A 54,197-nucleotide genomic window follows, 5' to 3' on the forward strand; every position below is an offset into this window, starting at 1 on the left:
GTCACTGGTTTCCTCGGTTCGGACAACAAGCCGATGCCGATTTCGGAGAGCGAGGCCATGTCGATCCTGCAGCAGGTGCAGGAAGGTGTGGATCATCCCAAGCCCTCCGTCAGTTTCGAAGTGGGCGAGAACGTTCGCGTTTCGGACGGTCCGTTCGCCAGCTTCAATGGCATCGTCGAAGAGGTGGACGAGGAACGCTCCCGCCTCAAGGTCGAGGTCTCGATTTTCGGTCGCCCCACGCCTGTGGAGCTCGAATACGGTCAGGTCGAAAAGGTCTGATCGATACGCGGGGGCAACCTCGCGAAACCCGTGGAAGGGGATGGCGCTTAGCCGGCGTCAGGAAACCGTACCACGGCTTCAACTGCCCTTCGGGGCGCATGAGAAGGATAGAAAATGGCTAAGAAGATTACGGGCTATATCAAGCTCCAGGTCCCGGCTGGCTCTGCCACCCCGTCGCCCCCGATCGGTCCGGCGCTGGGTCAGCGCGGTCTGAACATCATGGAATTCTGCAAGGCCTTCAATGCGGCTACGCAGGAGCTCGAAAAGGGCTCGCCGATTCCGACCATCATCACTGCCTATGCCGACAAGAGCTTCACTTTCGAGATGAAGCAGCCGCCGGTCACCTACTTCATCAAGAAGGCGATGAACCTGAAGTCCGGCTCCAAGCTGCCGGGCAAGGAAAGCGTCGGCACCATCACCGAAGCCCAGCTTCGTGACATCGCCGAAAAGAAGATGAAGGACCTCAACGCGGACGACGTTGAAACCGCAATGAGCATGATCGCCGGTTCCGCCCGGTCGATGGGCATCCAGGTCGAGGGCTGATAGAGATGGCAAAGATCGCAAAGAAGGTTGCCGCTGCCCGTGAAGGCATTGATCGCAACAAGCTGTACTCGCTCGAAGATGCCATCAAGATGGTGAAGTCGAAGGCTTCGGCCAAGTTTGACGAGACCGTCGAGATCGCGATGAACCTCGGTGTTGACCCGCGTCACGCCGACCAGATGGTTCGTGGTGTCGTGAGCCTGCCCAATGGCACCGGCAAGACCGTTCGCGTCGCTGTGTTCGCCCGTGGCGCCAAGGCCGACGAGGCCACCGCTGCCGGTGCTGACATTGTTGGCGCTGAAGACCTGCTCGAAACCATCCAGTCGGGCAAGATCGACTTCGACCGCTGCATTGCCACTCCGGACATGATGCCGCTGGTCGGCCGTCTGGGCAAGATCCTGGGCCCGCGCAACCTAATGCCGAACCCCAAGGTCGGCACCGTGACCATGGACGTCAAGGGCGCCGTTGGCGCTGCCAAGGGCGGCGCTGTGGAATACCGCGTCGAGAAGGCCGGTATCATTCACGCCGGTATCGGCAAGGTGTCGTTCTCCGAGGACGCGCTGCTGCAGAACATCAAGGCGTTCACCGACGCCGTGCAGAAGTCCAAGCCGGCTGGCGCCAAGGGTACCTATGTCAAGCGGGTGTCCGTGAGCTCCACCATGGGCCCGGGTGTCCATGTCGAGCCGAATACGGCCGTCTAATTCGAATTCCGGGCGGTTCGCCGCCCGGTTTCGCCGTCCCTTCGGGGGCTGCGTTAAGTCCTGTCCGAGACTGCCGGCCGGCGTCATGCCGTTAATTCCAGTTCTGGAGCCAGCAATAGACGGGGTGAGACCCAATTCCGGGCCGAATGGCCCAGAGTTTGTGGTTCGAACCTAAGCCAGTTGCCCCAAGCGGGCACTCGGTTGGCAGGCACTAACCGTTGTTCCCCGGCCCACAGGGCAGGGGGCAGCAATTGGCAATGGTCCCTTGGCTAATGCCCTGGGGCTTATTTGTGGAGACTAGCTTTGGAAAGAGCGGAAAAGCGTGAAGTCGTCGCCTCGCTCCAGGAATCCCTTGCGGGTGCTGGATCGATCGTCGTCGCGCACAATACCGGCCTGACCGTCGCTGCGTTCACTGACCTGCGCGTGCAGGTCAAGAAGGCTGGCGGCAAGGTCAAGGTCGCCAAGAACCGCCTTGCCAAGCTCGCTCTTAAGGAAACCGATGTCGCGGATATCTCGGGCCTGTTTACCGGCCCGACCGTCATCGCCTATGCGGAAGATCCCGTCGCTGCACCCAAGATCGCAGCGGCCTTCGCCGAGAAGAACCAGAAGTTCGTTATTCTCGGTGGTGCCATGGGGACGACCGCTCTGGACGCCGATGGCGTCAAGGCGCTGGCAACCATGCCGTCGCTGGACGAACTGCGTGCCAAGCTCGCAGGTCTTGTCAAGCAGCCGGCAACGAACATCGCTTCCATTCTGGTGCAGCCAGGCGCGGGCATTGCCCGCGTTCTCAAGGCTCACGCCGAAAAGAGCGAAGCGGCGTAAGGCCGTTCCAAACTACCTCAACATTCGAACCCGAACTCAAACTGAAAAGAGTGTAAAATGGCTGATCTCGCCAAACTCGTTGATGATCTCTCGGCCCTGACCGTTCTGGAAGCTTCTGAGCTGTCCAAGATGCTGGAAGAAAAGTGGGGCGTTTCCGCCGCTGCTCCGGTTGCTGTTGCCGCCGCCGGCGGTGCTGCTCCGGCCGCTGCTGCTGAAGAAAAGACCGAATTCGACGTGATCCTTGCCGCCTTCGGCGACAACAAGATCAACGTCATCAAGGAAGTCCGTGGCATCACCGGCCTCGGCCTGGGCGAAGCCAAGGCCCTGGTTGAAGGTGCTCCGAAGGCCGTCAAGGAAGGCGTGTCGAAGGCTGAAGCCGAAGACATCCAGAAGAAGCTGGAAGCTGCTGGCGCCAAGGTCGAACTCAAGTAATTTCGACTTTTGCCTTGAAATTTGCGAAATGGCGCTTTATGTGCCATTTCGCTTTTCCGTTTCTGACGGAACGATTCGCTTTGGGCCGATTGGATGGGTCCAAGCCCCAATTTGCGGAAATATATGACGAATTTGGATGTCGCGGGCAGCTTGAAGCCTCTGTTGACCTCGCCGTGGGCTGCCCCTCGTGCGGGGCTTTAGTCGCTGATCACGTGTCTGTGAACCGGCTCATCGGGTTGTGAGCCGGATTCCTTTGCCATCCACCAAGACCCGACGAATTGACTAACCAGGCATATATCCCGAGCGCCGACGGCTGATAGTCGGGTCTTTGGATATCTGCCTCCGAGACAAGCGCTTTAAAGTAGGAGCTTTCATGGCTACCACGTTCAACGGCCGCCGCAAGGTTCGCAAGTCCTTCGGCTCCATCCGCGAAGTCACGGAGCTGCCCAATCTGATCGAAGTCCAGAAGGCTTCCTATGATCAGTTTCTTCAGGTTGCCGAGCCCAAGGGTGGCCGGCCTGAAGAGGGGTTGCAGTCCGTGTTCCGGTCGGTTTTCCCGATCACCGACTTTTCCAACACCGCATCGCTCGAATTCGTGCGCTACGAATTCGAACAGCCCAAATACGACATCGACGAGTGCCGTGCGCGCGACATGACCTTCGCTGCCCCGCTCAAGGTGACGCTGCGGCTGATCGTGTTTGAAGTGGATGAAGAAACCGGCGCCCGTTCGGTAAAGGATATCAAGGAGCAGGACGTCTATATGGGCGACATGCCCTTCATGACGCCCAATGGCACTTTCGTTGTCAACGGCACCGAGCGCGTTATCGTTTCGCAGATGCACCGTTCGCCTGGCGTGTTCTTCGATCACGACAAGGGCAAGACGCACTCTTCGGGCAAGCTGCTGTTCGCTGGCCGCATCATTCCCTATCGCGGGTCCTGGCTCGATATCGAATTCGACGCCAAGGACATCGTCTATGCGCGTATCGACCGTCGTCGCAAGATTCCGGTCACCTCGCTGCTCAAGGCGCTTGGCATGGATGCCGAGGAAATCCTCGACACCTATTACAACAAGCTGAACTATGAGAAGACCGAGAAGGGTTGGCGCGTTCCTTACGATGCCGAAAAGTGGAAGGGCGCCAAGCCGACCCACGACCTGATCGACGCCAAGACTGGCGATGTCGTGCATGAAGGCGGCAAGAAGCTCTCGGCCCGCCAGGCCAAGAAGCTGGCCGAGAACGGTCTGACCCACCTGCTGGCGGTCGATGAAGACCTTTTCGGCATGTATGTCGCCGAGGATCTGGTCAACCTTCAGACCGGTGAAATCTATGCCGAAGCGGGCGACGAACTGGACGAGAAGCTGCTGACCGCTCTGGTCGAGAAGGGCTTTGACGAGCTGCCGATCCTGGATATCGATCATATCTCGATCGGTGCCTATCTGCGCAACACGCTGGCAATCGACAAGAACGAGAGCCGCGAAGACGCGCTGTTTGACATCTATCGCGTCATGCGTCCGGGTGAGCCGCCCACCGTCGAAACTGCCGAAGCCATGTTCCAGTCGCTGTTCTTCGACAGCGAGCGCTATGACCTGTCGGCCGTTGGCCGCGTCAAGATGAACATGCGCCTTGAACTCGATGCGCCCGACACCATGCGGACCCTGCGCAAGGAAGATATCGTGGAAGTCGTCCGCACGCTGGTTGACCTGCGCGATGGCCGCGGCGAAATCGACGACATCGACAATCTGGGCAACCGCCGCGTTCGCTCGGTCGGCGAACTCATGGAAAACTCCTATCGTCTTGGCCTGCTCCGCATGGAGCGCGCCATCAAGGAGCGCATGAGCTCGGTCGAGATCGACACGGTCATGCCGCAGGACCTGATCAACGCCAAGCCGGCTGCTGCTGCTGTGCGTGAGTTCTTCGGTTCCTCGCAGCTTTCGCAGTTCATGGACCAGACCAACCCGCTCTCGGAAGTGGCGCACAAGCGTCGTCTGTCCGCGCTTGGGCCGGGTGGTCTGACCCGCGAACGTGCTGGCTTCGAAGTCCGCGACGTGCATCCGACCCACTATGGCCGCATCTGCCCGATTGAGACGCCGGAAGGCCCCAATATCGGTCTGATCAACAACCTGGCCACCTATGCCCGCGTCAACAAGTACGGCTTCATCGAGACCCCGTACCGCAAGATCGTCGACGGCAAGCTCACCGATGAGGTCGTGTACCTCTCCGCCATGGAAGAGGCGAAGCACTATGTCGCCCAGGCGAACGTGGCCTTCACCAAGGATGGCGAACTGGCCGACGATCTGGTAGTGGCTCGCCACGCCGGCGACAACGGCCTGACGCCCAAGGAAAACGTCGACCTGATGGACGTTTCGCCCAAGCAGATGGTGTCGGTTGCTGCTTCGCTGATCCCGTTCCTCGAGAACGACGACGCCAACCGCGCCCTGATGGGCTCGAACATGCAGAAGCAGGCTGTGCCGCTGCTGCGTGCCGAGGCTCCCTTCGTGGGCACCGGCATGGAACCGGTGGTGGCCCGTGACTCCGGCGCTGCCATCGTGGCCAAGCGGACCGGTATCGTGGATCAGGTGGATGCGACCCGTATCGTCATTCGCGCAACGGCGGAAACCGATGCGTCGAAGTCGGGCGTCGACATCTACAATCTGATGAAGTTCCAGCGTTCGAACCAGTCGACCTCGATCAACCAGCGTCCGCTGGTGGTGGTGGGCGACCACATCAACGCTGGTGACATCATTGCCGACGGTCCCTCGACCGAACTGGGCGATCTGGCCCTGGGCCGCAATGTGCTCGTCGCGTTCATGCCCTGGAATGGCTACAACTTCGAAGACTCCATCCTTCTGAGCGAAAAAATCGCCATGCAGGACGTCTTCACCTCGATCCATATCGAGGAATATGAAGTCATGGCCCGTGACACCAAGCTTGGTCCGGAAGAAATCACCCGAGACATTCCGAACGTTTCGGAAGAAGCGCTCAAGAACCTGGACGAAGCCGGTATCGTGCATATTGGTGCCGAAGTGCAGCCGGGCGACATTCTGGTCGGCAAGATCACCCCCAAGGGTGAATCGCCGATGACACCGGAAGAAAAGCTCCTCCGCGCCATCTTCGGTGAAAAAGCGTCGGATGTTCGTGACACCTCGCTGCGCGTGCCCCCGGGCGACGCCGGCACCGTCGTGGAAGTCCGTGTCTTCAACCGTCATGGTATCGACAAGGATGAGCGCGCCATGGCCATCGAGCGCGAGGAAATCGAACGCCTCGCCAAGGACCGTGACGACGAACAGTCGATCCTGGATCGCAACGTCTATGCGCGTCTCAAGGAAATGCTGTTCGGCAAAGCCGCTACGGCTGGTCCGAAGGGCTATGTCGTGGGCACCAAGCTCAATGACTCGATCTTTGAAGGTCAGCCGCGTTCCAAGTGGTGGCAGTTTGCCGTCGAGGACGACAAGGTCATGACCGAGATGGAAGCTCTTCATGCTCAGTATGAAGAGAGCCGTCGTCTGCTCGAGCAGCGCTTTATCGACAAGGTGGACAAGCTGCAGCGCGGTGACGAACTTCCGCCGGGTGTGATGAAGATGGTCAAGGTCTTCATCGCCACCAAGCGCAAGATCCAGCCGGGCGACAAGATGGCCGGCCGTCACGGCAACAAGGGTGTGGTTTCGCGCATCGTGCCTGTCGAAGACATGCCGTATCTCGAAGACGGCACTTCGGTGGACATCGTGCTCAACCCGCTCGGCGTGCCCTCGCGCATGAATGTCGGACAGATCCTGGAAACCCATCTGGGTTGGGCTTGTGCCGGCATGGGCCGCAAGATCGACGAGATGGTTCGCGCCTATCACGCCAAGGGTGACCTCACCCCGCTGCGTTCCGAGATCAAGACGCTGTTCGCCAATGATGACACGCTGAACGATCTGGATGACGACAGCCTGGTTCGCCTGGGTGAACATCTCTCCAAGGGCGTACCGATCGCGACCCCGGTGTTTGATGGTGCCAAGGAAGCCGACATTGTCGAAATGCTGGAACAAGCAGGTCTCAAGGCCTCGGGCCAGTCGACCGTGTTCGACGGCCGTACCGGCGAGCAGTTCGACCGTCAGGTGACCGTGGGCTACATCTATATGCTCAAGCTCGACCACCTGGTGGACAACAAGATCCACGCGCGTTCCATCGGTCCTTACTCGCTGGTTACCCAGCAGCCGCTCGGCGGCAAGGCACAGTTCGGTGGCCAGCGCTTCGGCGAGATGGAAGTGTGGGCCCTCGAAGCGTATGGCGCTGCCTATACGTTGCAGGAAATGCTCACCATCAAGTCGGACGACGTGGCGGGTCGTACGAAGGTCTACGAGGCCATCGTGCGCGGCGACGACACCTTCGAAGCGGGCATCCCGGAAAGCTTCAACGTTCTGGTCAAGGAAATCCGGTCCCTCGGTCTCAATGTCGAGCTCGACATGCGCGAGGACGGGGAACCCGAACAGTCTGATCCGGAGCTCGCACCTCCTCAGGAAGCGGCGGAATAATCCGGCACTTCCAACCCCATTCACCTTCCGACCGGACCGGCAGCCTGGCTGCGGTCCGGGAGGATAGAGGAGAGAAATGATGAACCATCATTCCCACGTCATGGACCCGTTCAACCCGGCCGTCCCCGTGCAGACTTTCGATCAGATGAAGATCTCGATCGCGAGCCCCGAAAAGATCCTGTCCTGGTCCTATGGCGAAATCAAAAAGCCTGAGACCATCAATTACCGTACGTTCAAGCCCGAGCGTGACGGCTTGTTCTGCGCCCGTATCTTTGGTCCCGTGAAGGACTATGAGTGCCTGTGCGGCAAGTACAAGCGCATGAAGTTCAAGGGCGTCATCTGCGAAAAGTGCGGTGTGGAAGTCACTCTGAGCCGCGTGCGCCGCGAGCGCATGGGCCATATAGAGCTGGCCGCTCCGGTCGCTCACATCTGGTTCCTCAAGTCCCTGCCGAGCCGCATTGCGCTGCTGCTCGACATGACGCTGAAGGATATCGAACGTATTCTCTATTTCGAGAACTATGTCGTTCTCGATCCTGGCCTGACCCCGTTCACGCAGAACGAGCTGCTTACCGAAGAGCAGTTCCTGGATGCACAGGATGAGTACGGTGCCGACAGCTTCACCGCCAAAATCGGTGCCGAAGCGATCCGCGAAATCCTGCTCGGCCTCGATCTGGAAAAGATCGCGGCTGACCTGCGCGTGGAAATTGCCGAGGCAACCACAGAGCTCAAGCCCAAGAAGCTGGCCAAGCGTCTCAAGATCGTCGAGCAGTTCATCGTTTCGGGCAACAAGCCCGAATGGATGATCATGACCGTCATTCCGGTCATTCCGCCTGAGCTGCGCCCGCTGGTGCCGCTGGATGGCGGCCGGTTCGCCACATCGGATCTGAACGACCTCTATCGTCGCGTCATCAACCGCAACAATCGCCTCAAGCGCCTGATCGAGCTGCGTGCGCCCGATATCATCATCCGCAACGAAAAGCGCATGCTGCAGGAAGCGGTCGACGCGCTGTTCGACAATGGCCGCCGCGGCCGCACCATTACCGGTGCGAACAAGCGTCCGCTGAAGTCGCTGTCCGACATGCTCAAGGGCAAGCAGGGCCGGTTCCGCCAGAACCTGCTCGGCAAGCGCGTTGACTATTCCGGCCGTTCGGTGATCACCGTGGGCCCGAACCTGAAGCTGCACCAGTGCGGTCTTCCCAAGAAGATGGCGCTCGAGCTGTTCAAGCCGTTCATCTATTCGCGCCTGGAAGCCAAGGGCTTCAGCTCGACCGTGAAGCAGGCCAAGAAGCTGGTGGAAAAGGAAAAGCCGGAAGTCTGGGATATCCTGGATGAGGTGATCCGCGAGCATCCGGTTCTGCTCAACCGTGCGCCGACCCTGCACCGTCTCGGCATCCAGGCCTTCGAGCCCATGCTGATCGAAGGCAAGGCCATTCGTCTGCACCCGCTTGTCTGCTCGGCCTTCAACGCCGACTTCGACGGCGACCAGATGGCCGTGCACGTTCCGCTCTCGCTGGAAGCCCAGCTTGAAGCACGCGTGCTGATGATGTCGACCAACAACATTCTGCATCCCGCCAACGGTCAGCCGATCATTGTGCCCTCGCAGGACATTGTACTTGGTCTCTATTATCTCTCGCTGATGAACGACAATGAGCCGGGTGAAGGCATGGCTTTCGGTTCCTATGCGGAACTGGAACACGCGCTCGACAACAAGGTCGTGACCCTGCACACCAAGATCAAGGCCCGCGTGCCGGCTTGGGATGCTGAAGGCAAGCAGACCACCGAGATCGTGGAAACGACCCCGGGCCGCATGCTGATCGGTCAGATCCTGCCGATCAATCCGGCGGTGCCGTTCGCGACAGCCAACCAGCTGATGACCAAGAAGATGATCTCCAAGATGATCGACACCGTTTATCGCGGTTGCGGTCAGAAGGAGACGGTCATCTTCTGTGACCGCGTCATGCAGCTTGGCTTCAAGAACGCCTGTGATGCCGGCATTTCGTTCGGTAAGGACGACATGGTTATCCCTGCGTCCAAGTACACGATCGTGGAAGACACGCGTAAGCAGGTCGAAGAGTTCGAGCAGCAGTACAATGACGGCCTGATCACCCAGGGCGAAAAGTACAACAAGGTCGTGGACGCCTGGGCCAAGTGTGGTGACAAGGTTGCCGAAGAGATGATGGACGCGATCCGTACCGTCCAGATCGATGAGGAAACCAAGCGCCAGAAGCCGATCAACTCGGTCTACATGATGAGCCATTCGGGTGCGCGTGGTTCGCCGGCCCAGATGAAGCAGCTTGCCGGCATGCGCGGCCTGATGGCCAAGCCGGACGGCTCGATCATCGAAACGCCGATCACCGCGAACTTCAAGGAAGGCCTGAACGTGCTGGAGTACTTCAACTCCACCCACGGTGCCCGTAAGGGTCTGGCCGATACCGCTCTGAAGACGGCGAACTCGGGTTACCTGACCCGTCGCCTGGTGGACGTGGCTCAGGACGCGATCATCGTGTCCGAAGACTGCGGCACCGAGCGTGGCCTGACCATGGAGCCCATCGTGGACGCCGGTCAGGTTGTGGCTTCGCTGGGTCAGCGCATTCTGGGTCGCACGACGGCCGACGATGTGTTCCACCCGATTTCGGGCGATCTGATCGCGCCGAAGGGCACGCTGCTTGAAGAAAAGCATGTCGACGTGATCGAAGAGGCCCGTATCCAGTCGGTCCGCATTCGTTCGCCGCTGACCTGCGACATGCGTCAGGGTTGCTGCGCGGCCTGTTACGGTCGCGACCTGGCACGCGGTACTCCGGTCAATATCGGTGAAGCTGTCGGCGTTATCGCTGCTCAGTCCATCGGTGAACCTGGTACCCAGCTCACCATGCGTACGTTCCACATTGGTGGTACCGCACAGGTGGTGGACTCGTCCTTCCTCGAGGCTGGTGCCGAGGGCAAGATCGAAGTCCGCAATCCGAACCTGGCAACCGTCGAAGGTGGCAAGCAGGTCGTCATGGCCCGTAACGTGTCGCTTGCGATCGTTGACGCTGACGGCAAGGAGCGTACCACGCACAAGGTAACCTATGGTTCCAAGCTGCTGATCAAGGAAGGCGACACCGTTCGCCGTGGTCAGCGCCTGGCCGAATGGGATCCGTACACCCGTCCGATCCTCGCCGAAGTAGAGGGTGAAGTGGTGTTCGAGGACCTGGTGGACGGTGCTTCGGTGGCAGAAAACACCGACGAGGCGACCGGTTTCACCAAGCGCGTGGTCATCGACTGGCGCGGCAATCAGCGTGGCGAGGGCCTCAAGCCTGCGCTCGCCATTGCCCGTGGCGGTGCGATTGCCAAGGTGGATCGTGGCGGCGAAGCCCGTTACCTGCTTTCGGTTGATGCGGTTATTGCCGTTGAGCCGGGCGAAAAGGTTGCACCGGGTGACGTCCTGGCCCGTATTCCTCTGGAAAGCGCCAAGACCAAGGACATCACCGGCGGTCTGCCGCGTGTGGCCGAGCTGTTCGAAGCCCGTCGTCCGAAGGATCACGCCATCATCGCTGAGATCGATGGTACCATCCGCTTCGGTCGCGACTACAAGAACAAGCGCCGCGTGATCATCGAGCCAACCGAGGAAGGCGCTGATCCGGTTGAATACCTGATCCCGAAGGGCAAGCCGTTCCATCTGCAGGAAGGCGATACCATCGAGAAGGGCGAATACATCCTGGACGGCAATCCGGCTCCGCATGACATCCTTGCGATCAAGGGCGTCGAAGAGCTGGCACGCTATCTCGTCAATGAGATTCAGGAGGTCTATCGCCTGCAGGGCGTGCTGATCAACGACAAGCACATCGAGGTGATCGTTCGCCAGATGCTGCAGAAGGTCGAGATCGTGGAACCGGGCGAGTCCGGCCTGCTCAAGGACGAGCAGCTCGACAAGCTGGACTTCGACGAGCTCAACGATCAGCTCATTGCCGAAGGCAAGAAGCCGGCTACGGCGAACCCGGTGTTGCTGGGTATCACCAAGGCCTCGCTGCAGACCCGTTCGTTCATCTCGGCAGCCTCGTTCCAGGAGACCACACGCGTCCTCACGGAAGCGGCTGTCTCCGGCAAGGCCGACCTGCTCGAAGGCCTCAAGGAGAACGTCATCGTTGGCCGCCTGATCCCGGCGGGTACCGGTGCCGGTCAGTCCAAGGCCAAGCAGATCGCCGCCAAGCGCGACGATCTCATCCTGGAAGAGCGTCGCCGCCAGGCCGAGACCGTGCAGATTGCGGCCCCTGCTGCCGAGTAACGGGACCACGATACAAGAATTGGGGAAGGGGCCTTCGGGCCCCTTTCTTTTTGGCTATTTGACCAGATGCAGGAAGCTGGTGAGTTCGCGGGCGGCTGCCGCACCGGCCCGGTTCGCTCCGATGGTCGAGGCGGAAGGGCCGTAACCGACCAGATGCACGCGCGGATCCTTGGCCGCCTGGGTGGCAAGGCGCCCGGTCATGGTGATGCCGCCGCTCTCTTCGCGCAATTGCAACGGGGCCAGATGGTCGAGTGCGCTGCGGAACCCGGTGCACCATAGGATCACATCGACTTCTAATGTGCGCCCGTCGGACCACCGAATGCCGGTCGGCGTGATTTCGGAAAACATCGGCTGGCGATCAAGCACACCGCGTTTGCGCATGGCCTCGATCGCGGGTGTGACCGGTAGCCCGGTGACCGAGACCACGGCGCGCGGTGGCAGGCCGGCCCGCACACGCTCTTCAACCATTGCCACAGCCCTGCGTCCGGCCTCTTCATCGAAGGGGCCGTCGCGCCAACGTGGTGGCGTGCGCGTCACCCAACTGGTCTGGGTCACTTGTGAAATCTGATCGAGCAGTTGGATGGCGGAGATTCCCCCGCCGACAATCAGGACATGGCGCCCGGCAAAATCGCTGGCCGTTCGGAAGTCCTTGGTGTGAAGAGTCTGACCCTTGAAAGTGGCAGCGCCGGGATACTCTGGAATATAGGGGTTCTCCCAGGTGCCGGTGGCATTGATGATGCCGCGCGCAGAAAGCAATCCGCGGTCAGTTTCGATGCGTAGCCGCTCGCCACGATCACACACCACTTGTACTGTCGCCGGGCGCAGAACCCGTAGATCAAAATGGGTCTCATAGGCTGCGAAGTAATGCGGCACCGCAATCGAGGCCTTGACCGTATCGTCTCCGCCTGCAAATTCCCCGAAGGCAAGACCGGGCAGGTCGTGAACCCGGTTGACTGTGCTCAGGGTGAGTGAGGGCCAGCGGTACTGCCAGGCGCCTCCCGGCTGCGGGGCCCGGTCGAGAACCAGGAAATCTTTCTCGGGTTCGAACCCGAGCTTGCGCAGATGGTGCGCGGCGCTGAGCCCAGCTTGCCCGGCGCCGATCACCACGATATCCAGTTTCAGGGCGGCAAGCAGGGTCTGTTCACTCAAGGGACGCTCCGTCGGTGGCTTCTGATCTAATCAGGCCAAGGACCATGCGCAAGGGCAGGGGGGCAGCGTTCGCGGCAGCGCCGAGCAGGACTCACGTCGTCAGCCGAACCGTTTTTTGGCAATCCGTCCAGTTCCTGTTGACCTCAAACGGGGCCAATCTGCCTGAAACGCAAGGCTCGCCTTCGGTTTTTTCACGAAAGAATCCTTGACGGGGCGAGTCTTCGGTTCTAAACAGCGCCTACCTTAGCGGTCGGTCGTGGTTGCCACACCGGGTCCCTGCCATCTTGAGCGGGAATCCAGGGCAATCAAACACACTGTCGGGTAGTTAGACGAAGCAAATCCTTGTGCGCATGACTGCTGCCGAAAGGCGGGTGGTCCGCTGCAATTGGGGCGCTGCCGAATCCCTCGCGGTTTCGGGCATGCGCCGCTTTGGTTTGCTTGTGTAGACCGAACTGCGCGTCCCAAGGGGCGTGAATTTAGTACTGGAGCCTTTCATGCGTGATGGGCTTCGAATTTTGGACGATGGAAAGAGCGCAATGCCCACCATTAATCAGCTGATCCGCAAGCCACGCGCCAGCAAGCCAAAGCGGAACAAAGTTCCGGCCATGGAAGCCAATCCGCAGAAGCGCGGTGTTTGCTCCCGTGTGTACACCACGACCCCTAAGAAGCCGAACTCGGCTCTGCGCAAGGTTGCCAAGGTCCGCCTGACCAATCAGCGCGAAGTGATTTCGTACATCCCGGGCGAAGGTCACAATCTGCAGGAGCACTCCGTTGTGCTCATCCGCGGCGGTCGCGTGCGCGATCTGCCGGGCGTTCGCTATCACGTGCTCCGCGGTGTCCTGGACACGCAGAGCGTGAAGGACCGCAAGCAGCGCCGGTCCAAGTATGGCGCGAAGCGTCCGAAGTAAGGAGATATTGAGCGATGTCCCGTCGTCACCGCGCCGAAAAGCGTGAAGTTATTCCTGATCCCAAGTTCGGCGATCTGGTCGTTTCCAAGTTCATGAACTCGCTCATGAAGGACGGCAAGAAGTCTGCAGCCGAATCCATTGTCTATGGCGCTTTCGATATCGTCGAGGCCAAGACCAAGCAGGATCCGATCACCGTGTTCCACGGCGCCCTGGACAATATTCGTCCGGCCGTCGAAGTCCGGTCGCGCCGCGTTGGTGGTGCAACCTACCAGGTTCCGGTTGAAGTCCGTACCGATCGTCAGCAGGCCCTGGCCATTCGCTGGCTGATCGATAGTGCTCGCAAGCGCGGTGAGAACACCATGCGCGAGCGTCTGTCCGGTGAGCTCATGGACGCGATGAACGGTCGCGGCCAGGCCGTCAAGAAGCGCGAAGACACGCACCGTATGGCTGATGCCAACCGTGCATTCTCGCACTACCGCTGGTAGTAGGAGCGCCCCATGGCACGCGAATACCCGATTAATCTGTATCGTAACTTCGGCATCATGGCGCACATTGATGCTGGCAAGACGACCACGACCGAACGCATCCTCTACTACACCGGCAAGTCCCATAAGATCGGCGAAGTCCATGACGGCGCCGCGACCATGGACTGGATGGAGCAGGAGCAGGAACGCGGTATCACCATCACGTCTGCTGCCACCACGACCTTCTGGAAGGATCGTAATGGCACCATGCACCGTTTCAACATCATCGACACCCCGGGCCACGTGGACTTCACCATTGAAGTCGAACGTTCGCTGCGCGTGCTCGACGGTGCTGTTGCGCTGCTCGACGCCAATGCCGGTGTAGAGCCGCAGACCGAAACCGTCTGGCGCCAGGCCGACAAGTATCACGTGCCGCGTCTGATCTTCGTCAACAAGATGGACAAGATCGGTGCCGACTTCTACCGCTGCGTCGACATGGTCGGTACGCGTCTGGGTGCCAAGGGTGTTCCGGTGCAGCTCCCGATCGGTGCCGAGAATGACTTCAAGGGCGTCGTCGATCTGATCGAAATGAACGCTCTGGTCTGGCGCAATGAAGAGCTCGGCGCACAGTGGGATATCGTGGAAATTCCGGCCGACCTCAAGGAAAAGGCCGAAAAGTACCGCGAAGCCATGATCGAAGCTGCCGTCGAACTCGACGATGCGGCGATGGAAGCTTACCTCGAAGGCGAGCTGCCGAGCAACGACACCATTCGTCGTCTGCTGCGCCAGGGCGTCTGCGATACCAAGTTCTTCCTGATCTTTGCCGGCTCCGCCTTCAAGAACAAGGGCGTACAGCCCCTGCTCGACGGCGTTATCGACTTCCTGCCGGCCCCGACCGACGTCCCGGCCATCAAGGGCATCGATGCCAAGACCGAAGAGCCGATCGAGCGTCACGCTGACGACAACGAGCCGCTTTCGATGCTGGCCTTCAAGATCGCCAACGACCCGCACATGGGCTCGCTGACCTTCTGCCGTATCTATTCGGGCAAGCTGGAGCAGGGTGCGCAGCTGGAAAACACCGTGAAGGGCAAGCGCGAGCGCGTTGGCCGCATGTTCCAGATGCACTCGAACAGCCGCGAGCAGATCAGCGAAGCTTTCGCTGGCGACATCGTGGCCATTGTGGGCCTGAAGGACACCACCACAGGTGATACCCTCTGCCCGTCGAACTCGCAGGTTATCCTGGAGCGCATGATCTTCCCGGATCCGGTTATCGACATTTCGGTTGAGCCGAAGTCGAAGGCCGACCAGGAAAAGATGGGCCTTGCCCTCAACCGCCTGGCTGCCGAGGATCCGACCTTCCGCGTCAAGACTGACGAGGAATCGGGCCAGACCATCATCTCGGGCATGGGCGAGCTGCACCTCGACATTCTCGTGGATCGCATGAAGCGCGAGTTCAAGGTCGAGGCCAATATCGGCCAGCCCCAGGTTGCCTATCGTGAGACCATCACGAAGAAGACCATCAAGGACTACACCCACAAGAAGCAGTCGGGTGGTTCGGGCCAGTTCGCCCGTATCAAGCTCGAGGTCGAGCCGGGTGAAGTTGGCAAGGGTCTTGAGTTCGTCAACGCCATCGTTGGTGGCGCAGTGCCGAGGGAATACGTCCCGGGCGTTCAGAAGGGCCTGGAATCGGTCATGGGCGCAGGCCCGCTGATCGGCTTCCCGGTCGTGGACATCAAGGTCACCCTGACCGACGGTGCGTACCACGATGTGGACTCCTCGGTGCTGGCATTCGAAATCGCAGCGCGCGCGGGTTTCCGTGAAGCAATGCGTGAAGCCGGTCCGAAGATTCTCGAGCCGATCATGAAGGTTGAAGTTACGACGCCAGATGAGTACATGGGCGACGTCATCGGTGATTTGAATTCCCGTCGTGGGCAGATCCAGGGCACTGAAAGCCGTGGTGTGATCCAGGTCGTGAATGCATTTGTGCCGCTTGCCAACATGTTTGGTTACGTGAATTCGCTCCGGTCCATGAGCCAGGGTCGTGCTCAGTATTCGATGGTTTTCGATCACTACGAGCAGGTCCCGCAGGCAGTCGCCGACGAAGTCCAGGCCAAATACGCCTAAAAACAGCGCAAGCTACTAAAAACTCAACTGAATGTCGGCGATTGCGCTGACGAATTTGGAGAAAAGCGATGGCGAAGGAAAAGTTCTCCCGCAACAAGCCGCACTGCAACATCGGCACCATCGGTCACGTTGACCATGGCAAGACCTCGCTGACCGCAGCGATCACCAAGGTCCTGGCCGAAACCGGCGGTGCGACCTTCCGGGATTACTCGCAGATTGATGCTGCGCCAGAAGAGAAGGCACGCGGTATCACCATCAATACCGCTCACGTCGAGTACGAGACGCAGAACCGTCACTATGCTCACGTCGATTGCCCGGGCCACGCCGACTATGTGAAGAACATGATCACCGGTGCTGCCCAGATGGACGGCGCGATCCTGGTCGTGTCCGCTGCTGACGGCCCGATGCCCCAGACCCGTGAGCACATCCTGCTCGCCCGTCAGGTTGGTGTGCCGGCCCTGGTCGTGTTCCTGAACAAGTGCGACATGGTCGACGATCCGGAACTGCTTGAGCTCGTTGAGCTCGAAGTGCGCGAACTCCTGAGCTCGTACGAGTTCCCCGGCGACGATATTCCGATCATCAAGGGCTCGGCTCTTGCTGCTCTGGAAAACTCGGATCCGAAGCTCGGCCACGACGCCGTTCTCGAGCTGATGGCTGCTGTCGACTCCTACATCCCGCAGCCGGAACGTCCGGTTGACCAGCCGTTCCTGATGCCGATCGAAGACGTGTTCTCGATCTCGGGTCGTGGTACCGTGGTGACCGGTCGCGTTGAACGCGGCATCGTCAAGGTTGGTGAAGAAGTCGAAATCGTCGGCATCAAGGCCACCCAGAAGACCACCGTTACCGGTGTGGAAATGTTCCGCAAGCTGCTCGACTCGGGTGAAGCTGGCGACAACATCGGCGCCCTGATCCGCGGTGTCGATCGCACCCAGGTGGAACGTGGTCAGGTGCTCTGCAAGCCCGGTTCCGTGACCCCGCACACCGACTTCGTTGCTGAGGCCTATATCCTCACCAAGGAAGAAGGCGGCCGTCACACTCCGTTCTTCGGCAACTACCGTCCGCAGTTCTACTTCCGCACCACCGACGTGACCGGCATCGTGACGCTGCCGGAAGGCACCGAAATGGTGATGCCGGGCGACAACATCAACATGAATGTTCAGCTCATCGTTCCGATCGCCATGGAAGAGAAGCTCCGCTTCGCTATCCGTGAAGGTGGCCGCACCGTCGGCGCCGGCGTCGTCGCGAAGATCCTGAAGTAAGCCTCTTTGAGACAGTCGCGGCGCGCGAGTCTCGCGCGCCGCGAACCTTTTATGTCAGGATTGTGAAGATGAACGGTCAGAATATCCGCATCCGCCTCAAGGCGTTTGACCACCGCGTGCTCGACACCTCGACCCGCGAAATCGTCAATACCGCCAAGCGCACGGGTGCACAGGTTCGCGGGCCGATCCCGCTGCCGACCCGCATCGACAAGTTCACCGTGAACCGCTCGCCCCATATCGACAAGAAGGCGCGTGAGCAGTTCGAGATCCGGACCCACAAACGTCTCCTGGACATTGTGGACCCGACTCCCCAGACGGTCGATGCATTGATGAAGCTCGATCTCGCCGCCGGTGTCGACGTCGAAATCAAGCTCTAAGACAAGAGTTTCCGCGCCTGCCGCTAAATGGGTCCTCTGAAAACATGACCCGGCAGAGCGCCAACAAGAAGGTAAAAACCGATGCGTTCTGGATTGATCGCACAGAAGCTGGGCATGACCCGCATCTTCACCGAGGACGGTAACCACGTCCCCGTGACGGTGCTGGGTTTGCAGAACTGCCAGGTGGTAGGCCAGCGGACCGTCGAAAAGGACGGCTATGTCGCCCTGCAACTGGGTGCTGGCCAGGCCAAGCCCAAGAATGTCTCCAAGGCTGAGCGCGGCCAGTATGCCGTTGCCAAGGTGGAACCTAAGCGCCATGTCGCCGAGTTCCGCGTTGACGCCGACAACCTGATCGAGGTTGGCGCGACCCTGAAGGCTGATCACTTCGCCGAGGGCCAGCTGGTTGACGTGACCGGCACCTCCATCGGTAAGGGCTTTGCCGGCGGTATGAAGCGCTGGAACTTCGGTGGCCTGCGTGCCTCGCACGGTGTGTCCGTGTCGCACCGCTCGATCGGTTCGACCGGTGGCCGTCAGGACCCGGGCAAGACCTTCAAGAACAAGAAGATGCCGGGCCATATGGGCGATCGTCGCATCACCACGCAGAACGTCAAGGTCGTCAAGACCGACGTGGAACGTGGCCTGATCATGATCCAGGGTTCGGTGCCAGGCTCCAAGGGTGCCTGGATTATGATCAAGGACGCCGTCAAGAAGCCGGCTCCCGCGAACGCTGCCTTCCCCGGCTCGTTCGAGGCTGCAGCTTCGGGAGATGCTAAGTAAATGGAACTCCAGGTAACCACTCTCGAAGGCAAGTCGGCCGGTAAGGTCGAGGTCGCGGACGCTGTGTTCGGCCTCGAAGTCCGTCCCGACATCCTGCACCGCATGGTGCGCTACCAGCAGCTCAAGGCCATGTCCGGCACGCATGACGTGAAGAACCGGTCGGAAGGCGCGCGCACGGGCAAGAAGTTCGTGAAGCAGAAGGGTTCGGGCGGCGCTCGTCACGGCGACCGCAAGGCTCCGCAGTTCCGTGGTGGTGGCCGTGCATTCGGTCCGACCCCGCGCAGCCACGCGATCGATCTTCCCAAGAAGGTCCGTGCTCTGGCCCTCAAGCACGCTCTGTCGTCCAAGGCCAAGGCCGGTTCGCTGATCGTGATCGACAGTGTCGCTCAGAAGGAAGCCAAGACGGCTGCCCTGCGCACCACTTTCGGCAAGCTGGAATGGGCAAATGCCCTGATCATCGATGGCGCGAATGTTGACCAGAACTTTGCTCTGGCCGCCCGCAACATCCCGAATATCGACGTGCTGCCGATCCAGGGGATCAACGTTGTTTCGATCCTGAAGCGCGACAAGCTCGTCCTGACCAAGGCAGCGCTGGAAGCGCTCGAAGCGAGGTTCGCATGAACAAGCTTGCCGCATACGACATCGTCCGTAACCCCGTTGTGACTGAAAAGTCGACGATGGCTTCGGAATACAACCAGGTCGTTTTCGACGTGGCGATTGATGCCAGCAAGACCGAGATCAAGGCCGCCGTCGAGCAGCTCTTCTCGGTCAAGGTCAAGGCAGTGAACACCCTGGTCCGCAAGGGCAAGGTGAAGCGCTTCCGTGGCAAGGTTGGTGTTCGCAACGACGTCAAGAAGGCCGTCGTAACCCTGGTCGATGGCCAGTCGATCGATATTTCGACCGGCCTATAAGGGATAAGAGACAGACAAATGGCTCTAAAGACTTACAACCCCACTTCCGAAGGCCGTCGCACGCTGGTGACGACTGACCGGTCGGAACTGTGGAAGGGTGCTCCGGTCAAGGCTCTGACCGAAGGCCTGAGCAAATCTGGTGGTCGCAACAACCGTGGTCGCATCACTGCGTTCCATCGTGGCGGTGGTCACAAGCGCAGCTATCGTATGATCGACTTCAAGCGCGTGAAGTTCGACATGGTCGGGACCGTTGAGCGTCTCGAATATGATCCGAACCGCACGGCCTGGATTGCACTGATCAAGTACGAAGACGGCGAGCTGGCCTATATCGTTGCCCCGCAGCGTCTGGCCGCCGGTGACAAGGTGATCTCCTCGCTCAATGGCGCGGACGTGAAGCCTGGCAACACCATGCCGCTCGAACGCATGCCGGTTGGTACCATCGTGCACAATATCGAGCTCAAGCCCCGCAAGGGCGGCCAGGTTGCCCGTTCGGCCGGTGCGTATGCCCAGTATGTGGGCCGCGACCAGGGTTGGGCCATTCTGCGCCTGAACTCGGGTGAGCAGCGTCGTGTGCATGGCTCGTGCCTGGCCACCGTTGGTGCAGTCAGCAACCAGGACCACTCGAACACCTCGATGGGCAAGGCTGGTCGCAATCGCTGGCTCGGCCGCAAGCCGGTCAACCGCGGCGTGACCATGAACCCGGTCGATCACCCGCATGGTGGTGGTGAAGGCCGTACCTCGGGTGGCCGTCATCCGGTGACCCCGTGGGGCAAGCCCACAAAGGGCAAGCGTACGCGCAGCAACAAGGCTACGGACCAGTTTATCGTTCGCAGCCGTCACGTGAAGAAGGGCAGGTAAGACATGACCCGTTCGATTTGGAAGGGGCCGTTCGTCGACGGCTATCTGCTCAAGAAGGCCGAGAAGGCCCAGACCTCCGGCCGCAATGATGTGGTCAAGATCTGGACCCGTCGCTCGACCATCCTGCCGCAGTTCGTCGGCATCACGTTCGGCGTGCACAATGGCCAGAAGCATGTCCCGGTGCTCGTCACCGAGGAAATGATCGGTCACAAGTTTGGCGAGTTCGCGCCGACCCGTACCTATTACGGTCACGCGGCCGACAAGAAGGCCAAGAGGAAGTAGAGATGAGCAAGCCTAAGACTGAGCGCGCTCTCAAGGATAACGAGGCAAAGGCTGTCCTGCGCATGCTGCGCATCAGCCCTCAGAAGCTGAACCTCGTCGCGCAGTTGATCCGTGGCAAGAAGGTCGAGCGGGCTTTGGCCGATCTCGAATTCAGCCATAAGCGCATCTCCGGCCAGGTGAAGAAGGTGCTCGAGAGCGCCATCGCCAACGCCGAAAACAACCACGGCCTGGACACCGACGCTCTTGTCGTTGCTGAAGCCTATGTGGGCAATTCGCTGGTGATGAAGCGCTTCACCGCTCGCGGCCGTGGCCGGTCGTCGCGGATCGAGAAGCCATTCTCGCACCTGACGATTGTTGTCCGGCAAGTTGAGGAGGCCGCATAATGGGCCAGAAAATCAATCCGATCGGCTTCCGCCTCGGCATCAACCGGACCTGGGACAGCCGTTGGTTCGCCAACAAGGGCGAATATGGTGTTCTTCTTCAGGAAGACCTGAAGATCCGCACCATGCTGATGAAGGAACTGAAGGCCGCTGCGGTCTCCAAGATCGTCATCGAGCGTCCGCACCGTAAGTGCCGCGTGTCGATCCACACTGCCCGTCCGGGTATCGTGATCGGCAAGAAGGGCGCTGACATCGACAAGATCCGCGCCAAGGTGAAGAAGTTCACCGACAGCGAAGTGCACATCAACATCGTTGAAGTGCGCAAGCCGGAAACCGATGCAACGCTGGTTGCCCAGGGCATTGCCCAGCAGCTGGAACGCCGTGTGGCATTCCGTCGCGCCATGAAGCGTGCTGTGCAGACTGCAATCCGCATGGGCGCCGGTGGTATCCGCGTCAATGTTGGTGGTCGTCTCGGTGGTGCCGATATCGCCCGTACCGAATGGTACCGCGAAGGCCGCGTGCCGCTGCACACCCTGCGTGCCGATATCGACTACGGTACTGCTGAAGCCGAAACCACTTACGGCATCATCGGTATCAAGGTCTGGATCTTCAAGGGCGAAGTCCTTGAGCATGATCCGTCGGCCCACGAGCGTCGTGCCACCGAAGGTGGTGAAGGTGGTCAGCGTTCTGAGCGCGAACCGCGCCGTGAACGCGGCGACCGCGACCGCGAACGCGCATAAGAAGGTTAGTTCATTATGCTGCAACCGAAGAGAACTAAGTTCCGCAAGGCCCACAAGGGCCGCATCCATGGCGAAGCCAAGGGTGGTACCACCCTGGCTTTCGGTCAGTACGCACTCAAGGCCACCGAGCCGGAACGCGTCACCGCCCGCCAGATCGAAGCTGCCCGTCGCGCGATCACTCGTGAGATGAAGCGCCAGGGCCGCGTCTGGATCCGGATTTTCCCGGATGTGCCGGTGTCCAAGAAGCCTACCGAAGTCCGTATGGGTAAGGGTAAGGGTTCCGTGGAGTACTGGGCTGCGCGCGTAAAACCGGGTCGTATCGTTTTTGAGATTGACGGCGTACCCGAAGACGTTGCAAAGGAGGCCCTTCGCCTCGGAGCAATGAAGTTGCCGATCACCACGCGTATTGTCACGCGTATTGCCGATTAAGGAACACGAGCATGAAAGCCAGTGATGTGCGGGCCAAGACCGCAGACGAACTGAAAGATCAGCTCGTCGACCTGAAGAAAGAACAGTTCAACCTGCGTTTCCAGCGCGCTACCCAGCAGTTGGAAAAGCCGGCCAGGGTTCGGGAAGTCCGCCGCGATATCGCGCGGATCAAAACCGTCCTCGGCCAAAAGAACGCAGCTAAGTAAGGATTCACACCCATGCCAAAGCGCGTTTTGCAGGGGACCGTTGTCTCCGACGCCAATGACAAGACCATCGTGGTTCGTGTCGAGCGCCGTTTCACCCATCCGCTTCTGAAGAAGACCGTGCGTCGTTCCAAGAAGTACCACGCCCACGATGAAAATAATGTGGCAAAGGTCGGTCAGACCGTGTGGATCGAGGAAACAGCGCCGATTTCAAAGAACAAGCGTTGGTCGCTCGTGCCGGCTTCGTCGCCGTCTGCGTAAGAGAAACAATTCAGGTCGGCGCGCCGGGTGACGGTGCAGCCGATAAACTAGAAGGCATCCAGTCATGATCCAGATGCAGTCCAATCTCGACGTCGCGGACAATTCCGGCGCTCGTCGTGTCATGTGCATCAAGGTGCTGGGCGGTTCGCATCGTAAATACGCCTCGGTCGGCGACATTATTGTCGTTTCGGTCAAGGACGCTATTCCGCGCGGCCGCGTCAAAAAGGGCCAGGTGATGAAGGCCGTGGTGGTTCGCACCGCAACCGACATCCGCCGTCCCGACGGCACCGTCATCCGTTTCGACAAGAACGCCGCCGTTCTTCTGAACAATCAGAAAGAGCCGATCGGCACCCGTATCTTCGGACCGGTTCCGCGCGAACTCCGCGCCAAGAACCAGATGAAGATCATTTCGCTTGCCCCAGAGGTGCTGTAATGGCCGCCAAGATCAAGAAGGGCGATAAAGTCATCGTCCTGGCCGGCAAGGACAAGGGCAAGACCGGTCAGGTCCTGTCCGTCATTCCGTCCGAAACCCGCGCGATCGTCCAGGGTATCAACCTGGTTCGTCGCCACCAGAAGCAGACTGCATCGAATGATGCCGGCATCTTCACCAAGGAAGCGCCGATCCATCTTTCGAACCTGGCGGTCGCCGACAAGGATGGCAAGCCGTCCCGCGTCGGTTTCCAGATCAAGGACGGCGTGAAGACCCGCGTCGCCAAGACCACCGGAGATCAGATCGATGGCTGAGACCGCTTACATTCCGCGTCTCCGGACCGAATACGACACCACGATCAAGGCCGCCCTGCGTGAGCAGTTTGCGTACAAGAACGTGATGGAACTGCCGCGGCTCGACAAGATCGTGCTGAACATGGGCGTTGGCGAAGCCGTCAACGACACCAAGAAGGTGAAGTCTGCCGCTGACCAGCTCGAGCTGATCTCCGGTCAGAAGCCCGTGATCACCCACGCCCGCAAGTCGATCGCCGGCTTCAAGGTTCGCGAAGGCATGCCCCTGGGCGTCAAGGTCACGCTGCGCAAGACGCGCATGTATGAATTCCTGGACCGCCTGGTGAATATCGCCCTGCCGCGCGTCCGCGACTTCCGCGGCCTCAACCCGAACGCCTTTGACGGCCGTGGCAACTATGCCATGGGCATCAAGGAACACATCATCTTCCCCGAGATCAACTATGATCAGATTGATCAGGTCTGGGGCATGGACATCGTGATCACCACGACGGCCCGTACCGATGATGAGGCGCGTGCGCTTCTCAAGGCTTTCAACTTCCCGTTCCGCCAGTAAGCGGCGCCGAGGAAGGGATAAAGGATCAGGACATGGCAAAGACCAGCTCCATCGAAAAGAACAAGAAGCGCGCCGCTCTGGCTCAGCAGTATGCCGCCAAGCGCGCCGCGCTCAAGGCTACCGTCAAGAACCAGGACGCTCCGATTGAAGAGCGTTTCAAGGCCAGCCTCAAACTGGCTGAACTGCCGCGCAATTCGGCCAAGGTCCGCATTCGCAACCGTTGCGAAGTGTCGGGTCGTCCGCGTGGTTACTATCGCAAGCTCAAGATGAGCCGTATTGCCCTGCGTCAGCTGGGCAACCTGGGCCAGATCCCGGGTCTGGTGAAGTCGAGCTGGTAAGGAGAAACATCAAATGAGCTTTTCCGATCCAATCGGCGATATGTTGACCCGCATCCGCAACGCTCAGGAGCGTCGCAAGAATTCCGTTTCGACTCCGGCTTCGACCCTGCGTGGTCGTGTGCTGGACGTTCTCCAGTCCGAGGGTTTCATCCGCGGCTATTCGGAGACCAAGTTCGAGAACGGCGCTGCCGAGTACGAGATTGAACTCAAGTACTCGGACAATGAAGGCGTTATCCGCACGATCGAACGCGTTTCGCGTCCCGGCCGTCGGGTGTACGCATCCGTCAAGAATATTCCGCAGGTTGCCAATGGCCTGGGTGTCTCGATCCTCTCCACCCCCAAGGGTGTGATGGCCGATCACGAAGCCAAGGCTGCCAATGTGGGTGGCGAGGTACTCTGCCGCGTCTTCTAGGCCAATTGGCTTAGGGGATCGGCAAGACGATTACTCAAGGAAGCATTATGTCACGTACTGGCAAGAAACCGGTGGCCCCGGTGAGCGGCGTCACGGTAACGATCAATGGTCGTACCGTCAGCGCCAAGGGCCCGAAGGGCGAACTGAGCCTGCAGCTCATGGATATCGTCAATGTCGAGCAGGGTGATGACGGTATCGTCGTTTCTCCGGCCAACGATACCCGTGAAGCTCGCGCCGCCTGGGGCACCACCCGCGCGCTGATCCAGAACATCGTTACGGGCGTGAGCGCCGGTTTCGAGAAGAAGCTGGCGATCCAGGGCGTTGGTTACCGCGCCGCGATGCAGGGCAAGGACGTCAAGCTCTCGCTCGGTTTCAGCCACGAAGTCGTGTATGAGGCTCCCCAGGGGATCACCCTCGCTGTTCCGGCCCCGACTGAGATCGTGGTGACTGGTATCGACAAGCAGCAGGTTGGCCAGGTTGCGGCTGAGATCCGTGGTTGGCGTCCGCCGGAGCCCTACAAGGGCAAGGGTGTGCGTTACGCCAACGAGCAGGTCTTCCGCAAAGAAGGCAAGAAGAAGTAAGGAGCGCCACAGATGGCTATTTCTGCAAAAGGTGCGGAACGCCGCAAGGCCCGTGTCCGCAAGGCGCTCAAGGCTCGTGCCTTTGGTCGTCCCCGTCTCAGCGTTTTCCGCTCGGACAAGAACATTTACGCCCAGATCATCGACGACACGACCGGCCGTACGCTGGCTGCCGCTTCGACCCTGGAAAAGGACGTGCGCGGTTCGCACAAGAACGGTGGCAACGCCGATGCGGCTGTGGCCGTTGGCAAGCTGATCGCCGAGCGTGGCGTGAAGGCTGGTGTCGGCGAAGTCGTGTTCGACCGTGGCGCCTATATCTATCATGGCCGTGTTAAGGCCCTTGCAGACGCTGCCCGTGAGGGCGGCCTGCAGTTCTAACAACGGCGAGGAAGAGAAATATGAGCAGAGACGTTCAAGAACGCGAAAGCGAGTTCGTCGATCGCCTGGTCCACATCAACCGTGTGGCCAAGGTTGTGAAGGGCGGCCGTCGCTTCGGTTTTGCCGCCCTCGTCGTTGTCGGTGACCAGAAGGGTCGCGTCGGTTTCGGTCACGGTAAGGCCCGTGAAGTTCCTGAGGCCATCCGCAAGGCGACCGAGCAGGCCAAGCGCCAGATGATCCGTGTTCCGCTGCGCGATGCCCGTACGCTGCACCATGATGTCACCGGTCGCCACGGCGCCGGCAAGGTCATCCTGCGTGCTGCCGTTCCGGGTACCGGTATCATCGCCGGTGGTCCGATGCGCGCCGTCTTCGAGACGCTGGGTATCAACGACATCGTCGCCAAGTCGCAGGGCACTGCGAACCCCTACAACATGATCCGTGCCACGTTCGATGCGCTCAAGCGCGTTGACAGCCCCCGTTCGGTGGCCTCGCGTCGCGGCATCAAGGTTTCCGAACTCCAGGCTCGCCGCGGCGAAGCTGCAGTCGAAGCCTGATAGGGGCTCTGGAGAAGTACAATGGCAAAAGACAAGACCATCGTTGTCCAGCAGGTCGGCTCGCCGATCCGCCGTGAAAAGAGCCAGCGCGCGACCCTGATCGGTCTCGGGCTGAACAAGATGAACAAACAGCGTGAGCTGGTTGATACGCCCGAAGTGCGCGGCATGATCAACAAGATCCCGCATCTCGTCCGCGTCGTCGGCGAGTAAAGGAAGGTCGGATCAATGACTCGTTTGAACGAACTTCGCGATAATCCTGGTGCCAACAAGACCCGCGTTCGAGTGGGCCGTGGTATCGGTTCGGGCGTCGGCAAGACCGGTGGCCGCGGTGTGAAGGGCCAGACCTCTCGCTCCGGTGTCGCCATCAACGGATTTGAAGGCGGCCAGATGCCCCTTCACATGCGTATGCCAAAGCGTGGCTTCAACGCCTGGAACCCGAGCGACTTCAATGAAGTCCGCATCGACCGGATCCAGGCCTATATCGACAGCGGCAAGCTCGATGCCAAGGCTGTCGTGGATGCTGCTGCCCTAATCGCCGCTGGTGTTATCCGTCGTCCCAAGGACGGCGTGCGCCTGATCGGTTCGGAAGGGTTCTCGGCCAAGAAGGTCACCTTCAAGGTTGATTATGCCACCAAGGGTGCTGCTGCGGCCATTGAAGCGGCTGGCGGCAAGCTCGACCTTATCCCGGTCAAGGAGACCTGGAAGAAGGCCCCGCGCGCCGAGTAATTCACTTGGCAGGGCGCACCCGGCATGACGCCGGGTGCGTTCTTATGGTTTGTTGCGTCTGGCCGGCACATATCCCATATATGCGTCTCCAGCGCTCCGAGCGCACCTGGCATCCAAGCCGTAGGAGCGAATTATATGGCGTCCGCAGCCGAACAGCTCGCACGTAATCTCAGTTTCTCGACCTTTTCCAAGGCGAAAGCCCTTCAGCAGCGCATCCTGTTTACACTTGGAGCGCTGCTTGTTTATCGTCTGGGCACTTTCATTCCTGTTCCGGGAATTGACCCTGATGCGTTCCGCGCGACATTCGAACAGTCGCAGCAGGGCATCATCGGCATGTTCAACATGTTTGCCGGTGGCGCTGTCGAGCGCATGGCAATCTTCGCCCTGAACCTTATTCCTTACATTACTGCATCGATTGTGGTGCAGGTGGTGTCTACCGCGTCCCCGCGTCTTGAAGCTCTCAAGAAGGAGGGTGAGGCCGGGCGGCGCAAGATGAACCAGTATACGCGCTATCTGGCAGTCTTGTTCTGTGCAGTGCAGGCCTATGGCATTGCCGTTGGCCTTGAGGGCAGCCAGGGCGTTGTGCTCAATCCGGGCTGGTTCTTCCGCATTTCCACGGTGATTACCTTGGTGGGTGGCACCATGTTCCTGATGTGGCTGGGCGAGCAGATCACCGCGCGCGGTGTCGGCAACGGCATTTCGCTGATCATCTTCGCTGGTATCGTGGCGAACCTGCCTGCAACCGTTGCACAGACGCTGGAGCTTGCGCGGACGGGGGCTATTCCTGCGCTCGCCGGGCTCGGCATGCTGGTGCTGGCCCTGGTGGTGATCGCAGTCATCATCTTCTTTGAGCGCGCTCAGCGTCGGCTGCTGATTCAGTATCCAAAGCGCCAGGTCGGCAACAAGATGTTCCAGGGCGATACCTCGCACCTGCCGCTCAAGCTGAACACGTCCGGCGTTATTCCGGTGATTTTCGGTTCTTCCCTGCTGCTGCTGCCGGCGACCATCGCCTCGTTTGCAGCCCAGGGCAATGCGCCGGCCTGGCTCACGACGGTGACGGCCTTGCTGGGTCGCGGTCAGCCCCTCTATCTGGCGCTGTTCGCGTTCTTCATCATTTTCTTCGCCTTCTTCTATACGGCAATCGTGTTCAACCCGACCGAGACCGCCGACAATCTCAAGCGCTCCGGCGGGTTCATTCCGGGTATTCGCCCGGGTGAGCGGACGGCGCAGCACATCGATTATGTGCTGACCCGCATCACGGTGGTCGGCGCGATCTATCTGACGGTCGTGGCGTTGATCCCGGAAGTGCTGTTCAGCCAGCTTGCGGTGAGCCAGTTCATCGGCGGTACGTCGCTGCTGATCATGGTAACGGTCACGCTCGATACGATCACCCAGATCCAGAGCCATCTGGTGGCCCAGCAATATGAAGGGCTGCTGAAGAAATCCCGTCTTGGAGGAGGCAAGCGTCGATGAGGTTGATCCTGTTGGGACCCCCGGGGGCGGGGAAGGGCACACAGGCCAAGATTCTGGTGGAGGCCTACGGCATCCCCCAGCTTTCAACCGGCGACATCCTGCGCGCCGCCATTGCTGCCAAGACTCCGTTGGGCCTGGAAGCCAAGGCGATCGTGGATCGGGGCGACCTGGTTTCCGATACCATCGTCAATGGCATAGTTTCCGAGCGGCTGGACGCGGAAGACTGCAGGCCCGGATTTATCCTGGATGGCTTCCCGCGCACGATTGCGCAGGCCGAGGCACTTGATCAGATGCTTGCGGACAAGGGAATCGCGCTTGATGCCGTCATCGAGATCAAGGCGGAAGCTGACGAGCTGGTGAAGCGCGTCATCAATCGCGCCAAGGAATCGGGCGGCGCCCGTGCCGATGACAATGAGGAAGTGCTGCGCAAGCGCCTCGGTGTCTATTCGGAACAGACTGCGCCGCTGGTGGAATACTATGCCGGCAAGGGCCTGCTGAAGCCCGTCGACGGGATGGCGCCCGTCGAAGAGGTCGCAGCGGCCATCAAGAGTGCCCTGGGCAAGTGAACAATAGGCCGGGTAGGGCAGTTGACTCTGCCCGGTCTTATCCTTAAAGAACCGCACCAGTCTCATGGATCATTGGGCTGGATTCGGTTCTCCCTTAGTTGGGGGTCGAAATCCGGTCCCTTGTTGTTTAAAGGCACCCGCCGGGATGGCGCGTGTGAATGAAGGAGAGCAGACGTGGCTCGTATTGCTGGCGTCAACATTCCGACGAATAAGCGCGTGGTTATCGCGCTACAGTATATTCACGGGATCGGCGAAAAGTTCGCCAAGGACATTACTGAGGGTGCCGGCATTCCGGCGGAGCGCCGCGTCAACGAGCTGACCGACGCTGAAGTGATTCAGATCCGTGAAGCCATCGACCGCGACTATGTCGTGGAAGGTGACCTGCGCCGCAATGTTGCAATGAACATCAAGCGCCTGATGGATCTGGGTAACTACCGTGGTCTGCGCCACCGTCGTGGCCTGCCGGTCCGTGGTCAGCGCACCCATACCAACGCTCGTACCCGCAAGGGTCCGGCGAAGCCGATCGCCGGCAAGAAGAAGTAATTGCCGCCCCGCGCTTGCGGGGTGGTCTTTTGAATTGGGAGCGGCGGGTCAAGCCTTTCCGGAGTTCGCCAGAACTTGCCGGGCAGACTTGGACCGCTTCTTCCGTGGTGGAGCTGCTGGAATTACGGCAGCGCCGATATCCTAGAGGATAGTAATGGCTAAGACTGAAGTCGCGCGCGTCCGTCGCAAGGAGCGCAAGAATATCACTTCGGGCGTCGCTCACGTGAACGCCTCCTTCAACAACACGATGATCACCATCGCTGACATGCAGGGCAACACGATTTCGTGGTCGTCCTCGGGCGTGATGGGCTTCAAGGGTTCGCGCAAGTCGACCCCTTATGCTGCTCAGGTTGCTGCTGAAGATGCGGCCAAGAAGGCCCAGGAACACGGCATGAAGACCCTTGAGGTCGAAGTGCGCGGTCCGGGTTCGGGCCGTGAATCGGCACTGCGTGCTCTGCAGGCCGCTGGCTTCAATGTCACTTCGATCCGCGACGTCACGTCGATTCCGCACAATGGCTGCCGTCCACGCAAGCGGCGCCGCGTCTAACAGGACGATTGGAAGTCTCCCGGCCGATTGAATGGGCCGGGAGTTCTATTGTGTATGCGGCGGAGCGGCCGAAATGGCCGCTAAATTGAAAGGACATTACCGTGACGATCCAGAGGAACTGGCAGGAACTGATCAAGCCGACCAAGCTGGACATTGTTTCGGGCAGCGACAACGCGCGCGTGGCCTCGGTGGTTGCCGAGCCGCTTGAGCGCGGCTACGGGCTTACCCTGGGCAATGCCCTGCGTCGCGTGCTGCTGTCGTCGCTTCAGGGCGCGGCAGTGACCGCTATCCAGATTGACGGCATTCTGCACGAATTCTCCTCGCTGCCCGGCGTGCGCGAGGACATCACCGATCTCGTTCTCAACGTCAAGGAAATCGCCCTGAAGATGGGTGGCGAAGGCCCAAAGCGCCTGACCCTCTCCAAGCAGGGCCCCGGTGCCGTCACTGCTGGCGACATCAAGGTAACCGGCGACATTGAAGTGCTGAACCCCGAGCTGGTCATCTGCCACCTCGACGACGGTGCCGAGATCAATATCGAGTTCACCGTGGACACCGGCAAGGGCTACGTCCCCGCCGACAAGAACCGTCCCGAGGACGCACCGATCGGCTATATTCCGGTTGATGCGCTGTTCTCGCCGGTTCGCCGCGTGAGTTACAAGGTTGATGCGACCCGTGCCGGCGAAAGCCTGGACAAGGACAAGCTGACCCTTTCGGTCGAGACCAATGGCGCGATTTCGCCAGAAGACGCGGTGGCCTATGCTGCCCGTATCCTGCAGGATCAGCTTTCGGTCTTCGTCAATTTCGAAGAGCCCACCAAGGAAAAGGCCCAGGATGCTGTCCCGGAACTCGCCTTCAACCCGGCGCTGCTCAAGAAGGTCGACGAGCTGGAGCTGTCGGTCCGCTCGGCCAATTGCCTGAAGAACGACAACATTGTCTATATCGGCGACCTGATCCAGAAGACGGAAGCCGAGATGCTGCGGACGCCGAACTTTGGCCGCAAGTCGCTCAATGAAATCAAGGAAGTCCTGGCACAGATGGGGCTTCATCTCGGAATGGACGTCAACAACTGGCCGCCCGAGAATATCGATGACCTCGCCAAGCGCTACGAAGATCATTACTGATCCGGCGCTGACCAGACTTTAGGAGATAACCCATGCGCCACGCTTCCCGAGGCCGCAAGTTCAGCCGTACCGCATCGCACCGCAAGGCGATGTTTGCGAACATGTCCGCCGCGCTGATCAAGCACGAACAGATCGTCACCACGCTTCCCAAGGCGAAGGATTTGCGTCCGATCGTCGAGAAGCTCATCACCCTGGGCAAGCGCGGCGATTTGCATGCCCGCCGCCAGGCCATCGCCCAGATCCGCGACGAAGCCATGGTCGCCAAGCTCTTTGCCGTGCTTGGCCCGCGTTATGCCGAACGCCAGGGCGGCTACCTGCGCATTCTCAAGGCTGGCTTCCGCTATGGCGACAATGCCCCGCTGGCCGTGATCGAGTTCGTCGATCGCGACGTTGATGCCAAGGGCCAGGATTCCGGTCCGGTCTTTACGCAGGACGACGAAGCCGAAGCGGCGTAAGTCTTGTCGGCAAGACAGTGATTTGAGGCGGTCTGGGATATCCCGGGCCGCCTTTTTCGTTTGGGGGAGCGAACCATGAAGATCATCCTAGTTACCGGGGCCTCTGGTTTTGTCGCCAAGCATCTGATTGGGCAGCTATTAGCCGCCGGATACCGCGTGCGGGGGACGGTGCGGGGGCAGGGCAAGGTGCCTGGTATCTGGGAGGCGGTTCGCGTTCTTGCGCCTGAGCGGGAAGCGGGTCTCGAACTCGTGGAGGCCGATCTGCTCTCGGATGCCGGTTGGTCTGAAGCCATGGCGGGCGTCGATGCGGTGATGCATGTTGCGGCCGCCATCGTGGCCGAAGAGCCCAGGGATGCCAGCCTTGTCGTGCGGCCTGCGGTGGAGGGCACGGAGCGGGTGTTGCAACATGCGCATGCTGCTGGGGTCAAGCGGGTCATCATGACCTCGTCCATTGCCACGGTCGGCTATGGTCTCGGGCATGAGCGGGGTGTGCGGCGCTACACGGAGGCGGATTTTACCAGTATTGAGACCATGAGGCGCTCCTGGGCCTATTGCATCGGCAAGACGCTGGCGGAGCGGGCGGCCTGGGCCTTTGCGGGGAGCAATGGCATGGAACTGACGACGATCCATCCCGGCGCCATACTGGGGCCGGCGACGGACAAGGACACGTCGATCTCGCTGGGCCTGGTAACGGGCCTGCTGGACGGCAGCACGCCGGCCATGGCGCGGATCGGTTTTGCCATCAGCGATGTGCGCGATGTCGCCGCCATGCATGTGGCGGCCCTCGATAAGCCCGAGAGCATCGGCCAGCGTTATCTCTGCACGGGACCGTTCATGACGTTTGAGCAAGTTGCGGATGTGCTTCGACGCGCTTATCCGGAGCGCAAGATAACCATCAAGGTGGTGCCGGACTGGATCATCCGTATCCTGGCGGCATTGGGTGGACCGGTGCGCCAGATCATCAACGATGTCGGCAACCAGAAGCATTTCGATGGCAGCAAGGGTGAGGCGCTGCTTGGGCGGCCCTACCGATCCAATGAGGAGGCCATTCTGAGCGCGGCGGACAGCGCGATCCGGTTGGGGCTGCTCAAAACGAAGTCAGTGTGAGGTCCCAGGCCTTGTAGAGGGCCTGCAGTTCGGCCTGATCCCGGAGGAGGATATGGGGCAAACCGGACTGTGTTGCCCGCTGCTGGCTCACTCGGGCGGCATTGCGTGTGTGCCAGAGCCAGTGGATCATGTCCCACTTGATCGAGTCCTTGCCGCCGTCAAGCGCTCCAGCACGCGGGGTCTGCCCCAATGTGCGCCGAAAATAGCGCCAGTAGCGGCGCCAGAGATGGTCATCGACCACGATAATGCTGGTGGCCCGCGCGAGACGCTGCGGCAACAGTTTCGTGTAATTGCCGTCCATGACCCATTCCGGCCCGGTGATGGCAGTATCGTGCAGTGCCGCGAACTCGTCGTCAGGCCGTTGTTCCCAATCGGTGTTGGGGAAGTGGCGGAACAGGTCGAGATGCAAGGCCGGGACACCGAGCTTGTCGCCAAGGGCGACTGCCAGCGTTGACTTTCCCGCATTGGTCGGCCCCATGATGATAATGCGGCGACCAAGATCCTTGATCGGCATGAATTCATGCATAGCTGTCCCCAGAGACAAAAATGCCGCCCCAGCGCGCCGGGGCGGCGAAAATAGGTCACGACTTGGCTACTCGGCCGGTGCCATGTCCTTGCCGGTGTAAATGCTGTCGACCCAGAACTGGTCGCGGCGGTCGAAACCGTTGAACGGGGTCAGCGAGGCCTGGGTGTAGGCGCCCATCAGGCCGAACTCGATCCAGTCATCCTCGTCGATATCGCTGGGCAGGGTGAAAACCTGGGGCAGCACATCATAGCTGTCGCAGGTCGGGCCCCACATGGTGAATTCGGAGAACTCGCCATTGTTGTCGTGCAGGCGCGGGCCGCGCCAGACGCGCACCGGCGGGGTGAAGTGCATGAACTTGACTTCCATCAGCGCACCATAGGCGCCGTCATTGACATAGACGGCCTGGCCACCGCGCTGATGCTTCACACGCAGCAGGAGCGAGGTAGAAGAGGTCACAAGGGCCCGGCCTGGCTCGATGATGAGCTCGGGGGCCTTGTTGGGGAAGTGCTCGGCCACGGCCTCGGCAATGGTCTCGAAATAATAGTCCATTGGCGGCGCTTCGCTGGTCGGGTAGGGAGCGGGATAGCCGCCACCGATATTGAGGCGCTTGAGATCGATCCGGGCCTCCTCGACAATGCGTGCCGCCGCGGCGATATGGCGCTCATAAGCATAGGCGTCTTCGCACTGGCTGCCGACATGGAAGCAGAGGCTGGGCGTATAGCCCATCTTCTCGACAGCGGTCACGATTTCGGCCGCAGACTGTTCCATAACGCCGAACTTGATGCCGAAATCGTAGGATTTGAGCGCCTTGCCGGCCTTGAAGCGGGTCGTTACCTCGACGTCCCGGCTGGGCGAGACGATGGAGGCAAGCTGGTCGAGCTGCTGGGGGTGGTCGATGGTAAAGCTGCGCACCCCGAACTCGTCATAGGCGCGTTCGATTTCACGCTTGTTCTTGATCGGGTTGTTGTAGTGCATCACCGCGCCGGGAGCGTAGTCGCGCACCAGTTCCATTTCGGTATTGGAGGCGACGTCGAAGGCCTTGAGGCCCTCGGCATGGAGCTGCGCAATGACATGCGGGCTGGGATTGCATTTGACGGCGTAGGTCAGCAGCCCGTCGAACCCCTTCTGGAACACCCCGATGGCCCTGCGAAACTCGCGCTCCGAGAACAGGAAGGAGGGGAAGTCGGGGGCTTCAGCAGCAATCAATGCCGAGGTGTTGGCATGAATGGTCTTCGGCTCGTCAGTCATTGGACAACAGGCCTTTCGGGGCTGGAGGTCAGGGGAAAATTGAGCGCTGCGTATAGGGCCATGTGCCCCTGGGCGCAAATGTTTATTTGGACTGCAAGCCAACAATGTTGAGGCGTCATTTTCGTGACAGATTCGGGGTGTTCTGGTCGCGCTGTCCACAGCCTGTGGTTCGGCTCACAAACTGATTCCGAAGGATTGGCCATGTCTTTGCGTTCGCTGGTGTTTTCCTGCATAGCCCTTGTTGCCCTGGCGGGCGCGGGTACCCTCGCCTTGACGCCCTGGAACGGCATGCAACCAAGCCTGGCCCAAACGGCGCAGACCAACTCCTCTGAAACGCAACGTGCCATTCCGCGAAGCGATGCACAAATAAAGCTCAGTTTTGCGCCCGTGGTGCAGGCGGTGTCGCCCTCGGTGGTCAATGTCTATGCGACGCGTATCGAGCAACGGGCGGTTTCACCCTTTGCCAATGACCCCTTCTTTTCCCGTTTCTTCGGCGAGCGCTACTTGCAAAGCCGGCCACGCGAATCCCGGTCGCTGGGCTCGGGCGTCATCGTTGAGAGCAGTGGCGTTATCCTGACCAATCGGCATGTGATTGAAGGTGCGACCGATGTGCGCATCGCGCTCAGTGATGGCCGCGAGTTCGACGTGGATGTTGTGATCGAAGACGAGCAGACGGATCTCGCTGTGCTGCGCGTCCGCGACAATGGCGGCGTGGATTTTCCGGCCGTCAGCTTTGCCAACAGCGATGACTTGCTCGTGGGCGATCTGGTGCTGGCAATCGGCAATCCGTTCGGGGTAGGCCAGACAGTCACGAGCGGAATTGTCTCCGCCCTGGCACGCACAGGCGTCGAGGCAAGTGATTATGAGTTCTTCATCCAGACTGACGCCGCGATCAATCCGGGTAATTCCGGTGGCGCGCTTGTCGATCTGAACGGGCAATTGGTGGGCATCAACACCGCCATCTATTCCCAGACCGGCGGGTCGGTCGGGATCGGTTTTGCCATCCCTGCGAACATGGCGCGCCTGGTGGCCGAGGCGGGCGTCAATGGCGGGGAGATCGTGCGCCCCTGGTTCGGCGCCAAGATGCAGCCGGTCAGTTCCGACATCGCAGCAAGCCTGGGCATGGCGGCGCCACATGGGGCGATGATTACAGAGGTGGCCCCGGGAGGACCGGCGGAACGGGCCGGCTTCATGTCCGGAGACGTGATCCTCTCCATTGATGGCCAGCGTGTCGATGATCCCAGCGCCTTCAATTTCCGCCTTGCAACGCGGTCCCTGGGGGCGGAGGCGCAGATGGAGCGGTTGCGTGGGGGTTCAACCGAGACCGTATCGTTCCTGGTAGAAGCGGCGGCGCAGCCTGATGGCACTGCCTTGGCCACTATTTCCGCCAGCTCGCGATTTTCAGGGGTGAGCGTGCGGCAGCTCGATCCGGCCCTGGCCGAGCAGCAAGGGTTGCCATACGACGCCAAGGGCGTGCTGGTGACCGCGGTCGAGCCCGGATCTCCGGCCGAGGCGATGGGATTGCAGGTCGATGATGTCATTCTCGCACTCAACGATATCGAGGTGGTCGATGCGGCTACCTTCGAACAGATCGCCAGCCAGCGGGTGCGCACCTGGCAGATCATCCTGCAGCGTGATGGCCGGGTAACCCGGGCGATTGTTTCTGGTTGATGCACGACGCATTCTGGTCTGCTAGGGAAGGGGCATGTCTGACCTTTTCGCTGCCGCTCCATCAGAAACCGACAAGGCCCGCCCGCTGGCCGACCAATTGCGGCCGCTCAGCCTCGATGAGGTGATCGGGCAAACCCACCTTCTGGGTGAGGGGGGCACGCTGCGGCGCATGCTGGCTTCGGGCCGGTTGGGCTCGCTAATCCTGTGGGGACCGCCGGGCACTGGCAAGACCACGGTCGCGCGTCTGCTGGCCGACCAGATCGGCTATCGCTTCGAGCAGATTTCGGCGATCTTTTCCGGCGTTGCGGACCTCAAGAAGGTGTTCGAGAAAGCGCGCTTTGAGCGCATGTCCGGTCACCAGACCTTGCTGTTCGTGGATGAAATCCATCGCTTTAACCGCGCCCAGCAGGACAGTTTCCTGCCGGTGATGGAAGACGGCACCGTGGTGCTGGTGGGGGCGACGACAGAAAATCCGTCCTTCGAGCTCAATGCTGCGCTGTTGTCGCGCAGCCAGGTGCTGCGATTTGAGTCGCTCGGCCCGGATGATCTGGAAAGCCTTTTGCAGCGTGCCGAGAGTCTCTTGGGTGCGGCACTTCCACTAACGGATGAAGCCCGCGCGACCCTGCTGGGACTGGCCGATGGGGATGGCCGCGCGCTGCTTGGCCTGGTCGAAGAGATCCTGGCTTCCGCGGGCCCGCAAGAGGTGCTCGATCCGACCAGCCTGCTTTCAGTGGTGCAACGCCGGGCGCCGATTTACGACAAGGCGCAGGACGGCCACTACAACCTGATTTCGGCCCTGCACAAAACCATTCGCGGCTCCGACCCGGACGCGGCGCTTTATTACTTCGCCCGCATGCTCGATGCGGGGGAAGATCCGCTGTTCCTGGCGCGCCGCCTGATCCGAATGGCGTCGGAAGATATCGGGCTGGCCGACCCACAGGCGCTGACCCTGGCAGTAGCCGCCCGCGACGCCTATCAGATGCTCGGCTCGCCTGAAGGCGAGCTGTCGCTGGCGCAGGTGGTGGTTTATCTGGCCCTCGCGCCCAAATCGAACGCGGTCTATACCGCATACAAGGCGGCCGTGTCCGTTGCCAAGGCCACCGGATCGCCCATGCCGCCCAAAGTCATTCTTAATGCCCCCACCAAGATGATGAAGGGGCAGGGCTATGGCGATGGCTACATCTATGATCACGACACGCCAGAGGCCTTTTCGGGACAGGAGTATTTCCCGGAAAAGATCGGACGGCAGGATTTCTATCATCCTGTCGAGCGCGGGTTCGAGCGTGATCTGCGCAAGCGGATGGACTATTTCGCCCGGCTCCGCGTGACAAAAAATAGCGCTGATAGCGAGGACTAAGGGATGCAGGCTGTTCTTCTCGTCGGTGCCGGCGGTGCCCTTGGGGCCATGGCGCGCTATGGTGTGTCGGTGGCCGTGGGGCGGCTCTGGCCCACGAGCTTTCCGCTCGGGACACTGGCCGTCAACGTGATCGGCTCGACGGTGATGGGTCTGCTGATTGGAATCCTGGCGCGCACGACACCGCAAATGTCCAATGAGATCAGGCTGTTCATTGCCATCGGCATTCTTGGCGGCTTCACTACATTCTCGTCCTTCTCGCTCGATACCATAACACTGATCGAGCGCGGGGCATTGACGCAGGCCATGGTCTATATCGCCTTGTCGGTTGTGGTTTGCCTCGCCGGGCTATATCTCGGGCTGCTGGTAACAAGAGGCGGCGCAGCATGAGTGGCGTACAACATCGCGATGTAACGGCGGACGATGACGGGATGCGGCTTGATCGCTGGTTTGCCCGGCATTTTCCGCAGCTTGGTTTTGCAAGACTGCAGAAGCTCATTCGCAATGGCGAGGTGCGTGTCGACAAGGGGCGGGTGCAGACCAGTACGCGTCTGGCCGAGGGGCAGATTGTCCGCATTCCGCCGATTGACGATCCGGATACCGTCCGCGCATTCAAGCCGAACCTCGAAGATGTCAGGTTCCTCAAAGACCTGATCCTCTATGAGGATGACGATCTGTATGTCTTCAACAAGCCCCATGGCCTTGCCGTGCAGGGGGGCAGCGGCACCGTCCGGCATATGGATGGACTGCTGAAAAACCTGCCCAACAAGGCCGGCGAGGCCCCGCGCCTCGTGCATCGGCTGGACCGGGACACCTCCGGCTGCCTTGTTGTTGCCAAGACAGCAGCCGCGGCCAAGCATTTCGGGTCCGTGTTCCGGTCGCGTTCTGCGCGCAAGATCTATTGGGCAATCGTTGCGGGCAATCCGTCGCCACGGCAGGGCGAGATTTCCTGCTTTCTGGCCAAGCAGGCCACGACCGACGGAGAGCAGATGGTTGTGGTACGCAATGGCGCGCCTGGTGCCGTGCATTCGTCGAGCTATTATTCCACCACTGATACCGCGAGCCGGCGCTTCGCCTGGGTGACGCTGAAGCCGGTGACCGGCCGGACCCACCAGTTGCGCGTGCACATGGCCCAGCTCGGTACGCCGATCATCGACGATCCGCGCTATTTCAACATCGAGAACTGGCAGGCAGCGCCGGGTCTGGGGGAGGGGTTGCACCTGCACGCCCGGCGCATCGCGCTGCCACTGCGCAACGGCAAGAAGATCGATATCTCCGCGCCGCTGCCGCCGCATATGCGGCAGAGCTTTGAAGCGCTCGGGTTCGATCCGGATCGCTATGATGCACAAAATACCGATCCGGAGTCCGGGGCGTGAAACTTGTCATGTTCGACATGGACGGCACGCTGATCGATACCCAGGCGCTGATTGCCGAGCACATGGCGACAACCTTTGCAGAGGCGGGCCTGGATGTCCCTGGGCCAGGTGCGGTGCGCAGGATCATTGGACTGTCCCTGCCCAAGGCAATGCTGCAATTGCTCGGCCGGGACGATTACGACCTCGCCGAGCGGCTGTCCGAACGGTACCGCGCACATTATCGCGGATCGCTGGTGGCCGCCGAGGGGCGCGAAGGCCTGTTCCCCGGCGCACGCGAAGCCCTTGAGCACCTTTCCGCGCAATCCGAGGTGGTTATGGGGATTGCAACCGGCAAGGGCCTGAACGGGGTTCATCGGCTGACACAACTGCATAACATCGCTCACCACTTCGTGACGTTGCAGACCCCGGACAATAATCCGTCCAAGCCTCATCCGGGCATGATGCTGCAGGCTATGGCCGAGACCGGTGCGGAGAAGCACCGCACCGTCATCATCGGCGACACGACATTCGACATGGAAATGGGCAAGGCCGCCGGCACCAGGACCATAGGGGTCACCTGGGGATACCATGACGCAGTTGAACTGCGCGGCGCGGGGGCCGATATGCTGATCGAAGGCTATGAGGACCTTCCGGCGGCCATAGACAGCATTCTGGAGAACTGAAATGCGAGACCAGCTTGAAGAGGCGCTCCGGCACCAGGATGCCGGCTATGGGCGCGCGCAGCACCTGAACAGGGTGGAACTGCCCAAGCGGTTCTACAAGTCCGTCGATGTCGCGCGTAGTGAAGAGGGCTATGCGGTCACGCTTGACGGTCGCCCCGTTCGAACGCCGGGCAAGAAGATCCCAATCGTCTTGCCGGTCCTCGATCTGGCTCAACACAAGGCGGAAGAATGGGCAGCACAGGGCGAGTTCATCGACCCGGCCACCATGCCCATGACGCGGCTGATCAACTCGGCGGTCGAGAGCGGCGAGGACATGATCCCGGCCTTTCGCGCTGAAGTCGGCAAGTTCGCAGCCAATGACCTGCTGCTGTACCGCGCCGATTCCCCCCAGGAACTGGTAGTCGAGCAGGAGCGGGTCTGGGACGGCGCCTTGGTAAAGCTTGCGCGCAAGTTCGACGTCGCCTTTCAGCCGACCATCGGCATTATTCACCAGCCCCAGCCATCGGCCACGCTTGAAAAGCTGGATGCCGCGCTCGAGGGGCAGGGCTTGCTCAGCCTGACAGCGCTGGTGTCGATCACCGGGATTACCGGGTCGGGCTTGTTGGCTCTGGCCTTGCTGCACGAGCTGATGGATGCCGACGCGGTCTGGTTCGCCGCCCATGTGGACGAAGACCACCAGATCCGGCTTTGGGGCGAGGACGAAGAGGCCATGGAGCGTCGCGCCAAGAGACGGGTCGAGTTCGATATTGCCGTTCGTGTCGTCGACGCGCTGCGCTAGACTTGGCGGCGAACAATCCAGTCGGCCGTTTCCGGTGATATTTCGCGCAAGGGATCCAGCACAAAATCGCGTTCATGGGCGAAACGGTGGGGCAGGATGAGCTTGGTCGAGTCCATCTCCACCCGCTCATAGGCGATAATGTCGATATCGATGAGGCGCGGGCCCCAAACTTCGTGGCGCACCCGGCCCATGTCGCGTTCGATGTCGAGGCATGTATGCAGCAAGTCGACGGGTAACAGATCGGTTTCGACCGTTGCGGCCATATTGGCGAAATCGGGCTGGTCGGTCTTGCCCCAGGCCTTGGTGCGGATAACGGTCGACTGTACGACCACGCTGATTGCCTGATGTGCGTTGAGCCGGGTTATGGCATCAGCCAGTTGCGCGGCAGGGTCACCGATATTCGCGCCTAAAGAGAGCCAGGCCGTCGGCATCAGACCGGCCTTACGCGGTGCAGCTCTATCGCCGCTTCGCCTCGCACCATGGCGATCGGTGCCTCGGGCTTCCGCACGCGCACAATTACCCAGTCGATATCGCTGAATGCCTCGAACAGGGAGGTGCAGATATTCTGGGCCAGGGCCTCGATGAGCTTGGTGCGTTTCGTCTCGAACGTTGTCTTCACCACATCGTAGATGTCGGCATAGGACACTGTGTGGCCGATCTCGTCGGTGTTGCCGGGGGCGGCAAGGTCGACCCCACATTGCAGATCAATGAAGAAGCGTTGCCCCAGCTTTGCTTCTTCATTGAACAGGCCATGATAGCCGTAAAATCCCAGATCATTGAGGATAATGCGGTCGCCGGAAAAGGGTGTGGTCATCAATTGGGCCTCAGTTCTGCGGCGGACCGTACAACGTCGCTTCAGCCACGCGAAGGGCGTCGCGATTGGGCGCGACATCATGGACGCGGAAAATGTGTCCGCCGCGCTCATAGCCCTGAACGGTAGTGGCCAGGGTTCCTGCGAGCCGTTCGGATGGCTGGTTGTCGAGCAATTTGCCGATCATCGATTTGCGCGAGGTGCCGATCAGCATGGCGTTGCTCGGGAATGCCTGAGTCAGATCAGTGATTTGGCGCAGGATGCTGTAGTTCTGAGTCAAGGTCTTGGTGAAGCCGAAGCCAGGATCAAGGATGATGCGAGACGCTTGGATGCCGGCCCGGGCGGCGATGGCCAGGGTGTTGTGGAAGCGGCCGGACATGGCGGGAATGGGATCGGTTTCGGCCGTCCAGTCGCGATCCCAATGCATGGCGATGACCGGGGCATCGAAGAGGGCCGCAATCTCGGCCATTTCCGGGGCGCCCAACAGGCCATTGACGTCGTTGATCATGTCGGCGCCTGCCTCAAGCGCCTGATGGGCGACGAGTGGCTTCATGGTGTCGATCGAAATCGGTGTGGCAATGCCGGCAGCGCGGATGGCGTCGATGACAGGCAGAACCCGGTCGAGTTCCTCCTGCACACCCACCGGTTCCGCGCCGGGGCGGGTGCTTTCCCCGCCAATATCGAGGATGTCGGCGCCCTCGGCCAGCATTTGACGGGCATGGGCAAGGGCTGTGTCGACATGGTCATGCTGGCCGCCATCGGAGAAGCTGTCTGGCGTGACGTTGAGAATGCCCATGACAAGGGCACGTTGGCCGAGGACCAGCGGCGGACGATTGCGGAGGGAGATGGTGTGGGTCGTGTGCATGAGCTGGCCTCGGATCTATGTAGCCTCTAACCGATTCCACGACAGGCCGGGGTAGAAACTGGATAGAGGGGAACACCATGTTTCCTGAAGATCAGGTACACGCTTGGCCAATCCCGCAATCACAGGATAGTCGAGGTCTCGGCATGGGGGATAGACACAAGTGCCTGTGCCGAACGCCTCATCCGTGACGCCGGGCCTCCAGCGCCGATTTCACAACCAATGTCACCACAGCGATAAGTGTCAGGGTCGAGGCAGCGGCGAAGGCGCCGGTAACGTTGAAGTCGTTGAATAGAAGGTTGATCTGCAAGGGCAGGGTGTTGGTCTGGCCACGAATGGCACCCGAGACCACCGAGACGGCGCCAAACTCGCCCATGACCCGGGCATTGGTCAGCACGGCGCCATAGACCATGGCCCAAGAGATATTGGGCAGGGTAACGAACCAGAACATCTGCCAGCCATTGGCGCCGAGCGAGAGGGCGGCTTCCTCGTCCTCGGTGCCTTGCTGGCTCATCAGCGGGATGAGTTCCCGGGCCGCGATTGGGGCCGTGACGAACAGGCTGACCAGCACGATGGCCAGGGGGGTGAACATCACCTGCAGATTGTTGGCCTGGAGCAAGGGTCCGAGCATGCCCTGGCCGCCATAGAGGAACAGATAGACTACACCGGCGACGATCGGGCTCATCGAGGCGGGCAGTTCGATAATGGAAATGAGCAATTGCCGGCCGCGAAAGCGGAACCGGGTGACCAGCCAGGCCAGGGCGGCACCCACCACGATATTGACCGGCACAACGATGAGGGCGGTGAGCACGGTCAGCCAGATAGCGTGGAGCGTGTTGGGCTCAAGGATATTGGCGACATAAACGCCAAGGCCCTCGCGCAGCGCGAAGGCGAAGATCAGGGCCAGAGGAACCACCAGCACGAAGATCGCCAGGATGATGGCGAGGGTGATCAGGGCGATTTCTGCCGGGGAGCGCTTGGCCATGGTCATGCGCTCCGGTCCACATAGCGGGTCTGCCAGGCCGAGAGGGCGTTGGTGGCAACCAGGGTGAGGAAGGCGACGAGGAGGAGGACGAAGGCCAGGGCGGCGGCGGCCTCGTAATTGTATTCATCCAGCCGGATATAGATGAGCAGGGAGACGATTTCGGTGACGCCGGGGATATTGCCCGCAATGAAGACGACAGCGCCGAACTCGCCCAGCGAACGGGCAAAGGAGAGCACACAGCCGCCGATAAAGGCGGGCATGATGGTGGGCCAGACAATCCGGGTGAAGACCTGCCAGCGATTGGCACCCAGCGTCTCTGCAGCCGATTCAAGGCTTTGGTCGACTTCTTCGAGCACGGGCTGAACCGAGCGGACGACGAAAGGGATTGAGGTGAAGGCCATGGCCAGCACGATGCCCAACTGGGTGTAGTTCACCTTGAGCCCGTTGGGCTCGAGCAATTGGCCGTACCAGCCTGTCTCGGCGAACAGGGTCACGAGCACCAGGCCTGCCACCGCGGTCGGCAGGGCAAAGGGCAGGTCGACCAGGGCGTCGAGAATGCGGCGGCCAGGAAAGCGATAGCGGGTCAGCACCCAGGCGAGCAGCAGGCCGACCGTGCCATTGATCAGCGTGGCATAGAAGGCCGAGGAAAAGGTGATCTGATAGGCGGCAATGGCGCGGCGGGAGGAGATGATGCGCCAGAATTCGGGCAGGCCCATGCCGGCCACCTTGAGCAGCATGGCGGCGATGGGCAGCAGGATGATGAGCGTGATGTAGAAGAGCGAGACGCCCATGGTCAGCCCGAAACCGGGCAGCAGGTGTTTGCTGTGCTTGCGTGCCATGTGCGTTCCCCCAAACGGCAGGCGACGCGGTCATGCCGCGTCGCCAGAGGTCAGATCTAGGCCAGTGTCACTGGTTCACGAAGACCTGGTCGAGCAGGCCGCCTTCGGCGAAGTGTTCTTCGGAGACCTTGGCCCAGCCGCCGAATTCGTCGTCGACATTGACCAGGCGCACATCGGGGAAACGGTCGGCGAAATCGGCGGCGACGGCTTCGTTGTTGACGCGGTGGTTGCGACCGGCGGCGATGCGCTGGCCTTCCTCGGAATAGAGGAAATCGAGATAGGCCTGGGCCAGGTCGCGGCTGCCGCGATTGTCCACCACCTTGTCAACGATGGCGACCGGGAACTCGGCCAGCAGGCTGACCGAAGGCACTACGGCCTCGTACTTGTCGGCGCCAAGCAGGTTCACCGCGCTCAGCACTTCGGCCTCGAAGGTGATCAGCACATCGCCCAGGCCACGCTCGGCAAAGGCGGTGGTGGCGCCGCGCCCGCCTGTCTCGAAGACCGGCACGTTGAGGAAAACCTTGGTGAGGAAATCGGCCACCTGGGCCTGATCGCCGCTGAATTCCTCATTGGCCCAGGCGCGGGCGGCCAGATAGGTGTAGCGCGCATTGCCTGACGTCTTGGGATTGGGGAAGATCACCGAGACGTCGTCGCGGGCCAGGTCGCTCCAGTCCGTGATATTCTTGGGGTTTCCGGCGCGCACGAGAAAGGCGGGCAGCGAATAGAAGGGCGAGGCGCTGTTGGGGAACTCGCTCTGCCAGTCCTCGGAAACAAAGCCGCCTTCGACGAGCTTTTCGATATCGGTGACCTGATTGAAGGTTACCACATCGGCGGGCAGACCTTCGAGAATGGCGCGGGCCTGGGTCGAGGTGCCGGCATGGGACTGGTTGACGGTGACGGTCACGCCATTGGCAGCTTCATAGGCCGGAATGAAGGCGGCGTTCTCTTCTTCAAAAATCTCGCGGGCGATGTCGTAGGAGGCGTTGAGCAAGTCGGTGGGCTGGGCCAGGGCCGGTGTGGCGACAAGGGCCAGGGCCGCGGCGGCAGAGAGGAAAAGCTTGGTCATCGGACTCAATATCCATCGGTTCAGTCGAGTTGCCGATGTTGATGCGATGGCCTTGAATGCGTCGTAAAGCGCTAAATGCTTGCGTCGGATGAGTAATTTACGGTCATGCGGATCGCCGGCAAAGACATTGCGCGAGCCCGGCATTCAATGACATTTCGTTCCTGAGGGAAAGTGCCGGCCCGGATGGGGCCGGCATCGGTGCTTACTTGGCGACGGCGCGCCCGATCATGATGATGATGCAGGCGCCGATGAACCCGGCAATGAGATAGCCGATCCAACCACCAAAGGAGATGCCGAGCAGGCCAAAGACCAGGCTGGCCAGGATGGCGCCGACAATGCCGAGAATGACGTTCATCAGAACGCCGCCGCCGGTTTTCATGAACTTGCTGGCCAGCCATCCGGCGATGCCACCAATGATGATGGCTGCAAGCCAACCCACGCCGTCAAAACCCATTTGCTTCCTCCTCGCAGTGAGTCTGCGTATGTGAGGAGGGTGGCACAGTGGGCGGAAAAGGCAAGAAGCGTTCGGCTGGGGGCCAGAGGGTCCGGTCGAAGGAGACGTCCCCGCCGAGCCTTTTGCCGATGGTGTCCGTCTAGCGCGATAGGTCACGCACAGGGCGGACGTGATCCTCGAATGGCACATGGCGTCGCTGAAACGTCGTGCTCTCGTCGATTTGCGGCGCGCTGATCCGGTCCATGCGGAAATGTCGGAAGGCCTGGCGCGATGGATCCCAGCCGACCAGATACCAGAGAGGTGGCAGGATCAGCATGGCCTGCGGCTCGACGGCACGGCTGGTGACCGCCCCTTTGGAGTCTCGGTACCGGAAATGCAGGTGCCGCCTTTGCAGGAAAGCCGATTCGAAAGCGGAGAGCAGGGCGGGGTCCATTGTGCCCATATCCGAGATATCGACCTGCGGCGAAAGCTGCCCGACATACAGACACTCCAGAAACCGGCGCAGGTCGCGTAGTTTGTCAGCCGGCAGGGCGCGCTCGATCTTGGCAAGGCCGGCATCGGCGAGCGCTGAAAAAGGCAGGTTTCCTGCGGCGCGCATGGAGGCAACGCTGATGAGCAGCGCAAAGACTTCGGCCACCGAAAGCCGTGCTGTGGTCTGAACCGACTGCGGATCGAGTTGCAGACCGCCGCCGCGACCGGGTTCGGAATGGATGACAAAGCCGGCATCGCGGAGCGCGCTGATATCCCGCAAGACCGTGCGCCTGGACGCGCCAACCGCCTCCGCCAAGTCAGCGAGCGTCGACGTGCCGGTTCGGCGAAGGCTGCGCACAATGGCGTCTTGTCTGAGGCGAGCATTCATCCTGAGATGCTGGCCGTTAAAGGTGTCAAAATTTGGCACCATTCGCCGTTAGGCAGCGCTCGTAGCTGTCAGAAAGGCGAACAAGCAATGTCCAATTCGATCAACTTTCCCGAGCCCAAGATGGTCCGGGTCAATGGGGTGGAACTCGAGGTCTTCGAGGCAGGCCAGGAAAACAGGGGGAAACCGATTGTGCTCTGTCACGGCTGGCCGGAGCATGCCTATTCCTGGCGGCACCAGGTACCCGCGCTTGTTGCGGCGGGTTATCACGTCATTGTTCCGAACCAGCGTGGCTATGGCAATTCATCGCGTCCGGGAGACGTAACGGCCTATGACATCGAACATCTCGCGGGGGATCTCGTCGCGCTGCTGGATCACTATGGCTATGACGATGCCACTTTCATGGGCCATGACTGGGGGGCAATGGTGGTCTGGGGGCTGACCCTGTTACATCCGGGCCGGGTCAACAGGGTGATCAATCTGAGCCTGCCGTACCAGGAGCGCGGGGAACAGCCCTGGATCACCTTCATGGAGGCCATTTTGGGCGGCGACTTCTATTTCGTCCACTTCAATCGGCAGCCAGGCGTGGCGGACGCTGTGTTGGAGAAGAACACTTCCCGGTTCCTCGGAAACCTCTACCGGAAAAACGTGCCGCCTGCAGAGCCGGAGCCGGGCATGGTGATGATCAATTTGGCGCGGGCGGAAATGCCGTTGGGCGAGCCGGTGATGAGCGAGAATGAGCTGGCGGTCTTTGTCTCGGCCTTTGAGACGTCAGGCTTCACCGGCAGCATCAACTGGTACCGGAACCTGGACCGCAACTGGCACCTGTTGGCGGACGTGGATCCGATCATCCACCAGCCGACGCTCATGATCTATGGCAATCGCGACGCGGTCGCAAAAGCTCCGAACCTCAAGAAATTTGTGCCCAATGTTGAGGTGCTCAGTTTCGATTGTGGTCACTGGATTCAGCAAGAAATGCCGGAAGAAACCAACCAGGCTGTGCTCGATTGGCTGGATCGGCAGGGCGCCGCGTAGTTCACTCGCCAGTTCGGGAACAAGACACGGGCGCCTGCCAGGTCTGGTGGCGTCCGCTTCCCGCTCCCGTGCCCCTTAAAACGGCCACACCACCATCAGCGCCGGGACTCCCACCAGGACCACCAGGAAGGATAGCGGCAGGCCGAGGCGCCAGTAGTCGCCGAAGCGATAGCCGCCGGGGGCCATGACCAGGGTATTGCATTGGTGGCCGATGGGGGTGAGGAAGTCACAGCCGGCCCCAATGGCAACGGCCATCAGGAAAGCTTCGGGGCTGTAGCCGAGACCGGTGGCAAAGGCCGCCGCGATAGGGGCCATGACCAGAACGGTGGCGGCATTGTTGAGGAAGGGTGTGACGGCCATGGCGGCGACCATGATCAGCGCCAGGGCGCCCCAGCCGGGCAGGGTGGCGGCGGTGGTGGTGAGCAGGGCGGCGACGAGGTCGGTGCCGCCAGTCAATTGCAGGCTCTCGGACACAGGGATCAGGCAGGCCAGCATGACCAGGATGGGCCCGTCGATCTGGTTATAGACATCGCGCAGGGGCAGGGCACCGGTCAGGATCATCAAGGCAGCGGCCGCGAAAAACCCGGGCGCAACCGGCACCAGGCCGAGGGCGGTAGCGGCCATGGCGACCAGCAGGATGGACAGGGGTAGCAGGCCATTGCGGACGCTGCCCAGTTTGAGGCCGCGTTCGATCAGGGGCAGGATATCCCATTCGCGCAGCAATTCGGGAATGCGCTTGAGGTGGCCCTGGATCAGGATCACATCGCCATTCTGGAAGCGGATTTCGCCCAGGCGTTTGGTGAAGCGCTGATCGCGGCGGGAGATGGCTATCAGGTTGAGGCCCGTGCGGTCGAACAGCGTCAATTCCTGTGCGCTGGCTCCGATCAGCCCCGAACTTTCGCCGATAATGGCCTCGATGACCCCGATATTGCCACTGTCGCGGGAAGCCGCCCCACGCCGCTCGGCAAAAGAGAGGCCGGTCTGGCTGACCATCTTGTCGAGGGCTTCGGGGTCACCCTCGATGAGCAGGATGTCACCGGCCTTGAGGGTTGCATCGGGCAAAGGCGTGCGGCGGCGGCCCGAGGCGCTGACGATCCCGGTGACCATGGCGGCGCCGTCGGCGGCCGATTGCAGATCGCCCACGGTCTTGCCGATGGCCGAGCTCTCGGGCAGCACATGGGCCTCGGTGGTGTAGTTCTTGATCTCGATGGCCTTGTCCATGCCGCTGTCTTCGCGGCGGCGCTCTGGCAAAAGCCAGTAGAAGAAAGCCAGAAAGACGATGCCGACCGCGGCCAGAATGGCGCCGACGGGAGTGAAATCGAACATGGTAAAGGCGGTGCCGGTCAGTTCCTGGCGGACACCGGAGACGATGATGTTGGGCGAGGTGCCGATCTGGGTCATCAACCCGCCCAGCAGCGAGCCGAAGGCCATGGGCATGAGGAACATGGAGGGGGAGACGCTGGAGCGCCGCGCCATCTGGAAGGCGATCGGCATCATGATGGCCAGCGCCCCGATGTTCTTCACGAAAGCGGAGAGCACGGTGACGATGGTGACCAGCACGATCAATTGCACCCGAGGGCTGCTCATGCGCGGAACGTGGCGCCGGATCAGGATTTCCATGATGCCGGAGCGCGCCACGGCCGCGCTGACGACGAGGGCGCTGCCGACAATGATGACGATGTCATTGGAAAAGCCGACAAAGGCGCGCTCAAACGGCACAATGCCGACCAGCAGTCCGACAAGAAGGGCGCAGACGGCCACCAGATCATAGCGCCAGCGGCCCATGATGAAGGCGACCATCATGCCCGCAATGATCAGAAATGCGAGCACTTGCGGGATTGTCATGGGCCACTCCGGTTCCGAACGGTCATAACGCAGGAGGCGGTATGAAAGTCGCACGCAGGGGGCTTTATAGACCAGGCTGGCTTGCCGCCGCGAGGGGGGTATGGAAAACTTGGTGCTCCGGGAGGACTTGATGACGACATTGCATACGACGCTTGGGCCGCTGACGCGGGACCAACTGGGACTGATTCTGCCACACGAACATGTTTTTGTGGATTTGCGGACGCCCGATCAGCCAGGCTATGCCAAGGCTGATGCCAAGGACGTGGTGGCGCTGATGGCGCCGCAGATCGAGTCCATCAAGGCGCAGGGCGTGACGGCGCTGATCGAATGTTCCACCGGCGGGGTGAGGTTGCGCGTGGATCTGGACCTGGCATTGTCGCAGGCCACCGGATTTCCCATCGCCGTGCCGACCGGCAATTATCGCGAGCCATGGATTCCCGATTGGGTCGCTGCGGCAAGCGAAGCGGAGCTTGAGGCCTGGATGGTAGGGCATCTGACCACCGGCGTCGATGACACCGGGGTTGTGGCCGCATGGATCAAGGTGAGCGCGGGCGATGACGGAATCACCCCCATGGAAACCAAGATTCTGCGCGCGGCAGCACGGGCTTCGGCGCAGACCGGGGCGCTGATCGGCTCGCATACGATCAAGGGCCGGGTGGTAATGGATCAGCTCGACATCGTCGAGGCGGAGGGTGGATCAGCCAACCGCTTCCTGTCCATCCATACCCAGGCCGAGCCGGATTTCGAGCTCAATCGCGCGGTGGCGGCGCGCGGCGTCTGGATCGAATATGACCATGTCGGACGCGATCCGGATGAGGAGGTGCTGGCGCTGGTGCTGAAAGCGCTGGAGGCGGGGCTGGAGGAACAGTTGCTGCTCAGCCATGACCTGGGGTGGTACGATCCGGCCAAGCCCGGTGGCGGCACGCCCAGGCCCTATACGCATCTGGTCGAGCATTTTCTGCCCAAGCTGCGCGCGGCGGGTGTGAGCGAAGCGACCATCACGCGGCTGACGCATGACAACCCTTTCGATGCGTTTGCGCGGTAGCGCGATGGACGCCCTCGCCCTTCGAGGCCGCTTCGCGGCTCCTCAGGATGAGGGCTGACGCGAGCGCGGTATCTCGGTAGCCCTCATGGTGAGGTGCGAAGCCTCGAACCACGAGGGCGTCCTGCCGTGGTGAAGCTCAGCCCTTCGCGGGTATCGCGAACAGGTCGTATTCGTCATTGTCGGTGACGGTGACCTGGACGATGTCGCCGATCTTGATGCCGTCTGCCTGGTCGACGATGACCTGGCCGTCGATTTCCGGGGCGTCCCATTTGGAGCGGGCGATGACCCGGTTCTGCTCGGGGCGGACATCGTCGACGATGACGTCGATGGTACGGCCAACTTTTTTCTGGAGCTGGCCGAAGGAAACGTTCTGCGCCACTTCCATCAACTGGGCGAAGCGCTCTTCCATGACCTCGTCGGGCACCACGCCTTCGATCTCATTGGCGGTGGCGCCGGTGACGGGCTCATATTTGAAGCAGCCGGCGCGGTCTATCTCGGCTTCCTCGATGAAGTCGAGCATCATTTCGAAATCTTCCTCGGTCTCGCCGGGGAAGCCGACGATGAAATTGGAGCGCACGGTGAGGTCGGGAACCTGGCGCTTCCAGTCGAGGATGCGGTTGAGCGTCTTTTCCTGATGCGCCGGGCGGCGCATGGCTTTCAGCACCTTGGGAGAAGCGTGCTGGAAGGGAATGTCGAGATAGGGCAGGACGAGGCCTTCGGCCATCAGTTCCATGATCTGGTCGACATGGGGGTAGGGATAAACATAGTGCAGGCGTACCCAGGCACCGAGTTCACCCAGCTCCTTGGCCAGGTCGTAGAACTTGGCCTTGACCTCACGGCCGCGATATTTGCTGGCGGCATATTTGATGTCGAGGCCATAGGCGCTGGTGTCCTGCGAGATGACCAGCAATTCCTTGACGCCGGAGCGGATCAGGCCTTCGGCTTCTGACAGAATACCGGCGGCGGGACGCGAGGCCAGATCGCCGCGGATCTGCGGAATGATGCAGAACGAGCAGCGATTGTTGCAGCCTTCGGAAATCTTGAGATAGGCATAGTGGCGCGGCGTCAGCTTGAGGCCGCTTTCCGGCACCAGGTCGACGAATTTGTTGGGCACGGGCGGCACATGGTCATGCACCGCGTTGACGACGCTTTCGTACTGGTGCGGGCCGGTGATGGCGAGGACGCTGGGATGGGTCTCGCGGATCAGGTTTTCCTCGACGCCCAGGCAACCGGTAACGATGACGCGACCGTTTTCATTGAGCGCTTCGCCAATGGCTTCAAGGCTTTCCTGCTTGGCACTGTCGAGGAAGCCGCAGGTATTGACCAGAACGACGTCGGCCCCGGCATAGTCGCGGCTGAACGAATAACCCTGCGCCCGCAGGGTGGTCATAATACGCTCGCTGTCGACGAGAGCCTTGGGGCAGCCGAGGCTGACGAGCCCGATTTTGGGCGCCTGAGTCATGCGCGTCACATTGTCCGGTGCTGGATAGGATGGCGCGTCATACAGAATGTTTGACGGTTACGCAATGTGACCGTCCCGCAAAGACCGGTAAGCTGCCCTGCAGAGAATGACGAACACGTGAACGTGACTGTTTGTGAAGAGTGAACAGCGCGTGCGCTGATTGCCGGGTTTTGCCTGATCCGCCCATGGGTTAGGCGTCATATCCGTTTTTCGCGCCGGCTCGGCGCAGCTTCAAGGAATGTTTCATGACCGACCGTCTCTCTGCCTATACGCCCCAGGCGCTGTCCGTGCTGCGCATCGTCGCCGCACTGCTCTTCCTCGCTCACGGCACGCAGAAACTGATGGGCTTTCCGGCCGCCGAGTTTGCGCCGCCCATGTTCTCGATCTTCTGGTTTGCCGGCGTGATCGAAATCATCACCGGCGTTCTGATCGGTATCGGCCTGTTTACCCGTCCGGCTGCCTTCATCGCCTCGGGCACCATGGCCTTCGCCTATTGGATGGCGCATGCACCGTCCAACTTCTTTCCCACCAATAATGGTGGCGACGCGGCCATTCTGTTCTGCTTCGTGTTCCTGTTCCTGGTGTTCGCCGGTCCGGGCCGCTGGGCCGTGAACGGGAAGTAAGGGCCCTTCGGTCGTCCATGCTCTGACCTTCGAAGGCCGCTCGAATGAGCGGCCTTTTTGCGCTCAGGTGACCGATTTGGGCGGCGTGCGCTTGGCGGTGCGGCGGGGCTTGTGGGTCTCGCCGGGCTTGGTCGCCGGTTCGCGGGGCGCTTCTTCGGAGGGCTTGACCTGCGGCAGCGGCTCGGTGGCCGGGGTGATGTATTCATCAGCCTCGGCAAAGTCGCGTTCATCACCTTCCTCTGCCAGATCGCGGATCGCGTCGCGCACCTCGTCGAGCAGGGATGCGGAGAAACGCGAGCGCTGCACCGTGTCGCCGGTGGCCTCCTGGCTCTTGAACCAGACCAGCAGCGCCTCGCAGCCAATGCGCAGGCCGACCAGCGAGAGCAGGCCGAACACGGCAATCTCAAGCAGGCCCCAGAGGCCGTCGCCAAAACTGGTGCCGAAGCGGAAGAAGAAATGGCTAATGGCCCAGAGCAGGATGGCGGCCAGGCCCAGGGCATAGAAGATCGGTACCAGGCGGGGTGAGAGGATTGCATCGAGCCGGAACAGGGTCTGGCGCGTCAGCAGGCGCTTCAAGTCATCCAAAGTCATGGCAGGCTCCTAGAATCCCTCGTCTATTGCGCAAGTTGGTCGGATGGTGCCGCTATGGCAAGGCTGGTGGGGCCAAAAATCGATTCAAAGCGGCCGCGCAGCACCGAATCGACCTCGGCCATCGAGACCAGAGCGCCCAGATCCTCAAATGAGGTCACGCCTTGATCGGTGATGCCGCAGGGCACGATGCCGTCATAATGGGAGAGATCGGGCGCGACATTGAGCGAAATGCCGTGAAAGGTGACCCATTTGCGCACCCGCACACCAATGGCCGCGATCTTGTCCTCGCGGGCCAGGCCTTTTTCCGGGCGCGGTACCCAGACGCCGACGCGGCCCTCGCGACGCTCGCCGGAGATATTGTGCGCGGCCAGCGTGTCGATGACCCATTGCTCAAGACCCTGCACCAGGCAGCGGATGTCGCGGCCGCGTTTGGTCAGGTCCAGCATGACATAGGCCACGCGCTGGCCCGGGCCGTGATAGGTGAATTGCCCGCCGCGGCCGGCCGGATAGACTGGAAAGCGCGGATTGAGGAGATCTTCAGGGCGGGCCGAGGTGCCCGCGGTATAGAGCGGGGGATGCTCGAGCAGCCAGACGGCCTCGGGCGCCGCGCCGGCGGCGATGGCGGCCACCCTCTCATCCATCATGGTGAGGGCTGCCTCATAGCCCAGCGGGCGCTCGAAGATGCGCCATTCGACCGGCCTTGCGTCGTCGCGGTGCAGTTTCGCGCCGATTTGGCACGTTTCATTTACGTTTGTTAAGACTTCCATAACCAGCTCTGGCTGACCCTCATGGGCAAACGAATCCTTGGCGCTGCGGCGTCGGACCCGGGACTGCACCTTATCTATGAACACCCTGGACAATATTGAAGTCGATATCACGGTCGAGCTGGGCGCGACCACCATGCCGATTCACCATATGCTGCGCATGGGCCGTGGGGCGGTGATCGAACTGGACGCCACAGAGCACGATCCCTTGCGCATCTATGCCAACAGCACGCTGGTGGCCAAGGGCGAGGTGAATGTGGAAGAGGGGCACCTGCGGGTGTTTGTCACCGAGAAGGTGCTGCGCTTCGGCTAAGGCCTGCGCATCGGAATAGGGCCTTGATGCTCTTTGCACAGGGACGCGAAAATCTCCGATTATCCGCTTGTGGGAATGCAACAGCTTTGCTACACCCCCACTCGCTTCGGGGCCGCAGGCGCCAAAGCTTCTACCACACTGTGCGGTCGTGGCGGAATTGGTAGACGCGCAGCGTTGAGGTCGCTGTGCCGCAAGGCGTGGAAGTTCGAGTCTTCTCGACCGCACCAGTCCCTTAGGGCCACTTCATCGTTTTAGAGAACGATGAA

64 protein-coding genes and 1 tRNA gene (1 of these 65 cut by a window edge) are annotated in these 54,197 nt (G+C 60.8%); 50 read left to right on the plus strand and 15 right to left on the minus strand.

The features are described from left to right. The 7 genes from nusG to rpoC all read left to right on the plus strand — a co-directional run. On the plus strand, positions 1-279 hold the 3' portion of the coding sequence (nusG, locus tag DDE76_RS05110; protein ID WP_104894162.1) for a transcription termination/antitermination protein NusG. The gene continues 252 nt to the left of window position 1, outside the view; 279 of the gene's 531 nt are visible here — the last part of the coding sequence; the start codon falls outside the window, past its left edge; the stop codon is at positions 277-279. 114 nt (positions 280-393) lie between these two features. After that, the gene (gene rplK / locus DDE76_RS05115; RefSeq protein WP_104894163.1) at positions 394-822 is read left to right on the plus strand and encodes a 50S ribosomal protein L11; all 429 of its coding nucleotides are present in this window, start codon (positions 394-396) and stop codon (positions 820-822) included. A 5-nt stretch (positions 823-827) separates the two neighbouring features. Continuing rightward, the gene (gene rplA, locus DDE76_RS05120) at positions 828-1,520 is read left to right on the plus strand and encodes a 50S ribosomal protein L1 (protein WP_104894164.1); all 693 of its coding nucleotides are present in this window, start codon (positions 828-830) and stop codon (positions 1,518-1,520) included. A gap of 303 nt (positions 1,521-1,823) precedes the next feature. Then, positions 1,824-2,342 carry a 50S ribosomal protein L10 gene (gene rplJ / locus DDE76_RS05125; RefSeq protein WP_104894165.1) on the plus strand — a complete coding sequence of 173 codons (519 nt, stop codon included), beginning with the start codon at positions 1,824-1,826 and terminating at the stop codon, positions 2,340-2,342. 57 nt (positions 2,343-2,399) lie between these two features. Next, the gene (gene rplL / locus DDE76_RS05130; protein WP_104894166.1) at positions 2,400-2,774 is read left to right on the plus strand and encodes a 50S ribosomal protein L7/L12; all 375 of its coding nucleotides are present in this window, start codon (positions 2,400-2,402) and stop codon (positions 2,772-2,774) included. 373 nt (positions 2,775-3,147) lie between these two features. Further along, complete coding sequence (gene rpoB, locus DDE76_RS05135; protein WP_104894167.1) at positions 3,148-7,287, plus strand: DNA-directed RNA polymerase subunit beta; 4,140 nt, start codon at positions 3,148-3,150, stop codon at positions 7,285-7,287. A 79-nt stretch (positions 7,288-7,366) separates the two neighbouring features. Beyond that, the gene (rpoC, locus tag DDE76_RS05140) at positions 7,367-11,551 is read left to right on the plus strand and encodes a DNA-directed RNA polymerase subunit beta' (RefSeq protein ID WP_104894168.1); all 4,185 of its coding nucleotides are present in this window, start codon (positions 7,367-7,369) and stop codon (positions 11,549-11,551) included. 54 nt (positions 11,552-11,605) lie between these two features. On the opposite strand, the gene DDE76_RS05145 is transcribed toward rpoC, so the two are convergent. Continuing rightward, entirely contained in the window at positions 11,606-12,700 is a 1,095-nt protein-coding gene (locus DDE76_RS05145; protein ID WP_104894169.1) for an NAD(P)-binding domain-containing protein, read from the minus strand. A 536-nt stretch (positions 12,701-13,236) separates the two neighbouring features. On the opposite strand from DDE76_RS05145, the gene rpsL reads away from it, so the two are divergent. The 32 genes from rpsL to DDE76_RS05305 all read left to right on the plus strand — a co-directional run bounded on the left by rpsL (position 13,237) and on the right by DDE76_RS05305 (position 32,765). Next, positions 13,237-13,608 carry a 30S ribosomal protein S12 gene (rpsL, locus tag DDE76_RS05150; RefSeq protein WP_035080811.1) on the plus strand — a complete coding sequence of 124 codons (372 nt, stop codon included), beginning with the start codon at positions 13,237-13,239 and terminating at the stop codon, positions 13,606-13,608. 14 nt (positions 13,609-13,622) lie between these two features. Further along, on the plus strand, positions 13,623-14,093 hold the full coding sequence (rpsG, locus tag DDE76_RS05155) for a 30S ribosomal protein S7 (RefSeq protein ID WP_104894170.1): 471 nt from the start codon (positions 13,623-13,625) through the stop codon (positions 14,091-14,093). 12 nt (positions 14,094-14,105) lie between these two features. Beyond that, entirely contained in the window at positions 14,106-16,196 is a 2,091-nt protein-coding gene (gene fusA / locus DDE76_RS05160) for an elongation factor G (protein ID WP_104894171.1), read from the plus strand. Between the two features lie 68 nt (positions 16,197-16,264). Continuing rightward, the gene (gene tuf / locus DDE76_RS05165) at positions 16,265-17,455 is read left to right on the plus strand and encodes an elongation factor Tu (protein ID WP_104894172.1); all 1,191 of its coding nucleotides are present in this window, start codon (positions 16,265-16,267) and stop codon (positions 17,453-17,455) included. A gap of 68 nt (positions 17,456-17,523) precedes the next feature. Further along, a complete protein-coding gene (rpsJ, locus tag DDE76_RS05170) occupies positions 17,524-17,832 on the plus strand; it encodes a 30S ribosomal protein S10 (RefSeq protein ID WP_035080820.1) in 309 nt (102 codons plus the stop codon). Positions 17,833-17,913: 81 nt separating this feature from the next. Next, a complete protein-coding gene (rplC, locus tag DDE76_RS05175; RefSeq protein WP_104894173.1) occupies positions 17,914-18,609 on the plus strand; it encodes a 50S ribosomal protein L3 in 696 nt (231 codons plus the stop codon). Beyond that, a complete protein-coding gene (rplD, locus tag DDE76_RS05180) occupies positions 18,610-19,230 on the plus strand; it encodes a 50S ribosomal protein L4 (protein WP_104894174.1) in 621 nt (206 codons plus the stop codon). After that, on the plus strand, positions 19,227-19,520 hold the full coding sequence (locus tag DDE76_RS05185; protein ID WP_104894175.1) for a 50S ribosomal protein L23: 294 nt from the start codon (positions 19,227-19,229) through the stop codon (positions 19,518-19,520). The genes rplD and DDE76_RS05185 overlap by 4 nt, the downstream gene beginning before the upstream one ends. Positions 19,521-19,538: 18 nt before the next feature. Then, entirely contained in the window at positions 19,539-20,378 is an 840-nt protein-coding gene (gene rplB / locus DDE76_RS05190; RefSeq protein WP_104894176.1) for a 50S ribosomal protein L2, read from the plus strand. A 3-nt stretch (positions 20,379-20,381) separates the two neighbouring features. After that, entirely contained in the window at positions 20,382-20,660 is a 279-nt protein-coding gene (gene rpsS, locus DDE76_RS05195) for a 30S ribosomal protein S19 (RefSeq protein WP_104894177.1), read from the plus strand. 2 nt (positions 20,661-20,662) lie between these two features. Continuing rightward, on the plus strand, positions 20,663-21,043 hold the full coding sequence (gene rplV / locus DDE76_RS05200) for a 50S ribosomal protein L22 (protein ID WP_067453330.1): 381 nt from the start codon (positions 20,663-20,665) through the stop codon (positions 21,041-21,043). Next, positions 21,043-21,780, plus strand: a complete 738-nt coding sequence (rpsC, locus tag DDE76_RS05205; RefSeq protein WP_104894178.1) for a 30S ribosomal protein S3 — start codon at positions 21,043-21,045, stop codon at positions 21,778-21,780. The genes rplV and rpsC overlap by 1 nt, the downstream gene beginning before the upstream one ends. Positions 21,781-21,795: 15 nt before the next feature. Beyond that, entirely contained in the window at positions 21,796-22,209 is a 414-nt protein-coding gene (gene rplP, locus DDE76_RS05210; protein WP_104894179.1) for a 50S ribosomal protein L16, read from the plus strand. Positions 22,210-22,220: 11 nt separating this feature from the next. Next, positions 22,221-22,415 (plus strand): 50S ribosomal protein L29, encoded by a 195-nt coding sequence (rpmC, locus tag DDE76_RS05215; protein ID WP_104894180.1) that lies wholly within the window; start codon positions 22,221-22,223, stop codon positions 22,413-22,415. Between the two features lie 12 nt (positions 22,416-22,427). Beyond that, on the plus strand, positions 22,428-22,673 hold the full coding sequence (gene rpsQ / locus DDE76_RS05220) for a 30S ribosomal protein S17 (protein ID WP_104894181.1): 246 nt from the start codon (positions 22,428-22,430) through the stop codon (positions 22,671-22,673). A gap of 64 nt (positions 22,674-22,737) precedes the next feature. Next, the gene (rplN, locus tag DDE76_RS05225) at positions 22,738-23,106 is read left to right on the plus strand and encodes a 50S ribosomal protein L14 (protein WP_104894182.1); all 369 of its coding nucleotides are present in this window, start codon (positions 22,738-22,740) and stop codon (positions 23,104-23,106) included. Continuing rightward, entirely contained in the window at positions 23,106-23,417 is a 312-nt protein-coding gene (gene rplX / locus DDE76_RS05230; protein WP_104894183.1) for a 50S ribosomal protein L24, read from the plus strand. Before rplN ends, rplX begins: the two co-directional genes overlap by 1 nt. Next, positions 23,410-23,967, plus strand: a complete 558-nt coding sequence (gene rplE / locus DDE76_RS05235) for a 50S ribosomal protein L5 (protein WP_104894184.1) — start codon at positions 23,410-23,412, stop codon at positions 23,965-23,967. The genes rplX and rplE overlap by 8 nt, the downstream gene beginning before the upstream one ends. A gap of 32 nt (positions 23,968-23,999) precedes the next feature. Continuing rightward, on the plus strand, positions 24,000-24,305 hold the full coding sequence (gene rpsN, locus DDE76_RS05240; protein ID WP_104894185.1) for a 30S ribosomal protein S14: 306 nt from the start codon (positions 24,000-24,002) through the stop codon (positions 24,303-24,305). Positions 24,306-24,318: 13 nt separating this feature from the next. Continuing rightward, a complete protein-coding gene (rpsH, locus tag DDE76_RS05245; protein WP_056308241.1) occupies positions 24,319-24,717 on the plus strand; it encodes a 30S ribosomal protein S8 in 399 nt (132 codons plus the stop codon). A gap of 47 nt (positions 24,718-24,764) precedes the next feature. Then, a complete protein-coding gene (gene rplF, locus DDE76_RS05250; RefSeq protein WP_104894186.1) occupies positions 24,765-25,298 on the plus strand; it encodes a 50S ribosomal protein L6 in 534 nt (177 codons plus the stop codon). Between the two features lie 12 nt (positions 25,299-25,310). Then, entirely contained in the window at positions 25,311-25,673 is a 363-nt protein-coding gene (rplR, locus tag DDE76_RS05255; protein ID WP_104894187.1) for a 50S ribosomal protein L18, read from the plus strand. Between the two features lie 20 nt (positions 25,674-25,693). Beyond that, entirely contained in the window at positions 25,694-26,227 is a 534-nt protein-coding gene (gene rpsE, locus DDE76_RS05260) for a 30S ribosomal protein S5 (RefSeq protein ID WP_104894188.1), read from the plus strand. A gap of 21 nt (positions 26,228-26,248) precedes the next feature. After that, positions 26,249-26,437, plus strand: a complete 189-nt coding sequence (rpmD, locus tag DDE76_RS05265; RefSeq protein ID WP_104894189.1) for a 50S ribosomal protein L30 — start codon at positions 26,249-26,251, stop codon at positions 26,435-26,437. A gap of 15 nt (positions 26,438-26,452) precedes the next feature. After that, on the plus strand, positions 26,453-26,953 hold the full coding sequence (gene rplO / locus DDE76_RS05270) for a 50S ribosomal protein L15 (RefSeq protein WP_104894190.1): 501 nt from the start codon (positions 26,453-26,455) through the stop codon (positions 26,951-26,953). Between the two features lie 135 nt (positions 26,954-27,088). After that, positions 27,089-28,426: a preprotein translocase subunit SecY gene (gene secY, locus DDE76_RS05275; protein ID WP_104894191.1), complete on the plus strand. Its 1,338-nt coding sequence runs from the start codon at positions 27,089-27,091 to the stop codon at positions 28,424-28,426. After that, positions 28,423-28,992 (plus strand): adenylate kinase, encoded by a 570-nt coding sequence (locus tag DDE76_RS05280; RefSeq protein WP_104894192.1) that lies wholly within the window; start codon positions 28,423-28,425, stop codon positions 28,990-28,992. The genes secY and DDE76_RS05280 overlap by 4 nt, the downstream gene beginning before the upstream one ends. 174 nt (positions 28,993-29,166) lie before the next feature. Beyond that, a complete protein-coding gene (gene rpsM, locus DDE76_RS05285; RefSeq protein WP_104894193.1) occupies positions 29,167-29,535 on the plus strand; it encodes a 30S ribosomal protein S13 in 369 nt (122 codons plus the stop codon). Positions 29,536-29,689: 154 nt separating this feature from the next. Then, complete coding sequence (gene rpsK, locus DDE76_RS05290; protein ID WP_046104437.1) at positions 29,690-30,082, plus strand: 30S ribosomal protein S11; 393 nt, start codon at positions 29,690-29,692, stop codon at positions 30,080-30,082. A 95-nt stretch (positions 30,083-30,177) separates the two neighbouring features. Continuing rightward, positions 30,178-31,203: a DNA-directed RNA polymerase subunit alpha gene (locus DDE76_RS05295; protein ID WP_245891818.1), complete on the plus strand. Its 1,026-nt coding sequence runs from the start codon at positions 30,178-30,180 to the stop codon at positions 31,201-31,203. A 32-nt stretch (positions 31,204-31,235) separates the two neighbouring features. Then, a complete protein-coding gene (rplQ, locus tag DDE76_RS05300) occupies positions 31,236-31,658 on the plus strand; it encodes a 50S ribosomal protein L17 (protein WP_104894195.1) in 423 nt (140 codons plus the stop codon). A 75-nt stretch (positions 31,659-31,733) separates the two neighbouring features. Beyond that, complete coding sequence (locus tag DDE76_RS05305; protein WP_104894196.1) at positions 31,734-32,765, plus strand: NAD-dependent epimerase/dehydratase family protein; 1,032 nt, start codon at positions 31,734-31,736, stop codon at positions 32,763-32,765. Here DDE76_RS05305 and DDE76_RS05310 read toward each other — a convergent pair. Both DDE76_RS05310 and DDE76_RS05315 read right to left on the minus strand, forming a co-directional pair. Continuing rightward, positions 32,746-33,291, minus strand: a complete 546-nt coding sequence (locus DDE76_RS05310) for a P-loop NTPase family protein (protein ID WP_104894197.1) — start codon at positions 33,289-33,291, stop codon at positions 32,746-32,748. The two genes, DDE76_RS05305 and DDE76_RS05310, sit on opposite strands and share 20 nt — an antisense overlap. Before the next feature lie 66 nt (positions 33,292-33,357). Then, positions 33,358-34,539 (minus strand): type III PLP-dependent enzyme domain-containing protein, encoded by a 1,182-nt coding sequence (locus tag DDE76_RS05315; protein ID WP_104894198.1) that lies wholly within the window; start codon positions 34,537-34,539, stop codon positions 33,358-33,360. Positions 34,540-34,827: 288 nt separating this feature from the next. Between DDE76_RS05315 and DDE76_RS05320 the strand changes: the two genes are divergently transcribed. Genes DDE76_RS05320 through DDE76_RS05345 form a run of 6 tightly spaced genes read left to right on the plus strand, consistent with a single transcriptional unit; the run spans position 34,828 to position 40,380 of the window. Continuing rightward, entirely contained in the window at positions 34,828-36,210 is a 1,383-nt protein-coding gene (locus DDE76_RS05320; RefSeq protein ID WP_104895017.1) for a Do family serine endopeptidase, read from the plus strand. A 34-nt stretch (positions 36,211-36,244) separates the two neighbouring features. Beyond that, complete coding sequence (locus tag DDE76_RS05325; protein WP_104894199.1) at positions 36,245-37,567, plus strand: replication-associated recombination protein A; 1,323 nt, start codon at positions 36,245-36,247, stop codon at positions 37,565-37,567. A 3-nt stretch (positions 37,568-37,570) separates the two neighbouring features. Continuing rightward, positions 37,571-37,954 (plus strand): fluoride efflux transporter CrcB, encoded by a 384-nt coding sequence (gene crcB, locus DDE76_RS05330; protein ID WP_104894200.1) that lies wholly within the window; start codon positions 37,571-37,573, stop codon positions 37,952-37,954. Next, positions 37,951-38,940, plus strand: a complete 990-nt coding sequence (locus DDE76_RS05335; protein WP_104894201.1) for an RluA family pseudouridine synthase — start codon at positions 37,951-37,953, stop codon at positions 38,938-38,940. Before crcB ends, DDE76_RS05335 begins: the two co-directional genes overlap by 4 nt. Continuing rightward, a complete protein-coding gene (locus tag DDE76_RS05340) occupies positions 38,937-39,602 on the plus strand; it encodes an HAD family hydrolase (RefSeq protein ID WP_104894202.1) in 666 nt (221 codons plus the stop codon). The genes DDE76_RS05335 and DDE76_RS05340 overlap by 4 nt, the downstream gene beginning before the upstream one ends. A gap of 1 nt (position 39,603) precedes the next feature. Continuing rightward, on the plus strand, positions 39,604-40,380 hold the full coding sequence (locus DDE76_RS05345; RefSeq protein ID WP_104894203.1) for an ATP12 family chaperone protein: 777 nt from the start codon (positions 39,604-39,606) through the stop codon (positions 40,378-40,380). Here the strand turns inward: DDE76_RS05345 and folK are convergent. The 8 genes from folK to DDE76_RS05385 form a co-directional block, all read right to left on the minus strand. Next, positions 40,377-40,811: a 2-amino-4-hydroxy-6-hydroxymethyldihydropteridine diphosphokinase gene (folK, locus tag DDE76_RS05350; protein ID WP_104894204.1), complete on the minus strand. Its 435-nt coding sequence runs from the start codon at positions 40,809-40,811 to the stop codon at positions 40,377-40,379. The two genes, DDE76_RS05345 and folK, sit on opposite strands and share 4 nt — an antisense overlap. Then, positions 40,811-41,194: a dihydroneopterin aldolase gene (gene folB / locus DDE76_RS05355; RefSeq protein WP_104894205.1), complete on the minus strand. Its 384-nt coding sequence runs from the start codon at positions 41,192-41,194 to the stop codon at positions 40,811-40,813. The genes folK and folB overlap by 1 nt, the downstream gene beginning before the upstream one ends. A gap of 10 nt (positions 41,195-41,204) precedes the next feature. Continuing rightward, the gene (folP, locus tag DDE76_RS05360; RefSeq protein ID WP_104894206.1) at positions 41,205-42,056 is read right to left on the minus strand and encodes a dihydropteroate synthase; all 852 of its coding nucleotides are present in this window, start codon (positions 42,054-42,056) and stop codon (positions 41,205-41,207) included. A gap of 178 nt (positions 42,057-42,234) precedes the next feature. Continuing rightward, positions 42,235-43,038, minus strand: coding sequence for a sulfate ABC transporter permease subunit CysW (gene cysW / locus DDE76_RS05365; protein ID WP_245891807.1), 804 nt, complete (start codon positions 43,036-43,038; stop codon positions 42,235-42,237). Between the two features lie 2 nt (positions 43,039-43,040). After that, complete coding sequence (gene cysT / locus DDE76_RS05370; RefSeq protein ID WP_104894208.1) at positions 43,041-43,877, minus strand: sulfate ABC transporter permease subunit CysT; 837 nt, start codon at positions 43,875-43,877, stop codon at positions 43,041-43,043. Positions 43,878-43,944: 67 nt separating this feature from the next. Beyond that, a complete protein-coding gene (locus DDE76_RS05375) occupies positions 43,945-44,943 on the minus strand; it encodes a sulfate ABC transporter substrate-binding protein (protein ID WP_104894209.1) in 999 nt (332 codons plus the stop codon). Positions 44,944-45,145: 202 nt separating this feature from the next. Then, positions 45,146-45,397 carry a GlsB/YeaQ/YmgE family stress response membrane protein gene (locus DDE76_RS05380; RefSeq protein ID WP_104894210.1) on the minus strand — a complete coding sequence of 84 codons (252 nt, stop codon included), beginning with the start codon at positions 45,395-45,397 and terminating at the stop codon, positions 45,146-45,148. A gap of 139 nt (positions 45,398-45,536) precedes the next feature. Further along, positions 45,537-46,184: a helix-turn-helix transcriptional regulator gene (locus DDE76_RS05385; protein WP_245891808.1), complete on the minus strand. Its 648-nt coding sequence runs from the start codon at positions 46,182-46,184 to the stop codon at positions 45,537-45,539. Here DDE76_RS05385 and DDE76_RS05390 point away from each other — a divergent pair. Next, positions 46,104-47,288 (plus strand): alpha/beta fold hydrolase, encoded by a 1,185-nt coding sequence (locus DDE76_RS05390; RefSeq protein WP_245891809.1) that lies wholly within the window; start codon positions 46,104-46,106, stop codon positions 47,286-47,288. The genes DDE76_RS05385 and DDE76_RS05390 overlap by 81 nt on opposite strands. A 75-nt stretch (positions 47,289-47,363) precedes the next feature. Here DDE76_RS05390 and DDE76_RS05395 read toward each other — a convergent pair whose 3' ends face one another. Then, a complete protein-coding gene (locus DDE76_RS05395) occupies positions 47,364-49,133 on the minus strand; it encodes an SLC13 family permease (RefSeq protein ID WP_104894212.1) in 1,770 nt (589 codons plus the stop codon). 130 nt (positions 49,134-49,263) lie between these two features. Here DDE76_RS05395 and DDE76_RS05400 point away from each other — a divergent pair, with 130 nt between their 5' ends. Further along, positions 49,264-50,178 carry a phosphotriesterase family protein gene (locus DDE76_RS05400; protein WP_104895019.1) on the plus strand — a complete coding sequence of 305 codons (915 nt, stop codon included), beginning with the start codon at positions 49,264-49,266 and terminating at the stop codon, positions 50,176-50,178. A gap of 136 nt (positions 50,179-50,314) precedes the next feature. Here the strand turns inward: DDE76_RS05400 and rimO are convergent, their stop codons facing one another. Further along, on the minus strand, positions 50,315-51,640 hold the full coding sequence (gene rimO, locus DDE76_RS05405; protein WP_104894213.1) for a 30S ribosomal protein S12 methylthiotransferase RimO: 1,326 nt from the start codon (positions 51,638-51,640) through the stop codon (positions 50,315-50,317). Between the two features lie 245 nt (positions 51,641-51,885). On the opposite strand from rimO, the gene DDE76_RS05410 reads away from it, so the two are divergent. Further along, on the plus strand, positions 51,886-52,263 hold the full coding sequence (locus tag DDE76_RS05410) for a DoxX family protein (RefSeq protein ID WP_104894214.1): 378 nt from the start codon (positions 51,886-51,888) through the stop codon (positions 52,261-52,263). Between the two features lie 63 nt (positions 52,264-52,326). Here the strand turns inward: DDE76_RS05410 and DDE76_RS05415 are convergent, their stop codons facing one another. Continuing rightward, positions 52,327-52,854 (minus strand): DUF4282 domain-containing protein, encoded by a 528-nt coding sequence (locus DDE76_RS05415; RefSeq protein WP_104894215.1) that lies wholly within the window; start codon positions 52,852-52,854, stop codon positions 52,327-52,329. Positions 52,855-52,877: 23 nt separating this feature from the next. Next, entirely contained in the window at positions 52,878-53,621 is a 744-nt protein-coding gene (gene lipB / locus DDE76_RS05420) for a lipoyl(octanoyl) transferase LipB (protein WP_104895020.1), read from the minus strand. A 76-nt stretch (positions 53,622-53,697) separates the two neighbouring features. Here lipB and DDE76_RS05425 point away from each other — a divergent pair, with 76 nt between their 5' ends. Both DDE76_RS05425 and DDE76_RS05430 read left to right on the plus strand, forming a co-directional pair. Then, positions 53,698-53,931 carry a FliM/FliN family flagellar motor switch protein gene (locus tag DDE76_RS05425; RefSeq protein WP_104894216.1) on the plus strand — a complete coding sequence of 78 codons (234 nt, stop codon included), beginning with the start codon at positions 53,698-53,700 and terminating at the stop codon, positions 53,929-53,931. Between the two features lie 142 nt (positions 53,932-54,073). Next, a tRNA-Leu gene (locus tag DDE76_RS05430) sits at positions 54,074-54,158 on the plus strand. Positions 54,159-54,197: the final 39 nt, after the last annotated feature.

It is taken from the genome of Devosia indica (genome assembly GCF_003056405.1).
Taxonomy (GTDB): Bacteria; Pseudomonadota; Alphaproteobacteria; order Rhizobiales; family Devosiaceae; genus Devosia; species Devosia indica.

What these genes read in the sequence shown, in the direction of transcription:
- rplK (WP_104894163.1), top strand. Translation starts at nt 394, where the DNA reads ATGGCTAAGAAGATTACGGGCTATATCAAGCTCCAGGTCCCGGCTGGC.
- rplA (WP_104894164.1), top strand. Translation starts at nt 828, where the DNA reads ATGGCAAAGATCGCAAAGAAGGTTGCCGCTGCCCGTGAAGGCATTGAT.
- rplL (WP_104894166.1), top strand. Translation starts at nt 2,400, where the DNA reads ATGGCTGATCTCGCCAAACTCGTTGATGATCTCTCGGCCCTGACCGTT.
- rpoB (WP_104894167.1), top strand. Translation starts at nt 3,148, where the DNA reads ATGGCTACCACGTTCAACGGCCGCCGCAAGGTTCGCAAGTCCTTCGGC.
- rpoC (WP_104894168.1), top strand. Translation starts at nt 7,367, where the DNA reads ATGAACCATCATTCCCACGTCATGGACCCGTTCAACCCGGCCGTCCCC.
- rpsL (WP_035080811.1), top strand. Translation starts at nt 13,237, where the DNA reads ATGCCCACCATTAATCAGCTGATCCGCAAGCCACGCGCCAGCAAGCCA.
- rpsG (WP_104894170.1), top strand. Translation starts at nt 13,623, where the DNA reads ATGTCCCGTCGTCACCGCGCCGAAAAGCGTGAAGTTATTCCTGATCCC.
- fusA (WP_104894171.1), top strand. Translation starts at nt 14,106, where the DNA reads ATGGCACGCGAATACCCGATTAATCTGTATCGTAACTTCGGCATCATG.
- tuf (WP_104894172.1), top strand. Translation starts at nt 16,265, where the DNA reads ATGGCGAAGGAAAAGTTCTCCCGCAACAAGCCGCACTGCAACATCGGC.
- rpsJ (WP_035080820.1), top strand. Translation starts at nt 17,524, where the DNA reads ATGAACGGTCAGAATATCCGCATCCGCCTCAAGGCGTTTGACCACCGC.
- rplC (WP_104894173.1), top strand. Translation starts at nt 17,914, where the DNA reads ATGCGTTCTGGATTGATCGCACAGAAGCTGGGCATGACCCGCATCTTC.
- rplD (WP_104894174.1), top strand. Translation starts at nt 18,610, where the DNA reads ATGGAACTCCAGGTAACCACTCTCGAAGGCAAGTCGGCCGGTAAGGTC.
- DDE76_RS05185 (WP_104894175.1), top strand. Translation starts at nt 19,227, where the DNA reads ATGAACAAGCTTGCCGCATACGACATCGTCCGTAACCCCGTTGTGACT.
- rplB (WP_104894176.1), top strand. Translation starts at nt 19,539, where the DNA reads ATGGCTCTAAAGACTTACAACCCCACTTCCGAAGGCCGTCGCACGCTG.
- rpsS (WP_104894177.1), top strand. Translation starts at nt 20,382, where the DNA reads ATGACCCGTTCGATTTGGAAGGGGCCGTTCGTCGACGGCTATCTGCTC.
- rplV (WP_067453330.1), top strand. Translation starts at nt 20,663, where the DNA reads ATGAGCAAGCCTAAGACTGAGCGCGCTCTCAAGGATAACGAGGCAAAG.
- rpsC (WP_104894178.1), top strand. Translation starts at nt 21,043, where the DNA reads ATGGGCCAGAAAATCAATCCGATCGGCTTCCGCCTCGGCATCAACCGG.
- rplP (WP_104894179.1), top strand. Translation starts at nt 21,796, where the DNA reads ATGCTGCAACCGAAGAGAACTAAGTTCCGCAAGGCCCACAAGGGCCGC.
- rpmC (WP_104894180.1), top strand. Translation starts at nt 22,221, where the DNA reads ATGAAAGCCAGTGATGTGCGGGCCAAGACCGCAGACGAACTGAAAGAT.
- rpsQ (WP_104894181.1), top strand. Translation starts at nt 22,428, where the DNA reads ATGCCAAAGCGCGTTTTGCAGGGGACCGTTGTCTCCGACGCCAATGAC.
- rplN (WP_104894182.1), top strand. Translation starts at nt 22,738, where the DNA reads ATGATCCAGATGCAGTCCAATCTCGACGTCGCGGACAATTCCGGCGCT.
- rplX (WP_104894183.1), top strand. Translation starts at nt 23,106, where the DNA reads ATGGCCGCCAAGATCAAGAAGGGCGATAAAGTCATCGTCCTGGCCGGC.
- rplE (WP_104894184.1), top strand. Translation starts at nt 23,410, where the DNA reads ATGGCTGAGACCGCTTACATTCCGCGTCTCCGGACCGAATACGACACC.
- rpsN (WP_104894185.1), top strand. Translation starts at nt 24,000, where the DNA reads ATGGCAAAGACCAGCTCCATCGAAAAGAACAAGAAGCGCGCCGCTCTG.
- rpsH (WP_056308241.1), top strand. Translation starts at nt 24,319, where the DNA reads ATGAGCTTTTCCGATCCAATCGGCGATATGTTGACCCGCATCCGCAAC.
- rplF (WP_104894186.1), top strand. Translation starts at nt 24,765, where the DNA reads ATGTCACGTACTGGCAAGAAACCGGTGGCCCCGGTGAGCGGCGTCACG.
- rplR (WP_104894187.1), top strand. Translation starts at nt 25,311, where the DNA reads ATGGCTATTTCTGCAAAAGGTGCGGAACGCCGCAAGGCCCGTGTCCGC.
- rpsE (WP_104894188.1), top strand. Translation starts at nt 25,694, where the DNA reads ATGAGCAGAGACGTTCAAGAACGCGAAAGCGAGTTCGTCGATCGCCTG.
- rpmD (WP_104894189.1), top strand. Translation starts at nt 26,249, where the DNA reads ATGGCAAAAGACAAGACCATCGTTGTCCAGCAGGTCGGCTCGCCGATC.
- rplO (WP_104894190.1), top strand. Translation starts at nt 26,453, where the DNA reads ATGACTCGTTTGAACGAACTTCGCGATAATCCTGGTGCCAACAAGACC.
- secY (WP_104894191.1), top strand. Translation starts at nt 27,089, where the DNA reads ATGGCGTCCGCAGCCGAACAGCTCGCACGTAATCTCAGTTTCTCGACC.
- DDE76_RS05280 (WP_104894192.1), top strand. Translation starts at nt 28,423, where the DNA reads ATGAGGTTGATCCTGTTGGGACCCCCGGGGGCGGGGAAGGGCACACAG.
- rpsK (WP_046104437.1), top strand. Translation starts at nt 29,690, where the DNA reads ATGGCTAAGACTGAAGTCGCGCGCGTCCGTCGCAAGGAGCGCAAGAAT.
- rplQ (WP_104894195.1), top strand. Translation starts at nt 31,236, where the DNA reads ATGCGCCACGCTTCCCGAGGCCGCAAGTTCAGCCGTACCGCATCGCAC.
- DDE76_RS05305 (WP_104894196.1), top strand. Translation starts at nt 31,734, where the DNA reads ATGAAGATCATCCTAGTTACCGGGGCCTCTGGTTTTGTCGCCAAGCAT.
- DDE76_RS05310 (WP_104894197.1), bottom strand. Translation starts at nt 33,291, where the DNA reads ATGCATGAATTCATGCCGATCAAGGATCTTGGTCGCCGCATTATCATC.
- DDE76_RS05315 (WP_104894198.1), bottom strand. Translation starts at nt 34,539, where the DNA reads ATGACTGACGAGCCGAAGACCATTCATGCCAACACCTCGGCATTGATT.
- DDE76_RS05320 (WP_104895017.1), top strand. Translation starts at nt 34,828, where the DNA reads ATGCAACCAAGCCTGGCCCAAACGGCGCAGACCAACTCCTCTGAAACG.
- DDE76_RS05325 (WP_104894199.1), top strand. Translation starts at nt 36,245, where the DNA reads ATGTCTGACCTTTTCGCTGCCGCTCCATCAGAAACCGACAAGGCCCGC.
- crcB (WP_104894200.1), top strand. Translation starts at nt 37,571, where the DNA reads ATGCAGGCTGTTCTTCTCGTCGGTGCCGGCGGTGCCCTTGGGGCCATG.
- DDE76_RS05335 (WP_104894201.1), top strand. Translation starts at nt 37,951, where the DNA reads ATGAGTGGCGTACAACATCGCGATGTAACGGCGGACGATGACGGGATG.
- DDE76_RS05345 (WP_104894203.1), top strand. Translation starts at nt 39,604, where the DNA reads ATGCGAGACCAGCTTGAAGAGGCGCTCCGGCACCAGGATGCCGGCTAT.
- folK (WP_104894204.1), bottom strand. Translation starts at nt 40,811, where the DNA reads ATGCCGACGGCCTGGCTCTCTTTAGGCGCGAATATCGGTGACCCTGCC.
- folB (WP_104894205.1), bottom strand. Translation starts at nt 41,194, where the DNA reads ATGACCACACCCTTTTCCGGCGACCGCATTATCCTCAATGATCTGGGA.
- folP (WP_104894206.1), bottom strand. Translation starts at nt 42,056, where the DNA reads ATGCACACGACCCACACCATCTCCCTCCGCAATCGTCCGCCGCTGGTC.
- cysW (WP_245891807.1), bottom strand. Translation starts at nt 43,038, where the DNA reads ATGGCCAAGCGCTCCCCGGCAGAAATCGCCCTGATCACCCTCGCCATC.
- cysT (WP_104894208.1), bottom strand. Translation starts at nt 43,877, where the DNA reads ATGGCACGCAAGCACAGCAAACACCTGCTGCCCGGTTTCGGGCTGACC.
- DDE76_RS05375 (WP_104894209.1), bottom strand. Translation starts at nt 44,943, where the DNA reads ATGACCAAGCTTTTCCTCTCTGCCGCCGCGGCCCTGGCCCTTGTCGCC.
- DDE76_RS05380 (WP_104894210.1), bottom strand. Translation starts at nt 45,397, where the DNA reads ATGGGTTTTGACGGCGTGGGTTGGCTTGCAGCCATCATCATTGGTGGC.
- DDE76_RS05390 (WP_245891809.1), top strand. Translation starts at nt 46,104, where the DNA reads ATGGATGACAAAGCCGGCATCGCGGAGCGCGCTGATATCCCGCAAGAC.
- DDE76_RS05395 (WP_104894212.1), bottom strand. Translation starts at nt 49,133, where the DNA reads ATGACAATCCCGCAAGTGCTCGCATTTCTGATCATTGCGGGCATGATG.
- DDE76_RS05400 (WP_104895019.1), top strand. Translation starts at nt 49,264, where the DNA reads ATGACGACATTGCATACGACGCTTGGGCCGCTGACGCGGGACCAACTG.
- rimO (WP_104894213.1), bottom strand. Translation starts at nt 51,640, where the DNA reads ATGACTCAGGCGCCCAAAATCGGGCTCGTCAGCCTCGGCTGCCCCAAG.
- DDE76_RS05410 (WP_104894214.1), top strand. Translation starts at nt 51,886, where the DNA reads ATGACCGACCGTCTCTCTGCCTATACGCCCCAGGCGCTGTCCGTGCTG.
- DDE76_RS05415 (WP_104894215.1), bottom strand. Translation starts at nt 52,854, where the DNA reads ATGACTTTGGATGACTTGAAGCGCCTGCTGACGCGCCAGACCCTGTTC.
- lipB (WP_104895020.1), bottom strand. Translation starts at nt 53,621, where the DNA reads ATGGAAGTCTTAACAAACGTAAATGAAACGTGCCAAATCGGCGCGAAA.
- DDE76_RS05425 (WP_104894216.1), top strand. Translation starts at nt 53,698, where the DNA reads ATGAACACCCTGGACAATATTGAAGTCGATATCACGGTCGAGCTGGGC.